The following is a 44,615-nucleotide window of genomic DNA, read 5'->3' as shown; positions in this document are numbered from 1 at the left end:
CATTTGCTTTTATAATCATGATAGATATCAAAAACGATTAAATGGCCTTAGCCCTATGGAATATAGAGCTAAAGCCGCTTAGATCATTTTTATTATTTCCACTGTCTACTTGACAGGGGGCAGTTCAATTCGCGTCAGCCGTTTTTGCTATAATCATTAATCTTCCATCGTCGACAAATCTCCTGTCGGCAAGTTCAATTCCCATGCTTTTAACACGCGGCGCATGATTTTGCCGCTTCGTGTTTTCGGCAATTTATCACGAAACTCAATTTCCCGCGGAGCCGCATGAGCCGCTAATCCTTTCTTGACAAAAAGACGAATATCTTCAATCAATTCCTCAGACGGCTCATAGCCATCGCGCAACGAAATAAAGGCTTTAATAATTTCTCCTCGCACTGGATCAGGTTTTCCAATGACGCCTGCTTCAGCAACAGCCGGATGTTCAACAAGCTTACTTTCTACTTCAAACGGCCCTACGCGCTCTCCTGATGTCATAATCACATCATCAATCCGTCCTTGGAACCAGAAATAACCGTCCTCATCCATATAAGCCGAATCTCCCGACACATACCAATCCCCGATAAAATAGGATTCATATTTTTGCGGATTGTTCCAAATTTCCTTCATCATGGACGGCCAACCTTTGCGGATTGCCAGGTTCCCCATGCGATAAGGAGGCAATTCGTTTCCTTGATCATCAATGATCGCCGCTGTTACTCCAGGAATCGGCTTACCCATTGATCCAGGCTTGATTTCCATACACGGATAATTGCAAATGAGCTGTGCACCCGTTTCTGTCATCCACCACGTATCATGAATGCGGCGATGAAATACCTTTAATCCCCAGCGCACTACTTCCGGATTAAGCGGTTCTCCTACGCTTAAGATATGACGAAGTGAGCTCAAATCAAATTGTTTAATAATTTCATCTCCTGCTCCCATCAGCATTCGAAAAGCCGTCGGAGCGCTGTACCAAACCGTCACGCCGTAATCCTCGATTGTTTGATACCATATTTCCGGGCTGAAGCGTCCCCCGATAATCACGTTGGAAGCACCGCAGAGCCACGGGCCGAAAATTCCGTAAGAGGTTCCTGTTACCCATCCTGGATCCGCCGTGCACCAATATACATCATCCTCTTGTAAATCAAGCACCCATTTCGCTGTTTGATAATGCTGGATCATCGCATTGTGAACATGCAAGACGCCCTTCGGTTTTCCGGTAGAGCCAGATGTATAGTGCAAAATCAATCCATCCTGCCGATCCACCCATTCAACGTCAAAATGCTTACTTGCTTCATTCATGCGCTTTTTGAAGTCGATATATGGACCTTCCTCTTTAATTTGATCTCCCACTAACAAAACATACTTTAAGGCCGGAAGCTCATTGACAGGAACGCGCAGCAGCAATTCCGGAGTGGTGACAATGACCTTCGCTTCGCTGTCTTCCAGGCGATCGCGAACAGCCCCTTCCATAAACGCTTCAAATAACGGCCCAACAATCGCTCCTGTTTTAATTGCTCCAAGAACAGCAAAATACAACTCTGGCGAACGCGGCATAAAAACGAAGACGCGATCTCCTTTTTCTACTTCAGCGACTTGTTTGAATACATTGGCTGCCTTATTCGACCATTCTTTCATTTCTTTGAACGTATATTTTTCCTCGCGCGAAGCATCTCGATAATAAAGTGCGACTTTATTTTTCCGGAATGTCTCTACATGGCGGTCAATCGCCTCATAAGCCATATTTACGCGGCCTGTTTCCGACCATGAAAAATTTTTTTCAGCCTCTGACCAATCAAAATTTCGATAGGTTTCCTCATAATTGGCTAAATTGTGCTCCCCTTGTATGACTGATAGCGTTTCCACTTTCATTCCCCTATTTCCCCCTTATGTAAATGATTACATTTCCATTATAGTATAACTCATATAAATTCTCAATTTTTAAAAAATTAACTTTAAAAACAAAGTTTTTTGAAGTTTTTTTGAAAACGCTTTATCTTTCTTTTTTTCATGTATAATGGAACTGTGAGAAAAGATAACCAGGTGGTGACTGAATGGAACATAAAAAAACATATAATGCCAAAGAACTAAAAACTCCAAGAGGCACGCTGATCATCGAAGGGCCGGTGCCGCCCGAAAAGCTAGCAGCCTATGAATTTCACCATGACTTAACCGCATTCCGACAGCCAGAGCAACAGCATAAAGCACTGATCGAGATTGCTTGCCTTCCTGAAGGAAGGATTATCATCGCCCGCCATCATCACACCATTATCGGCTACGTCACATTTCTTTATCCTGATCCGCTTGAGCGCTGGTCTGAGGGTAACATGAGCAATTTGATCGAACTGGGGGCCATCGAGGTCATTCCTGAATTCCGCGGCTATCAAGTGGGCAAAAACTTGCTTATTGTTTCGATGATGGATGATGCAATGGAAGATTATATTATCATCACGACAGAATATTATTGGCATTGGGATTTAAAAAGAACCGGACTGAATGTGTGGGAATATCGTAAAATCATGGAGAAAATGATGAATGCTGGAGGACTTGTCTGGTATGCGACTGATGATCCTGAAATCTGCTCGCATCCGGCTAACTGCCTTATGGCCCGCATTGGAAAACGAGTCGATCAGGAATCCATTCAAAAGTTCGATCGCCTTCGGTTTATGAACCGTTTTATGTATTAAATCAGCAAACAAAGGGGGAGAAGGTATGATTGTTGAACAAATTATGAAAACAAACATCTTCACACTTCATCCAAACAGTACGATCACAGATGCGATCAACCTAGTCAAGCAGAAGCGCATTCGCCATATTCCGATCGTCGATGAAGAACAGCGCATCTTGGGCATTGTGACAGACCGTGATATTCGTGATGCAAGCCCTTCTATTTTCCATGCCCATGAACATTTAGAAGACTTTGAAAAACCGATTAGCACGCTGATGAAAACAGATGTGATTACAGGCCACCCTCTTGATTTTGTAGAAGAAATTGCGGCGTTATTTTATGAGCACCGAATTAGCTGTTTACCGATTGAAACAGATGGAAAATTAGTAGGAATGGTGACTGAAACGGATTTGCTGTACACGCTTGTACAACTGACAGGAGCGCATCAGCCTGGATCACAGATCGAAGTCAAGGTACCTAATTATAGCGGAATGCTAAGCGAAGTAGCAGCGGTCTTTGCGAAAAGAAATATGAATATTTCCAGCGTCCTTGTCTATCCAGATAGCGATGAACGCTACAAAATTCTTGTATTCCGCATTCAAACCATGAATCCTACCGGAATTATTGCTGATTTAAAAAACGCAGGCTACACGGTTCTATGGCCAAACCTACCGGGGGTTTCATCATGAAGAAGGATTGTGTGTTCGTATACTCAGATGCATTTCAAACTTACAAATTCAACGATGACCATCCATTTAACCAATTGCGCGTTAAACTCACTTATGATTTGCTCCAAGCTATCGATGCTTTAGAAGACGGACAAATTATTTCACCTCGCATCGCCACAGATGAGGAACTGGAATTGATTCACGACCGTGCTTACATTGAAGCCGTTAAAGCGGCTGGGCAAGGAAAATTAACAGATGAGATCGCCCTGAATTACGGACTGGGGACAGAGGATACCCCTATTTTTCCTAATATGCATGAAGCAAGTGCTTTGCTAGTAGGAGCGACGTTAACAGCTGTGGATTATGTATTATCAGGAAAAGCTGTCCACGCCTTAAGCCTAGGCGGAGGACTCCACCATGGGTTTCGCGGTAAAGCATCGGGATTTTGCATTTATAATGATAGTGCGGTAGCGATTAAATACATTCAAGAACGCTATGGGCTTCGCGTTCTTTATGTGGATACGGATGCCCATCATGGCGACGGAGTACAATGGGCCTTTTACGACGATCCGAATGTCTGTACGTTTTCCATTCATGAAACGGGAAGATATTTGTTCCCTGGAACAGGAAACATTACAGAGCGGGGGCACGGAAAGGGGTATGGGTTCTCATTTAATATTCCCGTCGATGCGTTTACCGAGGATGAATCATGGCTTGATGCTTACACGCAAGCATTGCGAGAAATCGCTGATTTTTTTAAGCCAGATGTCATTTTGACACAAAATGGGGCCGATGCCCACTACTACGATCCGCTTACTCATCTATCTGTCACAACGAAAACTTATCGTGAGATCCCAAGGCTGGCTCATGAAATCGCTCATCAATATTGTGACGGCCGCTGGATTGCCGTCGGTGGAGGCGGCTACGATATTTGGCGCGTCGTACCAAGAGCATGGTCATTCATTTGGCTTGAAATGACTGAACAATCAAACATTTCAGGAAACCTCCCGCAAGCATGGCTTGAAAAATGGCAGCCGTACTCTCCTGTTCCGCTTCCTGAAACATGGGACGATCCAGAAGGATTGTATCCGCCCATTCCACGCAAGGGAGAAATTACTGAAAAAAACGCTCTGACTGTCGAGAAAGCGCTTTATCCCATTCGCAACCAACGTCCCAACATGAAGCAAAGCCTATGAAATTTCATATTTGGCGACATTCCTTGTCTGCCAACCGTTTTCAAGATATTCTCAGTCAGAAAAACAATGGTAGACAAAGTGAAAATTCACTTTGTCTACCACCAAAATCTTTGTTTATTTTGTTGATTCTCGATATTCAATGCGATGCGGCAGCACAACAATATGGTTTTCGACATGCTCTTTATTCATATATTTCGTGAGCAGCCGCATAGCCACCGCGCCGATATCATACATTGGCTGGACAACCGTAGTTAAGCGCGGGCGCACCATTGTCGCAAGCCGGGTATTATCAAACCCGACTACCTCCAATTGGTTTGGCACATGAATGCCATGGTCCTGCGCGCTATGAATCACTCCAAGCGCCATCTCATCTGTACCAGCAAATACGGCTGTTGGTCTATCATGCAATTCCATCATTTTTTCATACGCTTCGATACCCGAATCGTATGAATAGTCTCCTTCAATAATCAGCCCCTCATCATATGCAATTCCTCTCTCCTCAAGCGCACGCCGATAACCTGACAGCTTTTTCTGATTAATTGGATCATCAGCCGGTCCGGTCACATACGCTATGCGTGTATTTCCTTTATCAAGAAGATAGGTCACAGCTTCAAATGCGGCTTGCTCGTAGTCAATGTTTACTGATGGAATCGCATGATTTTGCTCAATGGTCGCCGCCAGCACAATCGGAACGGATGATTTCTGAAATTCGCTTACATGTTCATCCGTCATATTGCCCCCCATGAACACGATTCCATCTACTTGCTTTGCCAGCATCGTATTGAGCAAATGCAACTCTTTCTCTTTGTTTTGATCGGAGTTGCTCAAAATGATATTATATTTATACATCGTAGCAATATCTTCGATTCCTCGCGCTAATTCGGCAAAAAAGATGCTCGAAATATCAGGGATAATCACGCCGACCGTTGTCGTTTTTTTGCTGGCGAGCCCGCGTGCAACAGCGTTTGGCCGATAGCCGAGTCGTTCAATGGCCTCCAATACCTTTTTTCTTGTCGACGGCTTAACATTTGGATTCCCATTAACTACTCGTGATACCGTTGCCATCGACACATTTGCTTCTCGAGCAACATCATAAATGGTTACATTCATTTATCCCACTCCTCTTATACCTCTATTTTATGACAATCGTCATCTTGTCTACTTATTATATTAGCAATATCATACGATACATTATGGAACAATGGCAACGTCTTGACAAATAATTTGTAAATGTTTTCGTATTTTATTCAAACTAAGACCAAAATAAAAAATCCCTTTCACCAGCGCGTATTCGCCCCGATGAAAGGGAAGGGTCGCGTGATTTACGCCTTCACCATTTGCCGTTGAAACGATTTTAATTCTTCCATAAATTCGTTAAATTGAGCAATATCCATTTGCTGAGCTGAATCTGATAAAGCAACGGCTGGATCAGGATGCACCTCGGCCATCACTCCGTCGGCACCGATTGCCAATGCCGCCTTGGCGCAAGGAAGCAATAGATCGCGTCTTCCAGTCGAGTGAGTCACATCGACAAATACCGGCAAATGAGTTTCTTTCTTTAAGATCGGCACAGCAGAAATGTCAAGCGTATTCCGCGTTGCCCGTTCATATGTGCGGATTCCACGCTCGCAAAGAATAATTTGATCATTTCCTTGCGACATAATGTATTCTGCAGCGTTGATAAACTCTTCGATCGTTGCAGCCAGTCCGCGCTTTAGCAATACCGGTTTATTTACTTGGCCGGCCGCCTTTAACAGCTCAAAGTTTTGCATATTGCGCGCACCGATTTGAATGACGTCGATGTAATCAAGGGCTGTTTCAATATCGGCAGGAGTCACGATTTCACTAATGACTGCTAAATCGTATTCGGCAGCAATTCTTTTCAAAATTTTCAGCCCTTCCACTCCAAGTCCTTGGAAGTCATATGGAGATGTTCTTGGCTTGTACGCTCCCCCGCGCAATAATTTTAATCCGTGCTGTTTCACTGCCTTAGCTACTTCAGCCACCTGTTCGTAGCTTTCTACTGCGCAAGGCCCCATCACAAAATATTGATTGCCGTCACCAATTTTTTCACCTTTGATGTTGACAATCGTATTTTCTGGCTTTTTCTTCCGCGAAACAAGCAGCGCTTTGCGATGATCGTCTTCTTGCAGCTCTAAGCCCGCTTTAAAAATTTCTTTAAAAATATGTTTCAACGTCGCCGTTTCAAACGGTCCGTCGTTATATTCAAGAATCAAATCGAGCATCTTTCGCTCACGAACTGGATCATAGCGATAAGTGCCCTGTGTTTCTTTAATTTTCCCAATTTCTTGGACAAGGCGGCCTCGTTCGTTAATCAATTTTAAAATCTGCAAGTTCACTTCGTCGACCCTTGCCCTTAACTCGTCTAATCTGTCGTTGCTCATGCTTTCTCATCCTTTCGTGGTTTATAAAAATAAAAAAATATGATACATTTCTATTAATTAGACATTATAATCGAAATGGATACAATTGTCACTAAAAAACTTTAGCCATTAAACGCATTTAAGTAATAAAGCAGCATATGACAAATTTTAAAAGAAGGTGAATGGTCCGTGAACAATGAGACAGCCATTTTTGCATTAGATATCGGAACGCGCTCTGTTATTGGGGTTATTTTACAAGAAATGAACGGTGCTTATCAAGTATTTGATGTGATAGCAAAAGAACATGATGAACGAGCCATGCTCGACGGACAAATTCATGATATCCCGGCAGTCTCGAAAACCATTATAGAAATTAAAGAAGCATTGGAAAAAAAATATGGACCGTTGCGACGCGTTTCTGTTGCTGCTGCTGGAAGAGCCTTAAAAACCGAACGGGCTGAAGCGACATTGTGGGTATCCGGAAAGACGATGATCACAAAAGAAGATGTGACGCATTTAGAATTAAGCGCTGTGCAGCAAGCACAAGCAAAATTGGCGGCACAGCAGCAAGAACAAAGCCATCATTACTATTGCGTAGGCTATTCTGTAGTGAACTACAAAATTGACGGACAAGAAATCGGCAGTTTAATTGACCAGCAAGGGACAGAAGCAGCCGTTGAAGTGATCGCCACATTTTTGCCTAAAATTGTGGTCGATTCTCTTCTGGCGGCTTTACAACGCGCCAACCTTGAAATGGAGGCGCTGACCCTTGAGCCAATCGCAGCTATTAATGTGCTGATACCGCCTACCATGCGCCGTTTAAACGTCGCGCTCGTCGATATTGGCGCCGGAACTTCTGATATCGCTATCACTGATCTCGGCACCGTAGTGGCTTATGGAATGGTTCCGGTTGCCGGAGATGAGATTACGGAAGCGATTTCAGACCAATATTTATTAGATTTTCCATTGGCTGAACAAACAAAACGCGAGCTTTCCAAAAACACGACCGTCACCATCACAGATATTTTAGGCTTTGAAACAGAAGTGAGCAGTGAAGAAATCGTTGCTTCCATTTCCGAGGCGATTGATCGGCTTGCTCAAGCTATCCGTGATGAAATCTTGCTTTTGAATAACGGAAAGCCTCCAAAAGCCGTTATGTTGGTTGGCGGCGGCAGCTTGACTCCTCAGTTGCCAAAACGACTGGCTAAAATGCTTGAATTGCCGGATCATCGCGTGGCGATCCGAGGAGTAGAAGCCATTCAAAAATTAACAATCAGTCCAGACATCCATCTGCATGGGCCAGAGCTTGTCACCCCCATCGGCATTGCCATTACATCCCAGCAAAATCCGGTGAAGTATGTTAGCGTCTCTGTCAACGGACAGCTTGTTCGCTTATTTGATATGAAGCAGCTAACCATTGGCGACTGTTTGCTGGCCAGCGGCATTTCCATTCATAAGCTATACGGGAAACCAGGAATGGCTCTTGTTGTCACTGTCAATGGACAAATGATCACCATTCCAGGCACACATGGGCAACCTCCGCTCATTACGAAAAACGGCATTCCAGCTGCTTTAGACACCTCCATTCATGATGGAGACGATATTTTCGTTGAAAAAGGGAAAGACGGGGAAGCTGTGTCCATTTCATTAAGAGATTTAATCGATGAGCTGCCGCGCAAAACCGTCACCATAAATGGAGACACGTATAAAATCAAAGCAGCGGTCTATCAAAACGGACAGGCTGTTTCTTTAGATACATATGTCCATGATCGCGACATCATTACCCTGAAAATGCCAGAAACCATCGAGGAATTGCTGCATAGTCTCAACCTCTCTCAATGGCTGACAAAGCTCAAACCATTTATCGTCTATCTCAATCATTCTCCTATTGAAATCAAAGCATGGGCTGGGACTATTTATAAAAATCAGCTGGAAGCGCGGTTATCATCAAGCTTTGAGGATGGCGACATCATTGAACTTACAGACCAAGCGGCACCAACGCTTCGCGAGCTGGCTGACGCTCAGCAAATCCGTTTGACCTACTCCGTCCCTGTCCGTTTTAATGGAGAGTGGATTACTCTTTCCAAACCTTTGGTGCAAGTTTATCGTAACGGACAGCTGCTTCATGAAGAGGATCAAGTTGAAAACGGATCGACTCTGGAACTGGTCGAAAGGAAAATGGAGCCATTTATTTTTCAAGATATTTTTAACTATGTTCAAATCGATATCCCTTCGTCTGCTTCAGCGACTTTCACGTTGCTAAAAAACGGGGAGCGAGTGACATTTTATGAACCTTTGGCTCCGGGGGATGAATTAGAAATGACTTGGGAGCCCATCCATATAAACAAAAAATCATAGGCTGATCCCAAGTGATAGGGGATCAGCCTATAATTTGCCGCTTCAGTTCATCGTACGTAATGCTCCAATGCGAGGTGTGCCATTTAACAGAGCCGTTTGCAAACAGCAACGCTTGAGGCGATTCATGCTTTATGCTGAATGTCTCAGCAATGTAATTGGAAAGTGGCCGTGCTTCTTGCACATATAAATAATACGCGGCCACTTCCGGATGATCCTCTACAAACTTCTCGTACTCCGCGAAAGCCGCTCGGCTTATCGGACACGTTAGGCTATGTTTCAATAACAAAAAATGTTTGACTTCTTGAACGATTGGTTCAAATTGTTCTACTGTTTCAAGCTTTTGTTTTCCCACATTATTTCACTCCGCTTCATTCGGATGCTGTTTTTTCTGTTCCGCATCACTCAATGCCTGTTCTGTTTCTTTCAACAATCTGTCAATTGCTTCTTTATTGTTGTCCACTGGAATCCGGATCGCTTCTGTCTCCAGTTCAATTCCTTCATGTTCCTGCTCATTCATGTCGCTTTCCGTGTCTTTGGCTGCCGGTACTCTCTTAGCTACCTCTTTTGTTTTCTCTTTCGCAATTTCCAGCCATTCTGTAGCCTTTGTTTTAATTGGCTCCAAATTCCCTGTCACATTTATTTCTGCTACCCACTTTTTCCCCTTATCGCTTGTGAAAAGTAGGGCCGTCGCAGCTCCAACCACCCCGCCAACAATCGCTCCTAGCAAAAAACTCCCGTTATTTTTTCCCATCTTGCATCCTCCTTTTTAGTTTGTTTTTTTTCTTCTTTTCCATTTTCCCCATATTTCTAAAAAAGCATTTCCCCATTGCACCGCTTGAATGACTTTTTGCTCATTGCTCGACAGCTGTTTAGCTAAAGAATCGTTAAACGTTTGGATCGTCGCTCCTACCTGTTTGACGGTGTCAAATAGCCTGTTTAAACTCTCCATTTTTTTTTGTACATCATCAGCTACCGCATTCGTTTTATGCAATAGTTGAGAGGTTTCCGTCCCGATTTCATTCACTTGCTTTTCCATTCCTTCGATTGTTTTCGTCAAGCTTTGCAATGTATCCTGCACTCTTTTCAATGTTTTAACTAAATACACAACTAAAATGAAAAAGGCAATCGCAACCAATGCTACGCTTAAATATAAAATGATTTCCACATTTTTTCCTCCCCAATGCAACCTTTCTTTAAAAGAGACTATTCGACTTCGTATCGACAAATTCCTCCTCTAACATTCTATATAATTTGAAATTTTAACAGACAGGAACATGGCGCAAGCATACACACCAAATCAATGAATGAACATTTCTCGCCACATTGGTAACGCGGCTCTGCATTCGAACAAACAACTGTCGAAAAATGGCGTACATCCCTAGACTGCTCCATCAAAGATGAGACAAACAGGATCAGTAAACATCCACGATCGAAAAAGTTTTGTGACTTACCTTCCCACACGCATTCACGTGACGAAGGTTAGATTCAAGACGTTTGATCCATTTATGGTTCCGTACAGCAGCTTGTTTCGCCCACCTAAAACGGTCCTCACTCTTTCATACAGCTGGTAAACATATCAAGTGACAGCTATTCTATTCAACAAATTGGGCAAAATAGGATACAATAATTTTGTATACATAGTAGGTAAAGCTTGTTGATGAATCAAAGAAGACAAACGGGACGCCCATGTTCCCCTATGTTTGTCTGGTTGCGACAAACGGCAGGTTCCGTGCTATGCTGACCATGAGATAGAAGACGCTCAGGTTTATCCTTGGCAATTCTGCATTTCTCAAGCAACGTCATGATCACCAATGCCAAAATCAATCGATTCGAATGGGAGGAAGCATAAATGAAAGATCCACGCATTGAGCAATTAGCCAAAACTCTAATTCAATACTCGGTTCGCCTGCAAAAGGGAGAAAAAGTATTAATTGAAAACTTCGGGCTTCAGCGCGAATTTGTCATCGCTCTCGTCCGGGAAGCCTATGCTGCTGGAGGATATCCGTTTGTATTGTTAAAGGATCATCAAATTGATCGAGCTCTTTTACTCGGTGCACAAGAGGAGCAATTTCAAATGATGGCCGACTTCGAAGCAAGCATCATGGCGCAAATGGACGCTTATATCGGGCTTCGGGCCGGTGACAATATTAACGAATTTGCTGATATTCCTGATGATAAAATGCGGCTTCATGGCAAAACCGTCATGCAAAAAGTGCATCGCGATATTCGTGTTCCCAAAACAAAATGGGTGGTGCTCCGTTATCCAAGCCCATCGATGGCTCAGTTGGCAAAAATGAGCACCGAAGCATTTGAAGATTTTTATTTTAATGTGTGCAATCTTGACTATAGCAAAATGGATCGAGCAATGGATGCGCTCGTCGATTTAATGAACAAAACCGATCAAGTGCGCATTACAGGACCAGGAACTGACTTGTCCTTCTCTATTAAGGATATTCCAGCCATTAAATGCTCTGGACAGATGAACATTCCAGATGGCGAAGTATACACGGCTCCTGTTCGTGATTCTGTCAATGGCACTATTTCGTTCAATACGCCGTCTCCTTACCATGGCTTTACATTTGAAAACGTCAAGCTAACGTTTAAAGATGGCCAAATCACGGAAGCAACGGCTAACGATACAGAACGAATTAATCAAATTTTCGATACAGATGAAGGCGCACGCTATATCGGTGAGTTTGCCATCGGCGTCAATCCATACATCCAGCACCCGATGCAGGATATTTTATTTGACGAAAAAATTGACGGAAGCTTTCATTTCACTCCTGGACAGTGCTATGATGATGCATACAACGGCAATCATTCCACCATTCACTGGGACATGGTGATGATTCAACGTCCAGAATACGGCGGCGGTGAAATTTATTTTGATGGAGTGTTAATCCGCAAAGACGGGCGCTTCGTCATACCGGAGCTTGAAGCGCTAAATCCGGAAAATCTCAAATAAGGTGTAATACAAAGAGCCGATTCATTGAATGAATCGGCTCCCCTCTTCTTCAAGCAGAAGAAAAGCACTTAGAATGAGCTCTCGGTGCTATGAATGAACGGTTTGCTCATATGCCTCTTGAAACTTTTGAATATCTCCGGCTCCCATAAATACCAGCACCGCATGCGCATGCTGCTTTAATACCGATGTATCGTCTTCTGTAATCAGGCGAGCATGTGGAATTTTCGCTTGCAAATCATAAATCGACAGCTGTCCCTGATGCTCACGGGCAGAGCCAAAAATATCGCACAAATACACCTGATCCGCTTGCTGAAGGCTCTCAGCAAACTCTTGCAAAAAGGTTTGCGTTCTTGTATAGGTGTGTGGCTGAAAGATCGCAACAATTTCACGATTCGGATATTTTTGTCTTGCCGCATCAAGCGTTGCCACAATTTCTCGCGGATGATGAGCATAGTCGTCAATCAAAATTTGATCGCCGATCTCTTTTTCACTAAACCGCCGCTTCACTCCTTGGAACGTTTTTAAACGTTCTTGAATAATGCGCACATCAATTTCTTCATAATGGCAAAGGGCAATGACCGCCAACGCATTGAGCACATTATGATCGCCAAAACGCGGGATTTCAAATGAAGCAAAAAACGTATTGCGAACAAATACATCAAACGAAGTTCCTTCTGTCGTTTTCACGATATTGCGCGCCTGAAAATCGTTGTCATCGCCAAAGCCATAAAACAAAACCGGGACCTTCGCTTGAATTTTTTGCAAATACTCGTCATCCCCGCATGCAATAATCCCCTTTTTCACCTGCATCGCCATCTCCTGAAAAGCGGCAAATACATCATCAATATTCGCAAAATAATCTGGATGATCAAAGTCAATGTTCGTCATAATCGCATAATCAGGGAAATACGATAAAAAGTGACGCCGATATTCGCAAGCTTCAAACACAAAATATTGGCTTCCTTCTACTCCTTTTCCAGTTCCATCCCCAATTAAATACGAGGTCGGTTTCGCTCCTTGCATCACATGAGCCAACAGCCCTGTCGTCGATGTTTTCCCATGTGCTCCTGTCACGGCAACACTTGTGAATTTTTGCAAAAAATCGCCCAAAAATCGATGATAACGAATAACAGGAACCCCTAATTCATGTGCCGCTTGAATTTCTTCATGCGTATCCGCAAATGCATTTCCAGCAATCACTGTACAGCCAGGGCGAATGTTCTCCCTGCTAAACGGAAAAATGGGAATTCCCCGCTCTTCTAGCGCTCTTTGTGTAAAAAAACGCTTTTCAACATCTGATCCTTGAACAATATACTTCATATCATGAAGAATTTGTGCTAACGCGCTCATTCCTGTTCCTTTAATGCCCACGAAATGGTAAACAGTCATATCGAAGACCTCCAACAATCGTCTGTCTGAACCTTTACGCCATAAAAATCGGCTCAATACGGAACCGATTGGTCTGGTTCGAGCATGATCGCTGTTTGATTCTGCTCATCTCCTTTGCAGAATCAAGCGACACTTTCCTCTGTAACACAGTATATGATGCTCCTATAGATTTGTCATTTGCCTGCTATATGTATTCTCACATTTCATCATTATATCACTGTTTTTCGTCAAAGACTATGATGAAAAAGGAAAACTGATAGTAGTCCTCTCTCTATCAGTTTTCCCCGCTTTCCTATATTGTATTGCCTTTACTCTACTTTTTCTAAACGAGGATTGGGGCGATATCGCCGCCCTGCCTTAGCTTGATGCTTGCCGTTTAACAGTACGTTATCTCCTGTAAAGCCAATATGAATTTTTAACAGGCTGCTCCCTACTCCATACATATCAACAGGAACCCCCTGTTGTTCAAATTCGATAATGCGTTGTTCATTAAATCCGCCGCTTACCACAATTTTAACATGTTCAAATCCTTCGCGGTCCAATGCTTCCCGCAGCGCAAAAATAAGCGGAGGATTCACCCCGCGCGGATCGAACGTCCCCAGCACTTCCGGATGACGGATAAAATATTGATCGATCATCGTACGTGATGTATCGACACGCACTCCTTTTAATTTATCGCCAAATTCCCTAGCTACACGAAGCGCATCTGTAATACAGTCATTATTATAATCGACAAGAACAACTAAATCGTCCTCTGGATACTTCGCATAATACGCTTTCGCGGCCGCTACGACATCCCCATCAAACAATTGAATCAGCGCATGAGGCATCGTTCCCATCCCTTGCTTGCCCCACCATTCATTCATCGCATGAGTCGCTTGGGCCGTAGAACCGCCGATAAAAGCGGCATAACCATCGCCAGCTTGTTGCGTATAATGGTCATCACGATCCCCCATAAAAATAATCGGTTTTTGCACTCCAGAAAGCGCAGCCGCTTTTACAACGTTATATACGTTTGTCGCTACCGATGTGCGGCGCGCCAAAATACCGTCAATAATCCCTTCCAGATAGCCAAAATTTTGATAAGGCCCCGTAATGGTGAGCACCGTTTCAAACGGACTTATTTTGTCTCCGTCTTTTAGCGAGTAAATTTCTAATTTTTCCGGCTCATCGGCAAAAGTTTTAACGAGTGCAATCACTTCATCCGTGCCGCACAGCACCGCATGCTCTTTTTGGAAAAATTGCATGGTGACGATGTTATCTGGGCAAAATTCGCGCACGATTTCCCTCGTTTTCAAAAAATAGACAGCGGAAAACCAGCCATCGCGAATACGCTCATCAAACTTGAATGTCTGGTTGGTTAATCTCTTAATTTTTCCCTGTAATTTCAATTCAATTTCCTTCATATTCTGCTCCCTCGCCTGCTCTAATTTATATAGCCGATATGAATTATGTCACACCATGATACGAACACCAATAGAAAAACTGACACCCCGTAAGGAAAAGGGAAAATCCCCCTTTCCTTACTGCTTCGCATGAGCGCTGTCAGAAAATCCATCTGCTATATAGTCAATCATATCATATGACCTTCTTGCAAATGAGCCAACTCTTCTTCCGTAATCAATACATCACGCGGCTTACTGCCTCGCGCCTCCGAAATGATTCCCTGCTCCTCCATCATCTCCATCAGTCGCGCCGCACGGTTATAACCGATGCGGAAACGGCGCTGCAAGCTTGAGGTAGACGCTCCTCCTTGCTGTACAACAAATTCGCATGCTTCATAAAACAGTTCATCCTCTTCGTTTGATAAAGACGCCTGTTTTAAAAAGTCATCCTGTTCGAATAAATAAGCTGGGGACATTTGCTGCTTCACATGGGACACCACTCGCTCGATCTCCTCATCGGACACAAAATTTCCTTGTATGCGCACCGTTTTCGATGTTCCATTCTCTAAAAACAGCATATCGCCACGTCCAAGCAACTTTTCGGCCCCGTTTGTATCAATGATGGTCCGGGAATCGACTTGAGAAGAAACAGAAAAGGCGATTCTTGTCGGAATGTTTGCTTTAATTAAGCCTGTAATGACATCAACAGATGGGCGCTGTGTCGCCACGATTAAATGGATTCCGCATGCTCTCGCTTTTTGGGCAATCCGGCAAACGGCTTCCTCGACATCTGTTGGGGCAACCATCATTAAATCCGCTAGCTCATCAATGATAATGACGATATACGGAAGATGGTGCTCTGGTGTCTGCTCTCTTCTCACCAGCTCGTTATATTTTTGAATATCCCTTACTCCAGTGTGAGCAAACAAGCTGTACCGCCGCTCCATTTCTTCAACTGCCCACTTTAATGCCCCTGTCGCTGCTTTGACATCGGTCACCACCGGACTGACAAGATGCGGGATGTCATTATATGGAGCCAGCTCCACCATTTTTGGATCAATTAATAATAATTTTACTTCATGAGGCGCCGCTTTATAAAGCAAACTGACAAGCATGGCATTGATGCAGACGCTTTTTCCTGAACCCGTTGCCCCGGCAATTAACCCATGCGGCATTTTCTTTAAGTCTGTCACCATTGGCATCCCCGATAAATCCAGGCCGAGCGCAACCGTCAGTGGCGAAGAACTTGCTCTAAAAGCTTCACTTTGCAAAATTTCACGGATCAATACTGGACGGCTTTTAGCGTTCGGCACTTCAATCCCAATCGTGCTTTTTCCAGGAATCGGCGCTTCGATGCGAATATCTTTTGCTGCTAGACTTAGTTTAATATCATCGGATAAGCTTGTAATTTTGTTCACCTTCACCCCCGGTGCCGGCTGCACTTCAAATCTTGTTACGGTCGGCCCTTGAGCTACATGAACCACTTTGGCTCCCACATTGAAATTGGCAAACGTCTCATTAAGCTGGGCACATTGATGATCCATCCATTCTTTATCATTCTCTTTTTGCTCCAACGGGGGCTGCAGCAATTCAAGCTGTGGAAAACGGTAAGCGGGTTCCCCTTGTTTTTTCTCTTTTTTTCGCGCCTCCCATTTTTCCCGATCCTGCTTGAGCATCATGACATTATACGGAATGCGAGAAGACGGGCGCTGTGTCGGCGCTTGTTTTTCTTGTGGTTCGTTCGATAAAGACGCTTCTGCATTTTGCTCCTCTGTCTTCGCTTCCTTCTCCTCTTCTGACGGTCTTCCGTCTTGCTCCTCTGATGGGCGAACATCAAGAAGCTGTTCCTCCTCACTATCCGCCACTTCTTCAATAGCAGAGGGCTGCGCCTCCTCTTCATCGCTTAAAGCTAATGATTCCCCAAGCGACGGCTGATGTCCGATCAGCTCCTCTTCTTTCTCGCTTCCATGCTCTTTTTCATCAGGCAGATCCATGATGTATGTAATAGGGAGGTCCAGATGATGGCTCAAAAGCGAATCCTGCTTCTCCTCAGGGAGTTCCGTCTCACTATCCCGCTTTTCCGGCTGCATTGGCTGCGGCCGTCCTTTATAACCGTAAATCGGCGAAGGTACTTCTGAAGGTCGGAAAGGACGCTTTTCCATCGCAGGACTTTCAGGTTCCCTTCTCGGCTTTTCCCTTCTTTCTTGTCTTTCTTCTGCTTCATCATACGTTTTGCTGCTTCTTTTACGACGCGTTGACGCTTCATCAGGAATCAACGGAAACCGAAACTTTCCAGTTGGATACTGATAAGTCACTTTCACATCGAGTTCAGCAGCTGTTTTCTCGATGGGCTGTTCTTTCCGCTCAATCGGCGGCTGCCTATCCTCTTCCTGCAACAAATAACGAACAAGCCGTTTTAACCATTTCATCTAGAATTCACTCTTTCTATTCTCTTTTCAACTCTCTATTTTACCAATTATAAAAAAAAAGTCACTAGAAGGATGCCTAGTGACTGAAATAAACTGCCCTCCACCGATGCTTCGCTTAAAGGTGGGAACTTCAAGCGACTTGTGCGTGTTCGCTTTCCTTCGTTCCGAAGGGGGTCCGTTTGAACGATAGAAGATCCTATCCGTTGGCGATCTCCCATTGTCGTTCAGCTTCGCAAAACTTAGAAGTGGGAAACTTCTTTCAGATAAATGTTAAATAACATTATTTTGTAAAAGCTTGTCCAACTTGATAATCATCAGACAAAACTAAAATCCCTTTTTCTTGCGGAGCGTTTGGCAATTCAAGCTCGCGGGCGGAACAAATCATTCCGTAAGAAGGGACACCGCGCAATTCAGCTTCTTTAATGACAAGGCCGCTCGGCATAACCGCGCCAATTTTAGCTACTACCACCTTTTGCCCAGCATCCACATTCGGTGCTCCGCAAACAATTTGTAGCACTTCTGAGCCAACATCCACTTGGCATACGCTTAATTTATCCGCATTAGGATGTTTTTGTTTTTCTTTCACATATCCGACAACAAATTTGGGTGAAAAATCAGCTTCAATGAATTCCGTAAAGCCATTTTTCTCTAAAAGCTCATTGATGGCCTCAATTAACTGCTCGTCTACCTCCACCGCTGCATTTTCTTCAAAAGAGTAATGGTGAGAAACGTTAAAAATATTGTATCCTACTGTTTCGTTCGTCGTTTCGTCAAAAATGCGAACAATATCGCCCTTTTTTTCAAATGCGCGGCTTTCTGGGTTCATCGTCCTTAAAGAAATAAGCAACACATCGCCAATGCCTTCTCGATTATAAAATACGTTCATTGCACCTCTTCCTTTCTTTCCGACTACTGTTTTCCCTTATTTTTTCCTAATATAAAAACTGGTTCCAATTCGCCATTTTCATATAAAAATGATAGAGCGGTTACCGGCACATGGCCGCTTGCAAAAAAGCTCATTGTCAGCTGGGCAAGCACATCATATCCTGTTTCGTTTTGGATGTCGGCAACCACCAAAACGTCTTGATGAGGCACAGCCAGCACCATCGTTCCGGTGATTTTTTGGGCCATTTCTTCTAAAAAACGATCGTTTAAAATTCGGCTCGCATCATAGCCATCGTTTGTGTTCACAAAATAAAAACGATTTCCTGCCACTTCATCTTCTTTGACAGGAGTCTCTAAAGACCGGATGTTAAAGCGGGCAATCTCCTTGATTTGATGGACATCCCAATTTTCCTGCTCAATCAGCGTTTTGTCAATCAGACGATACGTGTTTCCTAAATCGAGCGCGTAGTAGATCCGTGTTTCAGCTGTATGCTCCTCGTAAATCAGCGGAATCCCGTCTTTTGTTTCTGTAGGAAACGAGGTAGAACGGATTACCGGATAAATGTCCTTTTCTTTCCCCGACAGCGTATGGGCTTCATGCATTGTATGGAGCGCTTGTTCAATATAATAGACAACCTCCTGAAGCGCTTCCTCCTGCTTTTCCTGCCATTTCGCAATAATGCCTGGCAACGAAACGGTGACACCTTTCTTGGTTTGCGAGTCTTCAATGCGAAGCGTATCCTTTTTGCTGTCAAACTGAAATGTCCAATCTTCACGCGCTAGCCGTTTTTCAATTTCTTTCGCCATTTTTTTACTATCCATTTGCATTTAGGGCTCCTTCACTGCAATCCTTGAATGAATTGCTCAATTTCCTCTTTTGTCTTTCTATCCTTGCTGACAAACCGTCCAAGTTCCTTTCCACGATCGTAAGCGACAAAGCTTGGAATGCCAAAAATATTTTCATCGGTACACACATCTAAAAGCTGGTCACGATCAATATAATAAAATTCGTAGTCAGAAAACTGTTGTTCAATTTCCGGCAAAAACGGTTCGATAAATCGGCAATCAGGGCACCATTCTGCTGAAAAAACGAAAATAGCCTTCTTTTCCTGTTTGATTGCTTGGTATTCTTTAGCTGTTTTAACCGTATTCATGATTTCTCCTCCTTTATTACTCCATTTTTCGTCCAAAACTCATACTGTCCTCTCAACAATTTAACAATATGGCTAAACATTTCGGTCCGATTCACGTAGCCATGTGTAAAAATACCGATGGCCCCTTCTTTTTGGCGGATATTTTGCTGACCAGTATAGGCTTCCATCACCTCGCCAAGCTCACGGCCGCTCCATACTCCTTCTGCCACCTCCAGCGGCAAAGGAATGCGTGCTCCCCCAGCGGAAACAACCATGCCATTCCGATCAACTAAAGCCCCCCAATTGCACACCCACAATTGGCTATCCGCCTCAACAACTCCTCCTTCAAGACCAATGGCGATATCTGCCTTCTCTTTCTCAAGTGCATGCTTCGCCCGATTGATCGCCCCTGCTCTTGTTTCTTCATCAGAAAAAGGTTGGGCAGCTACAGCAGAATCAACCTTTGTTGGTACAATTACATGGCGCTCATTGAAAAAAATAGCTTCGACAGCGGCTACCTTTGCTTGATTCGTTGTACCGACGGCAATTCTCATCATGTCATCCCCCTTTCACGGAAAAAGAGAAGCCTCATGAAGACTCCCCCTCAGTTTGCTTGACGAATGGACTCCACTGTCGACTGATCACATTGTTTCACTAACTCTATTAATAGCTGTTTAGCTGCGGCATAATCATCGACATGAATAATGGAAGCATGGGAATGAATATAACGAGAACAAATGCCAATAACAGCTGAAGGAATGCCGCTGTTGGCAATATGTACTCTCCCAGCATCTGTAGCTCCCGGAGAAATAAAAAACTGATACGGAATGCGATGCGTTTCAGCTGTATCGAGAACAAATTCGCGCATTCTCGGACTCATAATCATCGAACGATCATAGATGCGGACAAGCGCCCCTTTTCCGAGATGCCCAAATTCCTTTCGATCTCCTGTCATGTCATTGGCCGGGCTGGCATCCAATGCGAAAAAGATATGCGGCTGAATCATTTGGGCTGCTGTTTGTGCACCGCGCATTCCTACCTCTTCTTGCACGGTTGCCCCAGAGTACAAAACGTTAGGCAATTCCTCATTGTTTAATTCTTTTAACAGCTCAATGGCCAGCCCGCAGCCATATCGATTATCCCAAGCCTTCGCCAAAATTTTCTTCGGATTTTCCATTGGGGTAAATGGACAAATCGGCACAATTTGCTGGCCCGGCCGTATCCCCATGCGTTCCGCATCCTTCCGATCATCCGCCCCGATATCAATAAGCATATTTTTGATATCCATTGGTTTATTTCGCTGTTCCTCTCCAAGCAAATGCGGCGGAACAGATCCAATAACACCAATTACTGGCCCATGCTCTGTGATAATTTGTACCCGTTGTGCCAGCAGTACTTGGTTCCACCATCCGCCCAACGGCTGAAAACGGATCATTCCATTAGCAGTAATAGCCGTTACCATAAATCCCACTTCGTCCATATGACCAGCAACCATGACAATAGGCCCGTTTACATCGCCGCGTTTGACACCAAAAATACCGCCAAGCCGATCTTGTACGACTTCATCTGCATATTTCTGTAGTTCCTTTTTCATAAATTGCCGAACAAAACGCTCATTACCCGGTGCTCCCGGCAGTTCTGTTAATGTTTTGAACAGCTGAAGCGTTTCTACATTCATATGTTCCTAACCCCTTTTTCTTATGTCCTTTTTATTTTAGCGAACAACTCATATACTTTCCACTTTTCCCACATTTTTTTAAAAAATCAGGTATACTAAATAAAAGACCATGATTGAGGAGGGGAAAAAATGAGATGGAAAACATTTTTCGCAGGCGCCGCTGCCGGATTCGCAGCTGCTTATGCTGTCCAAGCCATGCGCGCACGCACATTCATTTCCTCAGAGAAGGCTCTCTCGTTGGCGAAAGCCGCTTTTCAACGCTCTGCTCCCATTAGTGGTTCGTGGATTCAGAGCGAACCAGAGACATACGAAAAAAACGGGCTTGTTTATAAAGTATATAAAGGCGGCATTTGCCGTGAGAATGAACAGTATGAAGTTTTCATCGACGCCTACACGGGAACCATTATTGACACATACAGACTTTCATGAAAAGAAATGAAGGACATCTCCTTTCGAGATGTCTCAGACTGTTAACAAATGCTTTTATGCTATGCCGCTGGCCTCGTTCGGCTTCGTTCCTTGTCTGTCAAGCATCTTCAAGCCATTCTGATACGAAAAAGTGGCCATCCATTGATGACAGTTAAAATAGTGGTAGACAAAGTAAACATGAACTTTGTCTACCACAGCGAATCTCTCCTATCGAGATGCCTTCTCTTTTTCACGTTCTCGCGCAACGCTCGCGATCATTTCACCTGCTTCATTCCATTTGATGGCTCGATAGTAAGCGTCATGATAAAAACTCAGCCACGCTTGTTGATCCACCGCATATGGAATCCATTTTTGCTTTTGAGCAATGGATGTCATCGGATAGTCATCGTACGCTAACACCCATAGTACGTTTTGATGAGCATGTGTCGGCATTAAATCCGCTAAGTGAACGAGCCGTTCTCCTTCAGATTCGATGTGAATGATCGAATGGCCGTCACTATGGCCTCCTGTATGGATCATTTTAATTTCTGAAACAATTTCTATTTCCTCGGCAAACGTGACCACTTGTTCAGCGATCGCTTCCCAATTTTCTTTCCAATATGTATTGCGTGAACGAATATTGGGCTCCCTCATTTCGTTCCATTCCACTTGTGATGTCACAATTTGAGCGTTTGGAAAAACGGAAGCAAACTGATTTCCTTGCCGTTTCGTTAGCCCGCAAGCATGATCAAAATGCATATGTGTCATCAAAACAAAATCGACATCATTTGGGGTCAATCCCAATTCATGAAGCGACTTCTCAATGCTTGACTCTTCCGTCACGCCAAAGTTGCGCTTCTGCTTATCCGTAAGCTTTCCATTGCCGACGCCAGAGTCGATTAAAATATTTTTGTTAGCCACTTGCAAAAGAAGCGGATCGGTCCGCAATTCAATTTGATTGTTGTCATTGCATGGATACTTTTTTGACCAGAGCGGCTTCGGAACAACCCCAAACATCGCTCCTCCATCTAAATGAGTCACCCCTCCGTTTAACCATGTAATTTGCACATTTCCCACCTTTAATCTTTCCATTTCCCATCACCTCCATTTATAGTGTAACATTTCGGTGAATTTTTCGAAAATAAAAAATAAGGCTGCCTCGATCTTTCGAAAGACAGCCTTATCATTATTTTGCCCGATACTTTACTTCACAGCGATAAATTCGATTGCCCTTGGCCGCAAACTTTTCTTCGTATTCTGTCATCATATTTCCGGAAAAATCGCTATGATGAAGGTCCAAACTGACATATGTCAGGAGCAAGCCATATTGTGAGAAGCTCATAAGGGAATACTCGAACAACCCTTGGTTGTCTGTCTTGAAATGGATTTCCCCTTCAGATACTAAGATTTGTTCATATAATTCAAGAAAGGAATGATGAGTTAACCTTCTTTTTTCATGGCGTTTTTTCGGCCAAGGATCAGAAAAGTTTAAATAAATTCGTTCTACCTCGCCATTTTCAAAAAAACTAGCCAAATCTTTGGCGTTGACATTCAACAGACGCAAATTTGGCAGATCGTTTTCGATTAATTTATCGAGAGCAGATACAATCACACTTTCATACAGCTCAATCCCAATGTAATTAATCTCTGGGTTCTCCTTAGCCATTCCTGTAATAAACTGACCTTTTCCCGTTCCAATTTCAATATGGATGGGATGATGATTTCCAAATAATTCATGCCATTTTCCTTTGTATTGCTCTGGGTTTGGAACCACATATTGCGGATAAGCAGAAATTTTCTCCTTCGCCCAAGGTTTGTTACGTAAACGCATGCCAACACCTCTGTTTTTTTATCATCGTTGTCAACAATATCATGAATACCGACCAGTGTGCAAGATCAAAAAGAAAGAGTCCGCCGATGGCGCTTGAAGCTAGATGGCGCCTTGCTTTTTCTAAATTCTGAGATCATAAAGAAAAACAGTCGCGGCAACGACTGCTTGAGAATTGTATAAAACCGAAATGATCCGCACATAGTAAGAAAAAAAGGATGAGTGCGTATGCCTTTAAACCATAACGATCAAATGACCGTATTAAAAGATATTTTATCCAATCACCAAACCGATTGCTGCGGTACGATAGCAGAATGCGAACAAATTGAAAGGCTTGTCAAATCTTTAATGGGAAATGAACAAGTCGGGTCACATGTAAAAAATGTTTTGCCTTCCATTTACCATTATGGACAAGCAGGAAAGAACAGCCCCAATCTTGATTCTCACATTTCCTCGTATCAACAGCAGTTATCGGAATGGGTGGACCAGCTTACTTAGAAATTAATATCGTTTGAAGGAAATGCAGGGATTGCTGCATTTCTTTTTCTGCGCATTTTTCTTTTTGCCAACTAAGCGTCTGCAACGTCTGTACAACTGCATACCATTTCATGCGCACACCTAAATCATCGGTCAGCTCCACTCCATAAAAGTGAAGCCATTCTTCCCATTTTTCCTCCGGAATATACCAATATAAAAGCATTCCGATATCGATGGCTGGATCGGCGATCATCGCCTCGTCCCAATCGATTAAATAAAGCTGGCCATCATCAGCAAGCAGCCAATTATTATGGTTCATATCGCAATGGCAAACTGCCCATTCATTACATCGAATCGAAGGAAGCTTCTCCTCGAGCCACGCAAACGCTTGCTTGACAAGAGGCTCGTCGCTCCATCCGGTTAACATGGATCGCAGCTGTTCCATCATCATTTGCGGCGACAGCGGTTTTTTTCCTAATCGTTTTAACATTTCCAGCAAATCTTGAGAGCGATGAATTTTCCGCAATAAATTCGCTACTTGCTCGCTTCCCATATCATGCGGTTTAAGCTCTCTCCCGTCTAGCCATTGCTGGGCTGTAATTACATCTCCGTTTTCCATTCGCTTTGTCCAGACAAGCTTCGGAACGATTCCTTCTGCGGACAAAACAGCAAGAAAGGGAGAAGAATTACGCTTCAAAAATAATTTTTTTCCATTATGTTCAGCAACATATGCATCTCCAGTAGCCCCACCAGCCGGAGTGATATCCCACTCCTTTCCCAGTAACTGTTCCAACGAAGTTCACCTTCAACTCATAAAAAATAAGAGACAGCAATCACCTGATGTTTTATTTTCAGACAATAGCTGTCTTACTAGATTTTATATGTGATTTGCTTTTTTCGTCAAGTCAGTCATTTTCGTAAGAACAAACGTACTGATTCCCTGGACTTCAATCTCTTGTTTCACGGTGTATAAAGGAGTCGTTCCGCTCGCTGTGTGATCGCACACGACATGCCATTCCTCCTCATCCGGAAGGGGTAAGCGCTCTGTTGCTTCTTGATTATGATGAATGACCAAAATATCGCTCCATGGCCCATATTCTTGCACGGATTGAAGATGATAAGCAATGATAGATGGCGGAGTCGCTTCAACCACTCGAAGATGTTTTTCAATTTCAGCAGACGTTGAAAAGCGAAATGCCCGATGAAGCTTGCGCAGTTGAATCAATCCTGCAACATACCGCACATCCTTCTCATACAGGCTTTTTTGCCCCCAATCAAGCTGGTTAATGGCATCAGGAGCATTATAGCTGTTTTCTATTCCTTGCTTCGTCCGATAAAATTCTTGGCCGCTATGCAAAAACGGAATGCCTTGCGAGAGAATAACAAAAGCGGTGGCCAGCTTTTGCCGTTTCTGCCGAATCTCTTCGCTTTCATCCGCATTGGACACGCTCATTTTATCCCAGAGCGTGTGATTATCATGTGATTCAACATAATTGACCGCTTGCGTCGGGTTCAGAAACATTCCTGCTTCTTTTTGGATTCGCACATTGCCTTGGATCGCTCGCATCGCTTGCTCACGGAAAGCCACATTTCCTAATGCAAACCCCTTTTCATGAATAGCAAAGGTACTTCCTTTGACATGATCGCGAAATCTATCATTAAAATACGCAATACAAGGCAGCTTGTCAGCGTTGTTCATCGTCGCTTTTTGCTCGGCAGGAAGAGGTGTCGGCAAATCCCATCCCTCGCCAAACAAAAGTGCGGACGGATCGAGCGCATGGACGACGGCCTCCACTTCTCTCATCGTTTCTATATCTAAAACTCCCATTAAGTCAAAACGAAATCCGTCCACCCCATACTCAGTCAGCCAAAAACGCACAGAGTCAACAATAAATTTTCGCACCATCCGCCGTTCCGATGCTATGTCATTCCCCACTCCTGTTCCATTGGAGGGCATTCCATATAAATCATGCCGAAAATAATAACCAGGGACAATTTTTTCAAACGATGACTGCTCGCGAATATAGACATGATTATAAACAGCATCCATAATCACGCGAATTCCCTGCGTCTGCAACGCACAGATCGCTTGTTTCAGCTCCTGAATCCGGGCATATGGATCAAACGGATTAGTGGCATAGCTCCCTTCAGGAGCGTTATAATGCAGCGGGTTATAGCCCCAGTTGTATTCCTTCAGTGGGTCTTTTTCATCTACTCCAGCAAAATCGTTAAATGGAAGCAGCTCTACATGCGTTACTCCTAGCTGCGCTAAATAGGAAAGGCCTGTGGTTGTATTATTTGGCCCGCTTGTTCCGAGCTCAGTAAGGCCTAAATATAACCCTTTGTGAGCCACCCCGCTATCGCCGTGAATGGTAAAATCGCGAATATGCACTTCATAAATAATCGCATCCGTCGGGGACGATAGCGGCGGCAGCGTTGGCTTCGGCACATTTGTTTTTGCTAAATCGACGACAACCCCGTGCTCTCCATTGACTGAAACAGCCATTGCATATGGATCAACAGCCTCGCGCCAAACAAGGTTCACACATACTAAAAACGTATAGTATCTTCCTTCAAGGTCTCCGGAAACTGTAGTCATCCATACCCCCTTTTCCACGCGCTGCAGCGCAATTTGCTCCTGCTTTCCTTCCACCTCATCGAGCAATTTCACCTTCACCTCCGTCGCCGTAGGAGCCCAAAGCTTAAAAGTCGTTGCTTCTGGAGTATAGGTGATACCAAGGTCATTCCCTTCGTAATAAAACTGTTCATCAAATTCTGCGGTGCGAATGACTGCCCCGATTTGCAAATCGGTAAAAGCACCATGATCATCATAAATAAGATATCTCTGCCCGATCTCGACAGCAAAATCGATCACACATTCATACTTAATACTCGTCCATAAATCTTCTCGCTTTGCCACTTGAAGCTGACATCGCTCCCCATTTGGCTTTTCGATAATAAAATTTCCGACCATTCCAGAATGATACGACTTCGGGACTAAAATCGTAATCACCGTCATCGCATCTAAATACGCTTCAAACGTTCGATGAACAGTTAACAAACTGGCACCTCCTAATATAAATAAACCAATTTTTTATTTGTTTTGAGGAGCAAGGAGGAAAAGACATCTTTCGCCGTTGAAAACTCCAACATTCCCTTAAAGCTGCTCTTCTTCTTTTTGCCACTCCCGCTCGTAATAATGGCTATAGCAGTGCTGCAATAAATGAGCGGCCGCTTTCAACTGAATGTGCTTAAGAGGAGCGGTCAATCCTCGCAATGAAGCAAACCACTGTTCGTAGCTTCGTTTATCAATGAACTGCACATCGCTCGGTGCGTAACGGTAGTCAATATAACCGGAGCGGTTTAAAACCACCTTTTTAATGGGCAATTCGATTTGATAACGCTTATATAAATCCGAAATAATTTTTTCCATTCTCCGCAGAGAAAGAAGCGGATTCAACAGCTTTTTTTCATTTTCTCCGGCAATTTCTTTCCAAAATCGTTCCGCCGAGCCAACCATGATTTCTCCTTCCGCCAACGTAATACACCATGTGGCAGTCGGGCTCAATAAAATCACATCTAATTCGACAGGAGCGTTTTTCACTAAAACTACGGGCTTATATAAACATAAATACGTATCAGGAAAGCGTTGTAGAAAATATTTAAGCGGCTCTTCATAATAAAATTTTTTCTCAATCACTGATTCGTATTTCAAAGTTGAGCTTGCCCATTTCATTTGCAATTGGAATAATGTATCGAGAAATAGCAGTTTTAGATCATCAATGGTTTTAGGCTCTGTGATAAAGACTGAGGAAATAAAATCGTCCTCAGGGGAAGGGGTTGTTTTTACTTCCTCTTCCTGTTTCCATTCCGAACTTTGGAACCATCCTTTGACTGTTTGGAAAATAGAGCGCTTCTCCTCGAGCCATTCCCACGAATCATTGTCTGAGACATTTTGGCTTGCTTCTCCACTTTCCCATTGTTCCTTCACATTCTCCCATTGCTTTTTCTTGAGACGGATGAATTCACTCGCATAGCGGTATACATCGTTTTCATATCTTGAAATATAATCTTGAAGCTTGATTAATTGTCCCACACAAGCAACCCCCGAACTCATCAGTTTCTTTTTCTATCTTTCTATAATAAAACAGAAACAAATAATGGACAAAGGAAAGCAGCTAAAATAGCACTTAATGTCATCGCAATCGAGCTTATCGCAGCTGCTTCCTTTCCGATTTCCAACGCTTTAGCCGTTCCAACACCATGAGAAGCGGAGCCAAGCGCAATTCCAACACCAAGCGGATGCGTAATTTGCAAAGCCCGCAATAGAGGCGGTCCAAATATCGCTCCGAAAATCCCGGCAATCATCACATAAACAGCGGCTAAAGCCGGAATGCCGCCAATTTCCTTTGCAATATCCATGGCGATTGGCGAAGTGACGGATTTGGGAAGCAAAGAGAACAACACCTTTTTATTCAGATGAAACAAAACCGAAAAACAAGCTCCGCTTACAATCGCGATCATGGCGCCTGCACAAACCGCCTGAAAAATAGGCCAAAATTGACGCTTCAGCGTCTGACGATGATGGTAAAGGGGAAAGGCAAGAGCGACTACAGCAGGACCAAGCAATCGCCCAATCCATTTTCCTCCTTCCATATAGGTTTGATATGAAAGCTGAAACCACAACAAAACCGCAACGAGGGTCCCTGTAGTCGTAACAATCGGCAAAAGAAGCGGTGTATAAAAGCGAACATATAATTTTTTCATGACTTCATAAACAACAAGGGTTAATAAAATAAAGCCGACAGCTCTTTCCATTATCCATTCATCCCCTTTGTCTCCTGATGAATTTCTGTTTCTTTTTCGGCTTTTTTCGCTCGCCATTGCCCGATCGCACCGCTTGCTGTCATGACCATTACCGTGCTTATCATCACAACCGCGATCGACAGCAAGCCTCTTCCCTGAAAAAGGGAGAGGTAATCCGCAATTCCAACGGTGGACGGAACAAATAAAAGCGGTAAATACGACAACAGAAACTGGGCTCCGTCACCAAGCCAGCGCTCTTTGACGACGCCTGACATCAACAGGAAAAACAACAACAGCATCCCGATGATGCTGCCCGGAATCGGCAAATGAAACCAATGCTGCAGCCACACGCCGATCCCATACAGCCCATATAAACCAGCCACTTGTACTGCTATAATCAAGGCTCGTTTCATGCTGTTCCTCCCTTTCTAATGGCTGAGCGGAAATAAAGCAATGGCTTCATATTTGGGCACTCGGTCAAGATGCGTTCGATACAAAATCACTTCTTTCACAGTAAAACAGCCTTGAACACGCTCAAAGCTTTTTAACTTCTCTAATGAAAACTCTTCCTCCCCCTGCCATTTGCGGGCAATCGTAATATGCGGAGCAAATGGGCGTGCATCTAGCGTAAAACCAATATGTTCACATGCCCCATATACATCATTTCGCAGAGCAATAAGAGCCTGTTCTTGTTCCACCGTCTGCCACAGAATGCGCGGTGCCCGAGGCTGACCGAAAATTCCAATTTCCGCAAGCGTTAACGAAAAGCGTTCATGCTGTTGCCCGATTTCGTGCAATTTTTCGCAGACCGCTTCCCCCTTTTCCGTGGGCGTCTCTCCTAAAAATGCCAAAGTTATATGGTAATCCTGCTGATGCACCCATGTGCGAAACGGGAAATGCAATTTCACGCTTTCACTCCATTTTGCCAGCTGCTCCTTTATCTTTTCTTCTAATGTAACGGCGATAAAATAATGCGTCTTGATCATCAGCTTTTACTCCCATCTACAATAACATTTGATTTTCTAGATTTTATCAAATTCTATTAGATAAAAAAAGGACATCCCTTAAGAGATATCCTTCATCCTTTTTCTGTCCCATAATGCGATGATGGCTAAAATGGCTAAACCAGCCACTGTTAATAGGCTAAAAAACCAATAAATATCACTGGCATGGCTCTTGTCTAAAATGTAGCCGCCGATCACTGTACAAAACCAGCTGCCCAGTCCATTGCTGACTGCTGAATATAGCGAAACAGCCGTCACTCGAACGCTCTCCGGTGCCGTTTCCCGTACGTATTGCAAAGCTACTGGAATAAACAAACCGACAGAAAAGCCTTGAGCAACGGTGGTCACATAAATGAGCCAAAGCGGCGGCTCAAAGAAATAAAAGAACCAACGCAACGCTGAAACAGTCGCAGCAAAGGCTAAAATCGTGATCATGCCATACCGGCGGGTCAGTTTGTCTGTCATTTTCATAAACGGGGCTTCACTTCCAGCAGCCAATAAAAAGGCAAAACCGACTCCTGTCAGCGTCCCTCCCATTTCTTCCACAAACACCCCGAAATAAAAGTTGTTTGCATAAATCGGACCGAATACGAGAAAGGCCGCCGCTAAAAACAAAACAAACTTTGGAATTTTAAACAATTGCGCCATTCCGCGTACAACGGCTGTATTCATGGAATGACCTTCACGCGGCAGCTTCCAAGCAAGACCAGCTGACAATAACAACATAAAAGTGAGTATATAAAAAATAGCAACAAGGGAGAACGTTTCCGAAAGCCAGCCGCCGACAAGCCCTGCAAAAGCAAAGCCGATGGATCCCCATAAACGTATCGATCCATAATTTCCTGATGTTTTTTGCACATAATTTAATGTAATGCTATCAGAAATCGGTACAATCGCGCTTTGGGTAAAAGCTAACAGAACAGCCATAACCACAATCCACGTATATTGATGCACCGAAGAGTACATAACGCTAAATAAAGCTGTAAGCACAAACGCTGTCGTGAGCACGGTCACTGGCTTTTTCGTATAATCGCAAATCATTCCCCAAAGCGGTTGAATAAAAATGGTCACAATCGGACTTATCGACATAATCATCCCAATTTCCGTTCCTGAAAGCTTCATTTCATTTTTTAAATAAACAGATAACAAAGGAAAGAATGCCCCAAAACCAAAAAATGTACAAAAATAAACAAGTAAAAATACGATTTTCAATGGCAATATCTCGCGCCTTGCCGAGACCTCCATACTCCCCACGTCCTTTCATTCAGAAAAAACACCGCCCAGCACGGAGCGGTTATGGTTTCTTTCTATTGTAATGCGTTTTGAAAAGCTTTTCATTTCGCAAGTTCATAAATGGCCTGAGCATAAATCGCTGTTGCCTTCAGCAAATCGTCAATGATCATGTACTCATCCTTTTGATGAGCGACATCCGGTCTTCCCGGAAAAAGCGGTCCAAACGCTACTCCCGCTTCTAGAGAACGGGCATACGTTCCACCGCCAATCGAAAGAAGCGCCGCACGTTCTCCAGTTTGCTCTTCATATACACGCTGCAGCGTTTGAACAAGCATATGGCGGCGATCGACATAATGCGGTTTGGAGTCGCTAAAATGGGTAAGAGAAAACCCGTATGGTTTTGCTGTTTGCTCAATCACTTGCTTTGTTTGTTCCAAATCGTTCGTTACCGGATAGCGCAAATTGATTCCGATCCTACCTCCCTTGCCCTCATGGTAGGAAAGAATGCCGACATTCACCGTAAGATCGCCGGTCATATCGTCAGAATAAGCAATCCCGAGCTTTTTCCCGCGAGAATCATCACGAAAGTAACGATCAAGAAATTGGACAAATGCTTTTGCTTGAGCATCAAGCGGCATATTCGCTAAAAAAGCAGCAAGCAACACTCCCGCATTCTTTCCTTGATCCGGTTCCATCGCATGGGCTGAAACTCCTTCCACCTGCAACGTTATTCCGTGCTCATGATTGATCGCTTTTCCCTTTACATGAAAGTCTGTTAGAAATTGCTGAAAACGCTGTTCCATCTCAAGAAGCAGCTTTGTTTCCGCGCGCAATTCCGCTACAGCCAAATCAGGAACCATATTATAACGTCTTCCTGCTTCTAACGATTCAAGCCGAATGCTTCCATTCTCATTGTCGGCCGCTGTGATTTGCTCCAAATTCAAATCAACAATTCCTTTTTCAGCGTAAATAATCGGAAAGTCTGCATCCGGCGCAAATCCCATTGTCGGCATTTCTTCGTGCTGAAAATAATGATCTACGCAGCGCCATTCGCTTTCCTCATCTGTCCCAATAATCATGCGCACGCGCTTATGAAGCGGCAAGCCAAGCTCCTTCACAATCTTCATCGCGTAAAACGCTGCCATCGTCGGCCCTTTATCATCAATCGCCCCGCGCGCATATATTTTTCCGTCGCGAATGTCCGCAGCAAACGGATCACTTGTCCAACCGTCGCCAGGCGGAACTACATCAACATGGCATAAAATGCCGATTAATTCATCCCCCTCTCCCATTTCTAAATGACCGGCAAATCCGTTCACATTCTTAACAAGAAATCCTTCCTTTTGTCCCTTTTTAAGCAAAAATTGCAGCGCTTCATCTACCTCCTTTCCAAAAGGTTGCGAGGCAGTCGCGCTTTTTTCATCCAACACGCTCGGTATTCTTAAAAATTCTTGTGTATCACGAATCAGTTCATCTTTTCTTTTAAGCACTTCTTCCAGCCAATTGATTTGCATATCTGCCACCTCATTTCATGGTCTCTTTTGCTAATAAAAATTAAGTAAAAAGGGGGAAAAACAAACAATAATAAACATTTGTGTCACATTATATCTTGTATATAGTAGCTTGCCCCCGACAGCAGAAAAAATGGAGCGACTTCTTTTTCATCAGCGCTCTAAGTTCTATTTCCTCATTGTATGTAGCAGAAAAAGCTTATTTTGGTTCATAAAACCATTTTTTTCAATCATAACACAATCAAGTAAAAACAAACATATTTGTTACAAACAAATGAAAAATGTTGAAATATTTTGTAAATCACAATAAATGTGTAGCATGTTTTGGTCTATTTCGTGTAAAATAGTAGTAAAAGAAAAACAACTAGATATAATCTCTCATCTTAGAAGCAGCGATGATGTTGTGCCATGCGAATTATGTAAGGATAGGGAGTGGTCTTTTGAAACCTTCTACTCATCGGATGCTAACGCGGATTAAGTCTGTTTACATGTTTATCAGCGAGAGAGGAACTGTAACAACGCAAGAGCTCGTTGATGAATTCGGCATCACTCCAAGGACAATTCAGCGTGATTTGAACGTGTTAGCATATAATGACCTAGTTCGCAGCCCAAGCAAGGGCAAATGGACGACAACCAATAAGAAGGTGAGGATGTCCTCTTAAGTCGGTCATTAGAAAAAAGGTGAGAGGTTATAAAAAAACAAAACGGTCATTAGCCTCAACATACCGTAACCATGAATGAAAGATCATGAATATAGAAAAGGAACCTTATTCAAGATTTAAAGGTTCCCTTTTTTTATTTCATGTGCTGAAACATTTTTCAGCATCTCTATTTCCTCTTCTGTTAATTCTCGATACTCCCCAAGCGCCAGCGACGGATCAAGCGCAAGCGGCCCCATTTGAATGCGTTTCAGATAAACAACGCGCTTGCCGACTGCTTGAAACATGCGTTTCACTTGATGAAATTTTCCCTCCGTAATGGTCACTTCGACATCCGAACGAGTCCCAGGTTTTAAAATTATCAATTCAGCCGGCTTGGTTTCATACCCATCATCCAAAATAACACCGCGACGAAATGCGGCAATATCCTCCTCATTGACTTCACCGTCAATAACAGCAAAATAGGTTTTTGGCACATGCTTTTTCGGAGACAACAGCTGATGAGCAAGCTGTCCGTCATTTGTTAATAAAAGCAACCCTTCTGTATCTTTATCGAGCCGTCCTACTGGAAATGGCGCAAAGATTTGATCTTCTTCTTCAAGCAAATCGACCACCGTTTCTTCCATGTCGTCTTCCGTTGCTGAAATTACTCCAGGCGGCTTATTCATCATCAAATAAACAAATTCTTTATACTCTACCTCTTCCCCCCAAACCGTAACGATTTGCGTCTCTGGATTCACCTGTGTTTTCGGATCTTTCACGATGACACCATCCATTTTTACTACGCCGGACTTCAGCAGTTTTTTTACTTCTTTGCGCGTTCCATATCCCATATTCGCTAACATTTTATCAATCCGTAAACTCAACATAAACGCTCCTTTCCTAATTTTATCAAAAGTATGAATTTAGACGTTTGCCTATTCCGCATCCTCCCATCCTTACATACAATACTTAAGAATAATAAAGAAAGGGGAATTTGCCTATGAGCAATTACTATCAATACTACTACCAGCAACAGCCATATACAGGAGGATTTCCAGACTATCCAGCGGAGGCGGACACCGGATACGACAACCGATTCCCTACTAGCCCAGCTCCAAGCGGTTTTCCAGGCGGCTTTCCAGGCGGTCATCCTGGACCTTCGGGAACGCTGGAACAACGCTTAAATCGAATGGAACGAACCATTGAGCGACAGGGCGAGCAAATTAACCGACTTAATCGCCGTCTTCAACGCGTCGAGCGTCGTCTTGGCATTCCTCCTACAGGTCAATTTTAAAAACGGAGACAAAAGAAGGCGGGTCACGAAACCGCCTTCTTTTTCCGTTGTAAAAAGGCAAAACGATTGCCAAATAAAGAGGAAATAAGCCCGAGCCGCTCGCTTAGCAAGAAATAGATCCCAGCACCAACCGCCGCACAAATGATCACAATGACCACTGATTCGACTTTTCCACCGTTATAATGGAACAGCCATTGACATAAATGAAGCATAACAACCGCTCCGATCGACATAATCGCTGTCAAAATCATGACTAAAATCGTGCGCCGAATAACGAAATTGTAACGGTATTTTGTGTATTTTTGGATAATAAATAAATTAAACACGACCGAAAGAAAATATCCAAACGTAGTAGCTAAAATCGCTCCAATGGTAGCGAACTTTGTAATGAAGAAAGTATTTAGTGAAAGCTTGACTAATAATCCAAGCGTCAAACTTATGACTGTAAAGCGCTGCTGGTTGATGCCCTGCAATACGGCAGCGGTAACAGAAAACATCGCGAATAAAATCGCCGCCGGCGCATACCAGCGAAGCACTTGCTCGCCGAGCGGATCGTAGTTGTAAAACGCCGCATACATCGGCTCTGCCAAAATGGCCATTCCGACGACCGCCGGAACCGTTAAAAACATCACCACTTGAAACGTCTGATTTAAATATTTGCGAAACGATTTCCGGTCACCGGAGATATAAGCTTTCGTAATCGTTGGAATCAATGTCAAACCAAATGATGTCGCCAGCGTCACAGGAATAATGACAAGCTTTTGCGCCCATACATTAAAAATGGAATACGCTTCTTCGGAAATTTTCGCAAGCCCGATGCTGGCCATCGCCCGGTTAAAGGTAAATTGGTCAATTAGCTGATAGAGCGGTGTCGCGAGCCCAACAAACACAAACGGAGCGGCATACATAATTAATTCTTTATACATATCTTTTAAAGAAGGATGAAGCTGTCCCCGGTCTTGTGTGAGCAATTCGGCTAAATGCTCTTTACGTTTCCACCAATACCAAATTAATATGGCAAGTCCGCCTAGAGCGCCAATAAATGCCGCAAATGTTGCCAAGCTAATCGCTGTGACAAGCGACCCATGCAAAACACGCAGCACAATGTAACAACTGGCCAACAGAAAAATAATGCGGATCAGCTGTTCCACTACCTGCGATGCAGCGGTCGGTCCCATTGACTCGTGCCCTTGGAAAAATCCGCGGATTAAACTCATCACTGGCACGATAATTAAAGCGAAGCTGACAGCGCGAATGACGGTGACAACATCAGCAACGGAATTTCCCTCTACTTGTTTATCAATCACAAATGGAGCGATCCAAGGTGCGATCGTATAAAGAATCGCACAGGCGGCAATGCCGGTGATCGTCATTAGCAATAGCCCCGAGCGAAACAGCCGATAGCCCGTGCCGTATTCCCCTAGCGCATTGTATTTTGAAACAAATTTTGAAACCGCAAGCGGCACTCCCGCTGTAGCAAGGCTGATAAAAATTTGGTACGGCACATATCCATACGAATAAAGCGCTCCACCCCGTTCTCCGACAAGCGGATAAAACGGAATGACATACACTAAACCAAGAATGCGCGACAGCATCACACCCGCTGTCAAAATAAATGTTCCACGCAGCAATTTTGAAGCTGACATAACATCCCTTCCCTAGAGTGCATCTTTTCACAACTACTGTATTTTATCACATTTGCAGGCAAGTCGAGAAATTTTCATCTCTCGACTATAATAGAAAAAGAAAGGTTGGTGAAGCAAGTGAAGTATGATGTCATTGTGATCGGAGGCGGACCATCAGGATTAATGGCAGCGATTGCGGCCGGTGAGCAAAAAGCGAACGTCCTTCTTATAGATAAAGGGGACAAGCTGGGGCGCAAGCTTGCGATTTCTGGAGGCGGACGCTGCAATGTGACCAATCGGCTGCCTGTTGAGGAAATCATCAAGCATATTCCAGGAAATGGCCGTTTTCTGTATAGCGCGTTTTCGATCTTTAACAATGAAGACATTATTCAATTTTTTGAGCGGCTTGGCGTTTTGCTGAAAGAAGAAGACCATGGCCGAATGTTTCCTGTATCAGATCATGCACAATCTGTTGTCCAAGCGCTAATCAATGAACTGGACAATCTTAAAGTACATATTCGCCTGAATACACCAGTTGCTGATGTGGAATATGAAAATGGAAAAGCGGTCGGCGTTACGTTAAAAAATGGAGAATTTATTGCCGCCAACAGCGTCGTCGTCGCCGTTGGCGGAAAATCCGTTCCTCATACGGGATCGACAGGAGACGGCTATGCATGGGCGAAAAAAGCCGGGCATACCGTAACAGAACTATTTCCGACAGAGGTGCCGATCATCTCCAATGAATCATTTATTCAAGAGCGCATATTGCAAGGACTCTCCCTGCGCGATATCGCATTGAGCGTTCTGAATCAAAAAGGAAAAACGGTTGTGACCCATCGAATGGATATGATTTTTACCCATTTTGGTATCTCCGGTCCGGCTGCGCTCCGCTGCAGCCAATTTGTCGTGAAAGAGCGAAAAAAAGCAAATGCGGTAACGATGAGTATCGATGCGCTTCCTGACGAAAACGAAGAAATGCTGTTTCAGCGCGTGGTTGCTGCCATCAAAAATGAGCCAAAAAAAGCGATCAAAAATCTCTTAAAAGGACTCCTTCCCGAACGCTATTTATTATTTTTATTAGAAAAAAACCATATAGATCCGCAAGCATCGGCAAGCACGCTCGCTCATGAAAAGATTCGCGCCTTCATCTCAAGTTGCAAGCATTTTATGTTCCATGTCCACGGCACTTTGCCAATCGAAAAAGCGTTTGTGACGGGCGGAGGTGTATCGGTAAAGGAGATCCATCCAAAAGAAATGGCATCCAAGCTAATGGAGGGACTTTATTTTTGCGGCGAAATTTTAGATATTCACGGCTACACGGGTGGATATAACATTACAGCCGCCCTTGTCACCGGACGGCTTGCGGGAATGAACGCGGCAAAACATGCTTTACTACATCGGGCTTAGCCATTTTCGCTAGGCCCGATAAATGACCATCGCTGAAAAGCAGTAAATCTGCTCTCCCTCTGACTCCATTAGAGCCACATCATATTTAATGTCGATAAGCTGTCCTTCTTTTAATCCTGATAAAAATTGATTGACGGATATTTCTAAATCTTTTTCATGCTCTTCATCAAATAATTTTACTTTGTACATTTTGCTTCGATCATCTCCCTTAGTCCTTTTTCATTTAGCCCTTTCTGGCAAAATTGAAAGGAAATCCATTTCAACCGCTTTGTGCGGTCAATGATCTGGCCAAGATGATAGGAGGTGTGTTCCACTACATGATACATCCGATGCATATCGACTCGCTGATCCCATTCCAGCCGTTTTTCCACCTCCACTCGCCATTCATTGAATATTTCTTGCACATATTCGCATAATTCCCCGGAAGTCCAGTGACCATTTGGAAAATATTCTTCCATTCCATTAGAAAATTGGACCGTTGGATTCGAAAGTTGCAACGCGTTTCTGTGAATATGCTCACAAATATGCAAAATGATTCCGCCAATCGAATGGCTTTCTTCCGTTTCGCAACACCATATTTCGTTTTCGTCCAAGCATTGAATAGCCGCCAGCAGCTTCGGCAAATAATGATCGCACATTCGATGAAGCGAAATATGCAGAAATAGCGGCAAGCTACGTTCTAGGCCCATTTTCATTCTCCTTTCTATCTAATCAACTTGCTTCTTACACGCGATCACTGCAAATGTATTGTTTATTTCCTTAAAGATATCGATTTTCCTCTTTTTGCTTCGGAAGAATCAAACGACAATATTTTGCTTTTTTTCACTACTGAATTAAAATATTGATAAAATATTTTCTTAACAAGTTTTTTTCACTCATTTTTCATCTTTTTTTAATATCGAACAAACCACGAACATCCGTAAATCGAATAGACGAATTTATTTTCCACGATTATTAACAATCCATGAAACTGCTATTTAACTGCTATTTTTCTGATTCAAGACCAAATGAAAAAATAGCGGACTGCATTTTTTAGTTTGATTTGAATATTAATATGATTAGGAATATAATGGTGACTAAGCGAAGGAGTTTTTTCATTTTTTGAAATTGCTTAACAACCTAACATTTTCTCAATATAGCTAATCCACTCCATGTATAAACACCATTGAAAGGACCTATTTTTACAAGCTAGAAAATCTGTTCTTTTTCGACTAAAAGCGGCAACATCTATGACTATCATCTTATTTTTTAGGACATAAACATGAAATGTGCGTTATATGGCCATGTTGAGAAAATGCTGTCGAAAAGACCTAGCTATTAAAAGAGGATTGCCTTTATTTTCTCAATATAAAAAAAGGGGGGTAGGCATTGATTTATGTACATTTTGGGAGATAATATAGATATAGACATCGGGATGATTATCGCGATTAATCGTCAACAAAAAGGCATGACACAAGAAGAGCTATCCAAAGGGATATGTTCCGTTCCGTACTTAAGCAAAATTGAAAACAACAAAATCACTGCCAATGAAGAAATTATTGTGCTGTTATTGTCGAGATTAGGTCTCAGCTACGACAACATCGTTTCTGAGCAAAAGCAATTAAACGAGGATATTTTGGCGTGGTACCAGGCGATTATCGATCGCGACACAAGCCAAGCAGATCAATATGCCCATTCTTTGTCTGAAAAAATCGAATTTATCGAAAATATCAATCTCGTTATTCATTACAAGCTCACGTTATTGCGTTACCATCTTTATAAAAACCAGCTATCCTCCGCCTTAGAATTGATCGATTATTTCACCAAGATTAAAGGAAAGCTGACAAACGGGCAGTTGCTTTATTTCTATTGCTTTTACGGCATTTATTTATGCATGAATCAGCAATATGAAGAAGGAATCCAAAAATTCGAAATGGCCAAAAGCATTAGCGATAAAATGCGCTATACTGAGCCTGAACTGATCTATTATCTGGCATTAACTTATAGCTATCTATATCGTCCATCTCTGGCTCTGATATATGGTCATCAAGCCTTAAATTTATTCAATTCAATTTCTCAATATTTACGTAGCATTGATTGTCAATTAATAATTGGGATCAACTATGTCAGAATTAAAGAATTTAATCAAGCTGAGCAGCATTTTCAAAATATTTTAAGCATTGCTCGCTCTTTAAAGCTAGAAAACACTATTTCGAAAGTATATCACAATCTAGGTCATCTATATTCTGCTAAAAAAGAATCTCAAAAAGCAATTGACTTTTATTTGAAATCTCTTTCTTTAAAAAAAGACAGTATAGAATACTTAAGAACAGCTTATTTTTTAGCAAAAGAGTATGTTCTGTGCAAAAATATGTCAGCTGCCAGCTCTTTGATCTCAGAATGCCTAGAAAGATTTGATTTTACCCAATACACTGATGATTTTATATTAAAGTTATATATGTTACAGCACGAAATAAACAGCGATGAGGAAACGTTAAAAAACTTTATTGAAGAAACTATTCTTCCTCATTTCGAGGCCAAAAAAGATATATCATTTCTTATTGAATGTTATGAAAAACTCGCTGGTATCTATTCTAAAAAATTTTATTATAAAAAGAGCAGTTATTACTATCAATTATCAATCCAACAAAGAAAAAAATTATAATATAAAATCTTTTTAAGGAGGAGTTAATAATGAAAAAATTATTAGGTGTTGTATTATTCACGATTTTAGGATTGAGCTTAATTACGCCTTTTGAAGATCATCCAGGTTATATTAAAGGCACAGGCGGCTATACGATCAACGAAGACCATCCAGGTTATTAATTTCCTTCAACCTTTTAAAACTTTCAGCGACATTTTTTAGGCTGATGTCATCAACTGACATCAGCCTCTTTTTTTGGTTGCGGCATTTTATTCTACTTCTCCCTCCCATGCCAGCATGCCGCCGACCATATTGCAAACGCTGTAGCCCAGTTCCTGAAGGTAGTGGCAAACATTTTCGCTGCGCACCCCAGAACGGCAAATAAAAATGTACTCCTCTTCCTTATTGAATTCTTCTAGACGATGTGGAATCTCGCCCATTTTGATATGTTTCGCTCCCGGAATCATGCCGTACGCTACTTCTTCGTCTTCACGCACATCGATTAAATTTAATTTTTCCCCTTTTTCCAGCCTTTGCTTGAGTTCCTCTGCTGTTATTTCTTTCATTTCTTCCATTTCTTTTTCTCCTTTCTTTTTAAAGCAAGTCCCTCACTCTTTCAGGCTGTGAGGGACTTGCTTTTGATTAATTGGCCACAATATTGACTAGTTTACCTGGAACGGCAATCACCTTACGTATCGTTTTTCCGTCGAGCTGTTCTTTCACTTTTGCGTCCTCTAAGGCGATTTGCTCCATTTGTTCTTTTGAAGCATCCGCTGGAACATGGAGCTTCGCGCGCACTTTGCCGTTCACCTGTACGACGATTTCTATCTCATCTTCGACTAATTTTGTTTCATCATATACAGGCCACGCTTCATATGCAATCGTATTTGTATGGCCAAGCTTTTCCCATAGCTCTTCGGCAATATGCGGACACACTGGAGATAACAATTTCACAAACCCTTCCATATACGCTTTTGGTAGAACAGGGGCTTTATACGCTTCGTTAATAAAGACCATTAATTGGGAAATCGCCGTATTGAAACGAATGGCCTCGTAGTCCTCAGTGACTTTCTTCACTGTCTGATGGTATACTCGCTCAAGCGTATCCCCTTCTGCCTGATCGACGATTTTCGGATTGAGCTCGCCATTTTCCTCAACAAATAATCGCCATACACGATCCAAGAAGCGACGGGCACCATCCAGACCTTTTGTCGACCAAGCGATCGATGCTTCGAGCGGCCCCATAAACATTTCATATAAACGCAATGTATCGGCCCCGTGGCTTTCGATAATATCGTCTGGATTGACGACATTTCCTTTTGATTTACTCATTTTTTCGTTATTTTCGCCAAGAATCATTCCTTGGTTAAAGAGCTTTTGGAATGGCTCTTTTGTCGGCACCACGCCGATATCATATAAAAATTTATGCCAAAAACGCGCATATAGTAAGTGCAGCACCGCATGCTCAGCTCCGCCGATATAAATGTCGACCGGCAGCCATTTTTGCAATTTTTCAGGATCAGCCAGCTGCTCGCTGTTGTGCGGATCAATGTAGCGCAGGTAATACCAGCAGCTTCCTGCCCATTGCGGCATTGTATTCGTTTCGCGGCGGCCTTTTTTTCCTGTTTGTGGGTCAACGACATTGACCCAATCCTCGATATTCGCAAGCGGCGATTCGCCTGTTCCTGACGGTTTAATTTCAGTTGTTTTCGGAAGCATCAGCGGAAGCTCTTCCTCCGGCACTGGCGTCATCGTACCATCTTCCCAATGGATGATCGGAATGGGTTCGCCCCAATAACGCTGGCGGCTAAAAAGCCAGTCGCGAAGGCGATAGGATACTTTCTTCTCGCCTTTTCCGTTTTCTTCAAGCCATTCAATCATTTTCTTAATGGCTTCTTCTTTATTTAAACCGTTTAAAAAGCCGGAGTTCATATGCTCGCCATCGCCTGTATACGCTTCTTTTGTCACATCGCCGCCCGCGACGACTTCCTTAATCGGTAAGTTGAATTTTTTCGCAAATTCATAGTCGCGTTCATCATGTGCTGGCACCGCCATAATCGCGCCTGTGCCGTAGCTCATTAACACATAATCAGCAATCCAGATTGGCAATTTTTCTCCATTTACTGGATTGACCGCATAAGCGCCTGTAAATACACCTGTTTTTTCTTTCGCTAAATCCGTGCGCTCAAGATCGCTTTTGCTTTGAATTTGCTGCAAATAGGCTTCTACTGCTTCTTTTTGCTCAGGTGTCGTAATTTGGGCTACGAGCGGATGCTCAGGAGCAAGCACCGCATACGTTGCGCCAAACAATGTATCCGGACGCGTGGTAAATACGGTAAATGTCTCGTCATGTCCGTCGACGGCAAAATGGACATTGGCTCCTTCTGAACGGCCAATCCAGTTGCGCTGCATTTCTTTAATGCTTTCTGGCCAATCCAGTTCCTCCAAATCCTCAAGCAAGCGATCTGCATAAGCTGTAATGCGAAGCATCCATTGCTTCATCGGCTTGCGGATTACCGGATGCCCACCACGTTCGCTTTTTCCATCAATAACCTCTTCATTCGCCAAAACCGTTCCAAGCGCCGGGCACCAATTGACAGGCACTTCATCAATGTAGGCTAAGCCTTTTTCATAAAGCTTTAAAAAAATCCATTGTGTCCATTTGTAATAATTTGGATCAGTTGTATTGACTTCGCGATCCCAATCATAAGAAAATCCTAGCGATTTAATTTGCCGGCGGAAGTTATTAATATTTTGTTCCGTAAACTTGGCCGGATCGTTTCCAGTATCTAACGCATATTGTTCAGCTGGCAAGCCAAACGCATCCCATCCCATTGGATGAAGCACGTTATATCCTTGCATGCGCTTCATTCGCGCTAAAATATCAGTCGCTGTGTATCCTTCTGGATGCCCGACATGAAGGCCGGCTCCCGAAGGGTAAGGAAACATATCAAGCGCATAAAATTTTTTCTTTCCTTCCTCTTCGCTCGTCTTAAATGTTTTGTTTTCTTCCCAATATTTTTTCCATTTTTTCTCAATGTCAAGATGATTAAAGCTCATGTCACGTCCTCCCATCTTTCTGTTTCTATTTCCAAAGTGTTAACAAAAAAGAAAATAAAAAACCCCTCGCCCTTCACAAGGGACGAGAGATTGAACTTCCCGCGGTACCACCCTGTTTAGCGCACAAAAAACGTGCGCCCACTCGATTCCTTAACGCAGATTCACGGCGAACATTATTAGGCAAAACAGCCGTTCATATTCGCAACTCAAAGGCGAGTTCATGAACAAACTTCGGTTGACTTGCACCATCCGTCAACTCTCTGCATTCCGTATTGCTCACTACTAATCCTTTTCACTGTTATTTGACAATATTTTATTATAATCATTATTTTAAGAAATTTATCGGCTTGTTGCAAGTAAAGGAAAAAAATAAATGAGGCCCATCCTCTACCCCTCTTTTTCCTGTTATTCCTTTGCCCACATTTCTTCCGGATTTAGCTCATAAATGCCATTTTCGCGATACATATAGTTGTGAATAATAAATTCGCGGCGAATCGTCGCATAGTCATCATGAAATTTTTTAATATACTCATTTAACTGCTTTTCTTCATATTTCTCTCCTTTTTTCAGGCCTTTTAGCATGTGCTCCAGTACGATCAGTTTCTTTTTGCGTTGAGCTGGAAGATGCTTCAGCCGTCCTTCGCACGTGAAGAAATGGTCAATAACCTTTTGCCGTTCTGCCGCTTCTTTTCTATCTTTTTCCTTCTCCGCTTGCTCCGTTAAATCCGTTAACGCTGCTGCGTAATGATCAATCACTGGCTTATTTAAATAAAAATAAATGGTATTGCCGTCGCGCCGTTGATAAACGACATTCACTTCTCTTAGTTTATGCAAATGATGGGTAATGGTCGGGGGAGTCAAGCCAAGTTTTCCTGCGATTGCCTGTCCATGCAATGGCCCCTCAGCAAGCAGCTTTATCATGCGCAAGCGCGTGGGATCGCCTATCGTTTTAAAAAAGCTCACTAACCGGCTTAATTGCATCGGTTACGCCTCCTTTTCATCTGTCACCCTTAAAATTCGATACAAATCTAATTAGATATATATTGAATTAATGGCGTATTGTCAATAAAAAACATTCGGAAGAACTCCGAATGTTTTAGACAGCAGCTTTTGTTTCGATTGGACTTTCTTGCTTAAGCTTGCGGTCATAAATCGCTGTCGTCAAAATGGAAATAAGAACAAAAACAAATAGGATCGCAAGCAGCGGCTTCATTCCAGCATGATCCACAACCAAACCGCCAAGAACTGGACCGATCATTCGTCCTGCCGTTGCCGTGCTGTTCACAATTCCTTGATAAAATCCTTCCTTTTCCTGTGATGCCAGCTGGCTGGCCACGGTTGGAATCGCGGGCCAGACCATGATTTCAGCGATGGTCAATACAACCATCGCGGCAACAAAGTGCCAAAATACACTCGCCTGCCATAAAATCAAAAAGGAAAGGGCAAAAATAAAAAAGCCAACGATCATTTGCAGCTTCAGTTGATTGGACCAACGGCTTAACAGTTTTCCAAGCAGCGGTTGCGCCAGCACAATCAGCATTCCGTTTATGGTCCAAAGCA

At 43.2% G+C, this 44,615-nt stretch carries 46 protein-coding genes and 1 other annotated feature (1 of these 47 only partly in view); of the genes, 13 read left to right on the top strand and 33 right to left on the bottom strand.

Annotated features, from left to right (window positions below; all coding sequences use genetic code 11):
* A partial coding sequence (locus AT864_RS18785; RefSeq protein ID WP_156450494.1) for an IS3 family transposase occupies positions 1 to 82 on the top strand: 82 nt, incomplete at its 5' end.
* Positions 83 to 156: 74 nt separating this feature from the next.
* Here the strand turns inward: AT864_RS18785 and acsA are convergent.
* Entirely contained in the window at positions 157 to 1,872 is a 1,716-nt protein-coding gene (gene acsA / locus AT864_RS14625) for an acetate--CoA ligase (RefSeq protein ID WP_066150165.1), read from the bottom strand.
* Positions 1,873 to 2,054: 182 nt separating this feature from the next.
* On the opposite strand from acsA, the gene AT864_RS14620 reads away from it, so the two are divergent.
* Genes AT864_RS14620 through AT864_RS14610 form a run of 3 tightly spaced genes read left to right on the top strand, consistent with a single transcriptional unit; the run spans position 2,055 to position 4,532 of the window.
* Complete coding sequence (locus AT864_RS14620; RefSeq protein WP_044745909.1) at positions 2,055 to 2,687, top strand: GNAT family N-acetyltransferase; 633 nt, start codon at positions 2,055 to 2,057, stop codon at positions 2,685 to 2,687.
* Between the two features lie 25 nt (positions 2,688 to 2,712).
* Positions 2,713 to 3,357: an acetoin utilization AcuB family protein gene (locus AT864_RS14615; RefSeq protein WP_066150162.1), complete on the top strand. Its 645-nt coding sequence runs from the start codon at positions 2,713 to 2,715 to the stop codon at positions 3,355 to 3,357.
* Positions 3,354 to 4,532, top strand: a complete 1,179-nt coding sequence (locus tag AT864_RS14610) for an acetoin utilization protein AcuC (protein WP_066150159.1) — start codon at positions 3,354 to 3,356, stop codon at positions 4,530 to 4,532. The genes AT864_RS14615 and AT864_RS14610 overlap by 4 nt, the downstream gene beginning before the upstream one ends.
* A gap of 114 nt (positions 4,533 to 4,646) precedes the next feature.
* Here AT864_RS14610 and ccpA read toward each other — a convergent pair whose 3' ends face one another.
* Entirely contained in the window at positions 4,647 to 5,642 is a 996-nt protein-coding gene (gene ccpA, locus AT864_RS14605; protein ID WP_044745906.1) for a catabolite control protein A, read from the bottom strand.
* 212 nt (positions 5,643 to 5,854) lie between these two features.
* Positions 5,855 to 6,937: a bifunctional 3-deoxy-7-phosphoheptulonate synthase/chorismate mutase gene (locus tag AT864_RS14600; RefSeq protein WP_066150156.1), complete on the bottom strand. Its 1,083-nt coding sequence runs from the start codon at positions 6,935 to 6,937 to the stop codon at positions 5,855 to 5,857.
* A 168-nt stretch (positions 6,938 to 7,105) separates the two neighbouring features.
* On the opposite strand from AT864_RS14600, the gene AT864_RS14595 reads away from it, so the two are divergent.
* Positions 7,106 to 9,274: a cell division protein FtsA gene (locus AT864_RS14595; protein ID WP_066150154.1), complete on the top strand. Its 2,169-nt coding sequence runs from the start codon at positions 7,106 to 7,108 to the stop codon at positions 9,272 to 9,274.
* Between the two features lie 22 nt (positions 9,275 to 9,296).
* Here AT864_RS14595 and ytxJ read toward each other — a convergent pair whose 3' ends face one another.
* The 3 genes from ytxJ to AT864_RS14580 are packed head-to-tail and all read right to left on the bottom strand — an operon-like array spanning position 9,297 to position 10,439.
* The gene (gene ytxJ / locus AT864_RS14590; protein WP_066150151.1) at positions 9,297 to 9,626 is read right to left on the bottom strand and encodes a bacillithiol system redox-active protein YtxJ; all 330 of its coding nucleotides are present in this window, start codon (positions 9,624 to 9,626) and stop codon (positions 9,297 to 9,299) included.
* A gap of 6 nt (positions 9,627 to 9,632) precedes the next feature.
* Positions 9,633 to 10,025 (bottom strand): YtxH domain-containing protein, encoded by a 393-nt coding sequence (locus AT864_RS14585; RefSeq protein WP_066150148.1) that lies wholly within the window; start codon positions 10,023 to 10,025, stop codon positions 9,633 to 9,635.
* 15 nt (positions 10,026 to 10,040) lie between these two features.
* Positions 10,041 to 10,439 (bottom strand): DUF948 domain-containing protein, encoded by a 399-nt coding sequence (locus AT864_RS14580; protein ID WP_066150144.1) that lies wholly within the window; start codon positions 10,437 to 10,439, stop codon positions 10,041 to 10,043.
* A gap of 684 nt (positions 10,440 to 11,123) precedes the next feature.
* On the opposite strand from AT864_RS14580, the gene AT864_RS14575 reads away from it, so the two are divergent.
* Entirely contained in the window at positions 11,124 to 12,239 is a 1,116-nt protein-coding gene (locus AT864_RS14575) for an aminopeptidase (RefSeq protein ID WP_066150141.1), read from the top strand.
* An 87-nt stretch (positions 12,240 to 12,326) separates the two neighbouring features.
* Here the strand turns inward: AT864_RS14575 and murC are convergent, their stop codons facing one another.
* The 8 genes from murC to AT864_RS14535 all read right to left on the bottom strand — a co-directional run bounded on the left by murC (position 12,327) and on the right by AT864_RS14535 (position 21,138).
* The gene (murC, locus tag AT864_RS14570) at positions 12,327 to 13,628 is read right to left on the bottom strand and encodes a UDP-N-acetylmuramate--L-alanine ligase (protein WP_044745899.1); all 1,302 of its coding nucleotides are present in this window, start codon (positions 13,626 to 13,628) and stop codon (positions 12,327 to 12,329) included.
* A 308-nt stretch (positions 13,629 to 13,936) separates the two neighbouring features.
* On the bottom strand, positions 13,937 to 15,034 hold the full coding sequence (locus AT864_RS14565) for a nicotinate phosphoribosyltransferase (RefSeq protein ID WP_066150138.1): 1,098 nt from the start codon (positions 15,032 to 15,034) through the stop codon (positions 13,937 to 13,939).
* 167 nt (positions 15,035 to 15,201) lie between these two features.
* Positions 15,202 to 17,442 carry a DNA translocase FtsK gene (locus tag AT864_RS14560; RefSeq protein WP_066150134.1) on the bottom strand — a complete coding sequence of 747 codons (2,241 nt, stop codon included), beginning with the start codon at positions 17,440 to 17,442 and terminating at the stop codon, positions 15,202 to 15,204.
* A gap of 280 nt (positions 17,443 to 17,722) precedes the next feature.
* Positions 17,723 to 18,328, bottom strand: a complete 606-nt coding sequence (ytpR, locus tag AT864_RS14555; RefSeq protein ID WP_044745896.1) for a YtpR family tRNA-binding protein — start codon at positions 18,326 to 18,328, stop codon at positions 17,723 to 17,725.
* Positions 18,329 to 18,351: 23 nt separating this feature from the next.
* Complete coding sequence (locus AT864_RS14550; RefSeq protein ID WP_044745978.1) at positions 18,352 to 19,149, bottom strand: DUF1444 domain-containing protein; 798 nt, start codon at positions 19,147 to 19,149, stop codon at positions 18,352 to 18,354.
* A 17-nt stretch (positions 19,150 to 19,166) separates the two neighbouring features.
* Positions 19,167 to 19,481 carry a thioredoxin family protein gene (locus AT864_RS14545; RefSeq protein WP_044745895.1) on the bottom strand — a complete coding sequence of 105 codons (315 nt, stop codon included), beginning with the start codon at positions 19,479 to 19,481 and terminating at the stop codon, positions 19,167 to 19,169.
* Complete coding sequence (locus AT864_RS14540; RefSeq protein WP_044745894.1) at positions 19,478 to 20,017, bottom strand: DUF84 family protein; 540 nt, start codon at positions 20,015 to 20,017, stop codon at positions 19,478 to 19,480. The genes AT864_RS14545 and AT864_RS14540 overlap by 4 nt, the downstream gene beginning before the upstream one ends.
* 47 nt (positions 20,018 to 20,064) lie before the next feature.
* Positions 20,065 to 21,138, bottom strand: a complete 1,074-nt coding sequence (locus AT864_RS14535) for a M42 family metallopeptidase (protein ID WP_044745893.1) — start codon at positions 21,136 to 21,138, stop codon at positions 20,065 to 20,067.
* A 129-nt stretch (positions 21,139 to 21,267) separates the two neighbouring features.
* Between AT864_RS14535 and AT864_RS14530 the strand changes: the two genes are divergently transcribed.
* The gene (locus AT864_RS14530) at positions 21,268 to 21,567 is read left to right on the top strand and encodes a PepSY domain-containing protein (RefSeq protein WP_066150131.1); all 300 of its coding nucleotides are present in this window, start codon (positions 21,268 to 21,270) and stop codon (positions 21,565 to 21,567) included.
* Positions 21,568 to 21,621: 54 nt separating this feature from the next.
* On the opposite strand, the gene AT864_RS17985 is transcribed toward AT864_RS14530, so the two are convergent.
* The 3 genes from AT864_RS17985 to trmB form a co-directional block, all read right to left on the bottom strand.
* Positions 21,622 to 21,762 (bottom strand): hypothetical protein, encoded by a 141-nt coding sequence (locus AT864_RS17985; RefSeq protein WP_156450547.1) that lies wholly within the window; start codon positions 21,760 to 21,762, stop codon positions 21,622 to 21,624.
* A gap of 12 nt (positions 21,763 to 21,774) precedes the next feature.
* On the bottom strand, positions 21,775 to 22,638 hold the full coding sequence (locus tag AT864_RS14525; protein WP_066150128.1) for an MBL fold metallo-hydrolase: 864 nt from the start codon (positions 22,636 to 22,638) through the stop codon (positions 21,775 to 21,777).
* Positions 22,639 to 22,732: 94 nt separating this feature from the next.
* A complete protein-coding gene (gene trmB / locus AT864_RS14520) occupies positions 22,733 to 23,377 on the bottom strand; it encodes a tRNA (guanosine(46)-N7)-methyltransferase TrmB (protein ID WP_066150125.1) in 645 nt (214 codons plus the stop codon).
* Between the two features lie 225 nt (positions 23,378 to 23,602).
* On the opposite strand from trmB, the gene AT864_RS14515 reads away from it, so the two are divergent.
* Entirely contained in the window at positions 23,603 to 23,872 is a 270-nt protein-coding gene (locus AT864_RS14515) for a YtzH-like family protein (RefSeq protein ID WP_066150122.1), read from the top strand.
* Here the strand turns inward: AT864_RS14515 and AT864_RS14510 are convergent.
* The 8 genes from AT864_RS14510 to pepV all read right to left on the bottom strand — a co-directional run bounded on the left by AT864_RS14510 (position 23,865) and on the right by pepV (position 32,408).
* Positions 23,865 to 24,644, bottom strand: coding sequence for a phosphotransferase family protein (locus AT864_RS14510; RefSeq protein ID WP_066150118.1), 780 nt, complete (start codon positions 24,642 to 24,644; stop codon positions 23,865 to 23,867). The two genes, AT864_RS14515 and AT864_RS14510, sit on opposite strands and share 8 nt — an antisense overlap.
* An 84-nt stretch (positions 24,645 to 24,728) precedes the next feature.
* Entirely contained in the window at positions 24,729 to 26,912 is a 2,184-nt protein-coding gene (gene pulA / locus AT864_RS14505; protein ID WP_066150116.1) for a type I pullulanase, read from the bottom strand.
* 96 nt (positions 26,913 to 27,008) lie between these two features.
* Positions 27,009 to 27,947, bottom strand: coding sequence for a nuclease-related domain-containing protein (locus tag AT864_RS14500; RefSeq protein ID WP_066150113.1), 939 nt, complete (start codon positions 27,945 to 27,947; stop codon positions 27,009 to 27,011).
* 41 nt (positions 27,948 to 27,988) lie between these two features.
* Complete coding sequence (locus tag AT864_RS14495; RefSeq protein WP_066150110.1) at positions 27,989 to 28,669, bottom strand: LrgB family protein; 681 nt, start codon at positions 28,667 to 28,669, stop codon at positions 27,989 to 27,991.
* Positions 28,669 to 29,070, bottom strand: a complete 402-nt coding sequence (locus tag AT864_RS14490; RefSeq protein ID WP_066150107.1) for a CidA/LrgA family protein — start codon at positions 29,068 to 29,070, stop codon at positions 28,669 to 28,671. The genes AT864_RS14495 and AT864_RS14490 overlap by 1 nt, the downstream gene beginning before the upstream one ends.
* Positions 29,071 to 29,085: 15 nt before the next feature.
* Positions 29,086 to 29,643: an RNA 2',3'-cyclic phosphodiesterase gene (thpR, locus tag AT864_RS14485; protein WP_066150104.1), complete on the bottom strand. Its 558-nt coding sequence runs from the start codon at positions 29,641 to 29,643 to the stop codon at positions 29,086 to 29,088.
* Between the two features lie 78 nt (positions 29,644 to 29,721).
* Positions 29,722 to 30,906, bottom strand: coding sequence for an MFS transporter (locus AT864_RS14480; RefSeq protein WP_066150101.1), 1,185 nt, complete (start codon positions 30,904 to 30,906; stop codon positions 29,722 to 29,724).
* Positions 30,907 to 30,995: 89 nt separating this feature from the next.
* Complete coding sequence (gene pepV / locus AT864_RS14475) at positions 30,996 to 32,408, bottom strand: dipeptidase PepV (protein WP_044745881.1); 1,413 nt, start codon at positions 32,406 to 32,408, stop codon at positions 30,996 to 30,998.
* A 437-nt stretch (positions 32,409 to 32,845) separates the two neighbouring features.
* Here pepV and AT864_RS17735 point away from each other — a divergent pair, with 437 nt between their 5' ends.
* Entirely contained in the window at positions 32,846 to 33,067 is a 222-nt protein-coding gene (locus AT864_RS17735; RefSeq protein WP_080862041.1) for a DeoR family transcriptional regulator, read from the top strand.
* A gap of 116 nt (positions 33,068 to 33,183) precedes the next feature.
* Here AT864_RS17735 and AT864_RS14470 read toward each other — a convergent pair whose 3' ends face one another.
* Entirely contained in the window at positions 33,184 to 33,930 is a 747-nt protein-coding gene (locus tag AT864_RS14470; protein WP_066150174.1) for a pseudouridine synthase, read from the bottom strand.
* A 116-nt stretch (positions 33,931 to 34,046) separates the two neighbouring features.
* On the opposite strand from AT864_RS14470, the gene AT864_RS17730 reads away from it, so the two are divergent.
* Entirely contained in the window at positions 34,047 to 34,340 is a 294-nt protein-coding gene (locus AT864_RS17730) for a hypothetical protein (protein WP_082741709.1), read from the top strand.
* Positions 34,341 to 34,363: 23 nt separating this feature from the next.
* Here AT864_RS17730 and AT864_RS14460 read toward each other — a convergent pair whose 3' ends face one another.
* Entirely contained in the window at positions 34,364 to 35,986 is a 1,623-nt protein-coding gene (locus AT864_RS14460) for a polysaccharide biosynthesis protein (RefSeq protein ID WP_066150099.1), read from the bottom strand.
* Positions 35,987 to 36,103: 117 nt separating this feature from the next.
* On the opposite strand from AT864_RS14460, the gene AT864_RS14455 reads away from it, so the two are divergent.
* Entirely contained in the window at positions 36,104 to 37,372 is a 1,269-nt protein-coding gene (locus AT864_RS14455; protein ID WP_066150096.1) for an NAD(P)/FAD-dependent oxidoreductase, read from the top strand.
* Between the two features lie 9 nt (positions 37,373 to 37,381).
* On the opposite strand, the gene AT864_RS14450 is transcribed toward AT864_RS14455, so the two are convergent.
* Together AT864_RS14450 and AT864_RS14445 are read right to left on the bottom strand one after the other, a co-directional pair.
* Positions 37,382 to 37,561 (bottom strand): sporulation protein Cse60, encoded by a 180-nt coding sequence (locus AT864_RS14450; protein ID WP_044745878.1) that lies wholly within the window; start codon positions 37,559 to 37,561, stop codon positions 37,382 to 37,384.
* Positions 37,549 to 38,061, bottom strand: coding sequence for a hypothetical protein (locus tag AT864_RS14445; RefSeq protein WP_231734665.1), 513 nt, complete (start codon positions 38,059 to 38,061; stop codon positions 37,549 to 37,551). The genes AT864_RS14450 and AT864_RS14445 overlap by 13 nt, the downstream gene beginning before the upstream one ends.
* Positions 38,062 to 38,747: 686 nt before the next feature.
* Between AT864_RS14445 and AT864_RS14440 the strand changes: the two genes are divergently transcribed.
* Positions 38,748 to 40,016 carry a tetratricopeptide repeat protein gene (locus AT864_RS14440; RefSeq protein ID WP_066150090.1) on the top strand — a complete coding sequence of 423 codons (1,269 nt, stop codon included), beginning with the start codon at positions 38,748 to 38,750 and terminating at the stop codon, positions 40,014 to 40,016.
* Positions 40,017 to 40,045: 29 nt separating this feature from the next.
* Positions 40,046 to 40,177, top strand: coding sequence for a hypothetical protein (locus AT864_RS18550; protein ID WP_255357514.1), 132 nt, complete (start codon positions 40,046 to 40,048; stop codon positions 40,175 to 40,177).
* A gap of 87 nt (positions 40,178 to 40,264) precedes the next feature.
* Here the strand turns inward: AT864_RS18550 and AT864_RS14435 are convergent, their stop codons facing one another.
* The 4 genes from AT864_RS14435 to AT864_RS14420 all read right to left on the bottom strand — a co-directional run.
* Positions 40,265 to 40,570, bottom strand: a complete 306-nt coding sequence (locus AT864_RS14435) for a rhodanese-like domain-containing protein (RefSeq protein ID WP_066150087.1) — start codon at positions 40,568 to 40,570, stop codon at positions 40,265 to 40,267.
* A 67-nt stretch (positions 40,571 to 40,637) separates the two neighbouring features.
* The gene (leuS, locus tag AT864_RS14430) at positions 40,638 to 43,055 is read right to left on the bottom strand and encodes a leucine--tRNA ligase (protein WP_066150084.1); all 2,418 of its coding nucleotides are present in this window, start codon (positions 43,053 to 43,055) and stop codon (positions 40,638 to 40,640) included.
* 75 nt (positions 43,056 to 43,130) lie between these two features.
* Positions 43,131 to 43,360: a binding site (T-box leader), on the bottom strand.
* 100 nt (positions 43,361 to 43,460) lie between these two features.
* On the bottom strand, positions 43,461 to 44,036 hold the full coding sequence (locus tag AT864_RS14425) for a metalloregulator ArsR/SmtB family transcription factor (protein ID WP_066150081.1): 576 nt from the start codon (positions 44,034 to 44,036) through the stop codon (positions 43,461 to 43,463).
* A gap of 115 nt (positions 44,037 to 44,151) precedes the next feature.
* On the bottom strand, positions 44,152 to 44,615 hold the 3' portion of the coding sequence (locus AT864_RS14420) for an MFS transporter (RefSeq protein WP_066150078.1). 730 nt of this gene lie beyond the right edge of the window; only the last 464 of its 1,194 coding nucleotides appear in the window; the start codon falls outside the window, past its right edge — the gene reads right to left on this strand; it ends in the stop codon at positions 44,152 to 44,154.

This window comes from Anoxybacillus sp. P3H1B (assembly GCF_001560855.1).
GTDB lineage: Bacteria > Bacillota > Bacilli > Bacillales > Anoxybacillaceae > Anoxybacteroides > Anoxybacteroides rupiense.
This window is presented reverse-complemented; position numbering and strand designations above follow the sequence as displayed.

Coding starts and splice junctions, on each gene's coding strand:
- acsA (WP_066150165.1), bottom strand. CDS start 1,872: ATGAAAGTGGAAACGCTATCAGTCATACAAGGGGAGCACAATTTAGCC.
- AT864_RS14620 (WP_044745909.1), top strand. CDS start 2,055: ATGGAACATAAAAAAACATATAATGCCAAAGAACTAAAAACTCCAAGA.
- AT864_RS14615 (WP_066150162.1), top strand. CDS start 2,713: ATGATTGTTGAACAAATTATGAAAACAAACATCTTCACACTTCATCCA.
- AT864_RS14610 (WP_066150159.1), top strand. CDS start 3,354: ATGAAGAAGGATTGTGTGTTCGTATACTCAGATGCATTTCAAACTTAC.
- ccpA (WP_044745906.1), bottom strand. CDS start 5,642: ATGAATGTAACCATTTATGATGTTGCTCGAGAAGCAAATGTGTCGATG.
- AT864_RS14600 (WP_066150156.1), bottom strand. CDS start 6,937: ATGAGCAACGACAGATTAGACGAGTTAAGGGCAAGGGTCGACGAAGTG.
- AT864_RS14585 (WP_066150148.1), bottom strand. CDS start 10,025: ATGGGAAAAAATAACGGGAGTTTTTTGCTAGGAGCGATTGTTGGCGGG.
- AT864_RS14575 (WP_066150141.1), top strand. CDS start 11,124: ATGAAAGATCCACGCATTGAGCAATTAGCCAAAACTCTAATTCAATAC.
- murC (WP_044745899.1), bottom strand. CDS start 13,628: ATGACTGTTTACCATTTCGTGGGCATTAAAGGAACAGGAATGAGCGCG.
- AT864_RS14565 (WP_066150138.1), bottom strand. CDS start 15,034: ATGAAGGAAATTGAATTGAAATTACAGGGAAAAATTAAGAGATTAACC.
- AT864_RS14560 (WP_066150134.1), bottom strand. CDS start 17,442: ATGAAATGGTTAAAACGGCTTGTTCGTTATTTGTTGCAGGAAGAGGAT.
- ytpR (WP_044745896.1), bottom strand. CDS start 18,328: ATGAACGTATTTTATAATCGAGAAGGCATTGGCGATGTGTTGCTTATT.
- AT864_RS14550 (WP_044745978.1), bottom strand. CDS start 19,149: ATGGATAGTAAAAAAATGGCGAAAGAAATTGAAAAACGGCTAGCGCGT.
- AT864_RS14545 (WP_044745895.1), bottom strand. CDS start 19,481: ATGAATACGGTTAAAACAGCTAAAGAATACCAAGCAATCAAACAGGAA.
- AT864_RS14540 (WP_044745894.1), bottom strand. CDS start 20,017: ATGATGAGAATTGCCGTCGGTACAACGAATCAAGCAAAGGTAGCCGCT.
- AT864_RS14535 (WP_044745893.1), bottom strand. CDS start 21,138: ATGAATGTAGAAACGCTTCAGCTGTTCAAAACATTAACAGAACTGCCG.
- AT864_RS14530 (WP_066150131.1), top strand. CDS start 21,268: ATGAGATGGAAAACATTTTTCGCAGGCGCCGCTGCCGGATTCGCAGCT.
- AT864_RS14525 (WP_066150128.1), bottom strand. CDS start 22,638: ATGGAAAGATTAAAGGTGGGAAATGTGCAAATTACATGGTTAAACGGA.
- trmB (WP_066150125.1), bottom strand. CDS start 23,377: ATGCGTTTACGTAACAAACCTTGGGCGAAGGAGAAAATTTCTGCTTAT.
- AT864_RS14515 (WP_066150122.1), top strand. CDS start 23,603: ATGCCTTTAAACCATAACGATCAAATGACCGTATTAAAAGATATTTTA.
- AT864_RS14495 (WP_066150110.1), bottom strand. CDS start 28,669: ATGGAAAGAGCTGTCGGCTTTATTTTATTAACCCTTGTTGTTTATGAA.
- AT864_RS14490 (WP_066150107.1), bottom strand. CDS start 29,070: ATGAAACGAGCCTTGATTATAGCAGTACAAGTGGCTGGTTTATATGGG.
- thpR (WP_066150104.1), bottom strand. CDS start 29,643: ATGATCAAGACGCATTATTTTATCGCCGTTACATTAGAAGAAAAGATA.
- AT864_RS14480 (WP_066150101.1), bottom strand. CDS start 30,906: ATGGAGGTCTCGGCAAGGCGCGAGATATTGCCATTGAAAATCGTATTT.
- pepV (WP_044745881.1), bottom strand. CDS start 32,408: ATGCAAATCAATTGGCTGGAAGAAGTGCTTAAAAGAAAAGATGAACTG.
- AT864_RS17730 (WP_082741709.1), top strand. CDS start 34,047: ATGAGCAATTACTATCAATACTACTACCAGCAACAGCCATATACAGGA.
- AT864_RS14460 (WP_066150099.1), bottom strand. CDS start 35,986: ATGTCAGCTTCAAAATTGCTGCGTGGAACATTTATTTTGACAGCGGGT.
- AT864_RS14450 (WP_044745878.1), bottom strand. CDS start 37,561: ATGTACAAAGTAAAATTATTTGATGAAGAGCATGAAAAAGATTTAGAA.
- AT864_RS14445 (WP_231734665.1), bottom strand. CDS start 38,061: ATGGGCCTAGAACGTAGCTTGCCGCTATTTCTGCATATTTCGCTTCAT.
- AT864_RS14440 (WP_066150090.1), top strand. CDS start 38,748: ATGTACATTTTGGGAGATAATATAGATATAGACATCGGGATGATTATC.
- AT864_RS18550 (WP_255357514.1), top strand. CDS start 40,046: ATGAAAAAATTATTAGGTGTTGTATTATTCACGATTTTAGGATTGAGC.
- AT864_RS14435 (WP_066150087.1), bottom strand. CDS start 40,570: ATGGAAGAAATGAAAGAAATAACAGCAGAGGAACTCAAGCAAAGGCTG.
- leuS (WP_066150084.1), bottom strand. CDS start 43,055: ATGAGCTTTAATCATCTTGACATTGAGAAAAAATGGAAAAAATATTGG.
- AT864_RS14425 (WP_066150081.1), bottom strand. CDS start 44,036: ATGCAATTAAGCCGGTTAGTGAGCTTTTTTAAAACGATAGGCGATCCC.